This window comes from Zhongshania aliphaticivorans, from assembly GCF_902705875.1.
GTDB lineage: Bacteria > Pseudomonadota > Gammaproteobacteria > Pseudomonadales > Spongiibacteraceae > Spongiibacter > Spongiibacter aliphaticivorans_A.
This window is the reverse complement of record NZ_CACSIK010000001.1, coordinates 1,441,784-1,499,454: the sequence shown is the minus strand read 5'-3', so window position 1 is coordinate 1,499,454 and position 57,671 is coordinate 1,441,784. Positions and strand designations below refer to the sequence as shown.

The window sequence follows — 57,671 nt, the reverse complement described above, 5'->3', positions numbered from 1 at the left end:
TGATTCAGGAAAGCCAACGAGCAATCACTAATCGACAATGCGACAACTGCAAAAAATTTGGCCATGAAAAGGAGTCCAAATATTGTCGACATTGTGGTGAAAAGCTATCACCACCAAGCTAAACAAAAAAAGCCAATTGCAACGATGAGGGAGGCGCTGCAACTGACTAAGGAAATAGCTAAGTTGTCGTAGATGAATATAGTGATACGTAAAATGGTGAGTTAATAACTGTTGTTTGCAAAAAAATAACAAACACCATCAACGTCCTATTATCGGCAGCCAGAATGTAAAAAGGTTCATCAATACGGATTAATACCCTAAGGAACTAATTACTCTAACTTATTCAGTTGGGGTTCATTTAAAACTTGTAAGATGGGTACCCAAATAGAGTCGTTAACAAGTATGAACTAAGCGTCATCTTATGGTCTACAAGCCTATGGTATTCTGAGCGAAATTACCCAATCCTAATAAACTAGGTACTCTGTATGTCAGCAATTAAAAATATTGTACTAAGCCTCTCTCTTTTAGCATTACCAGTGCTAAGTAATGCTTTAGAGCTTGGAGGAAACCTTCCCAGCTTAGATGTGCCATCGAAAGGTGAGTTATTAATAGACGGAAAAGAGGTGCAACATCAACCTTGGTCTACAAACCAAATAACTACCGGTACTCCGGCATTGATTTTTCATTTGGCCGCAAGAATGTCTTCAGACTCTATTATCGCCCCGCTGAAAAAGCGCTTGGATGAAAATAATTACGAGCCTGATAGTTTTCAATCAATTAGCATCATAAACCTAAACGACGCACTTTGGGGTACCTCAGGCTTAGTAAGTAATGAGCTTGAAAAGAACAAGCGCGAACACCCTCAAGCGATACTGGTTGCCGATGACGAGGGGCGCGGACTAGATGCTTGGCAATTAAAAAAGGGAACCGTTGCTATTATCTTGGTCGATCTCAACGGCGAAATTCGCTATCTAAAACAAGGCAAGCTTAATGATGATGACATCAACACCATCATCACGCTACTTGACGAAGAAATAGCAAAAAGTAAAATTTAAGCGCTTATTAAGGTCGCTTAAGCTGACGCACGGCGACCTTCCACTAAACGAGCAAATTTGCGCAACAACACCTTCACCCACAAGTGCATGGCAGGACTAAAAACAGGAAGAAAATATTTACTAAACCCTTTAGGCTTCATTGCCATCGTCCATCGCACCCGACAATACTGTTCATTAACCACGCTGACCTCATAACGTTCTGCAAATGATTCAATATTATCTTTACTACCGTGAGTAAAACAAAAAGCCATTTCCCGGCCAGGTTCCCACGCGATAAATTCCTCATAACCAACAAGGCCACCAACCATGCTAACGGTACGAGTTGTACCTATACCAAAGGGCGTTGGAGCAGTCCACTCCACCTTTTGAATAGGCATAGCCCACCGTGGCCAGTCATCAGCGTTTTCAAATGACGCAAAAACATCTTCAGCACTGGCTTTCACCTCTACTTCTGCGATATAACGAAATGGAGCTGTATCAAAAAATGTCATATCAACGGTTTTGCATAGATATTTATTTACCACGTGATTTCTCCGATAAAGTGGTTTCTCACCGATTTAGCTAACTGTCCAATATTCGGGAATCTAACACCCGCCTCAATTCTTAAACAAGGCAAGAATGTAAACATGACAAAGTCTTCATCTAAAACGGCAAAATAAAATGCAAGAAACTGACCATATTTCCACGCCAGCGGAACAACTTGAAATCCTATATCAAGACGAAGACCTAATTGCCATTAACAAGCCTAACGGCCTTTTGGTGCATCGCAGCCCAATTGATCGCCATGAAACGCGCTTTGCCATCCAGCTTCTACGGGATCAAATAGGGCAATACGTCTATCCCGCCCATCGCTTAGACAAGCCAACCTCTGGGGTTCTACTTTTTGGCCTCAACCCGCAGGCTGCCAAAGAGCTTGGGGAATTATTCAGTAGCCACCACATTGTCAAAACATACCTTGCTGTGGTGCGTGGATACTGCCCAACAGACGGACATATAGACCATGATTTGCCAGAAGTTAGAGACAGTCGCATTACAAAAAGCAAACCAGCAGCCCCTCAAGCTGCCATCACCGACTTTCAACTATTAGCTCAGCATCAACTCAAGGCTGAAATTGAAACCTACCCCCAATCGCGTTATTCGCTTCTTGCATTACAGCCTCAAACTGGACGACGCCATCAATTACGCCGCCATTTAAAGCATATATCTCACCCTATAATTGGCGACGCAAAGTATGGGCGAGGACGCCACAATCGCTATTTCGCAGAGCAACTTCAGTGCCCTAGACTGCTACTACATGCCACACAACAGCGTTTCTTGCACCCCAAAACCAAGAAAAATATCACCATAAATGCTCCCATAGACCCCTGCTTTTCTAGTCTAATGACGCGTTTTAATTGGCAGCATGTTCTACCCGATGAATGGCAACACCAAAAGGTTACAAAACTATAACTTACATCCTGCCTCCCGTTGTCGTATCTTAATCCTAATAAAAACATTTCTGCGACAGCAATAAAGCGGAACAAAACCGGATATCAACTATGCGCACTCATTACGATTATATTATCGTCGGAGCCGGATCTGCCGGCTGCGCCTTAGCTAGCCGCCTGTCCGAAAGTGGCGAACATACCGTATTAGTTCTAGAAGCTGGTGGAAAAGACAGCCACCCTATGGTTCACATACCCCTTGGGTTTGCTTTCACCATGAAAAACCCTCAGTTCAGCTGGTGTTATAAAAGTGAACCTGAGCCACACATGAACAATCGCTGCATTGATCAGCCCCGAGGCAAATTGTTAGGGGGCTCCAGTTCTATTAACGGCATGGTATATATCCGTGGCCAACGTGAAGATTACGATCACTGGGCCGAACTAGGCAATACGGGCTGGGCTTACGATGACCTACTACCCATATTCAAACGTTGTGAAATGAATACCAACGGAGAGACTGAATATCACGGTGGTCAGGGGCAACTTTGGGTAGAAGATGTCAAAGACAAATATGAGCTTGCAGAGATGTATATCCAAGCAGCAACAGAATCCGGAATACCTGCAAACAGTGACTTTAACGGTGAAAATCAAGAAGGCGCCGGTTTTTATCAAGTTAATATTCGCAATGGGCTGCGTCAAAGCACGGCTAAAACCTACCTAAAACCAGCAATGAAAAGAGCCAACCTCAACGTCATCACAGGAGCTCTGGCAAGCCGAATTGAGTTTCAAGGTAACAAAGCCACTGCACTGAGATACAGCAAAGATGGTAAGCAATTCACAGCGCGCTGTCGCCGCGAAATAATTTTATGTGGCGGTACGATTAATTCACCCCAGCTGCTAGAACTATCCGGAATTGGTAACCCCGAGGTATTGCAACAGCACAGTATTAAGGTGCATACCGCGTTAAAGGGGGTAGGCGAAAATTTACAAGATCATATGACCGTCAATACCCAGCGTTCCTTCGCAGGATTAAAAACGTTTTACGAAGAGTCCCGCCCTTTCGCGATGATTTCCACCTTTACCAAACTAGCCTTTAAGCGCAAAGGCATGTTGACACACCCAGCAGCGCAAGTCGGTGTATTCTTTAAAACGAACGAGAATGAAACTCGTCCTGATGCGCAAATCCATTTTACACCAGCCGCAGGCACACAAGACGAAAATGGGCGTATGCTCACTGTACCGGGTACGACGGCCACAGTCTGTTATTTGCGGCCCAAAAGCCGGGGTTATGTACATATTCGCAGCAATGACCCAGCTGACGCTCCTGCGCTTTTACATAACTATTTAGCTGAAAAAGAAGATCAACAGAAAATGATTGCCGCCGTACGTAAAACGCGGGAAATTTTCGAAGCCCCCGTCTTTAATGAACACCGTCGTGAAGAACTGATTCCTGGACCTGAAATCCAAAGTGATGAGGAAATTCTAAATTTTATTCGTAATACAGGGGAATCGGTATATCACCCCGTTGGCACATGTAAAATGGGCAACGACGATATGGCCGTCGTAGACAATCACTTAAAAGTTCATGGTATTGAAGGATTGAGAGTGGCTGACGCTTCTATTATGCCTACACTCATTTCAGGTAACACCAATGCTACCGCTGTGCTTATCGGAGAACGCTGCGCCGATTTCATCTTAGCTAAAAAAAATAACTAGATATAAAGCTGTGTTGGGCTCAGTTCTGTCGATAGGGAATTTGGCAGTATTCAATCCCTCGATCAGGACGGATCCCATGCTTAGCAAGGCACATTTTCATGGAGTTCATCGACAAACTAATATTAGGTGTCGGCCCCAAATAAACGTGATCCAAATCAACAGCGCCGTTATCACCAGAGACCAGAGAAAATTTAATATAGGGAACCAGCATGCTGCGACCTTCACGGAAATTAACCGAAGCATGCTGATAATCAGATACCACAGGAGAAACTAACCGCCATTCTTGTTCCTCTTCAAACGATGGGTGCTTTAATATGGCCGCCAAACGCAGTAAATCACTTTCTAAATGTTCAAATAGCTGATGGTAAATTTCTCGCTCCACACCATCGGCAATGCCATCAGCAAGGACCTCCACAGAATCTAGCACTTTGTTAATGAGTGCCAGTTGCTCCTGCCGGTCATAGATACACCGGCCCATTCTGAATTGCTGTTTCTCTGCACATGCCGCTACCGTAACGGGATTAAAGCCAAGACTAGCTCCTTTCCCAACCGCACTATAACCCCGCCATTGACTCAGTAAATTACCATTTGAGCGAAAAGAAGCACCAAACAAAATATGGCCATTGGTAATGCGGTGCCTTACCCAGTCTAAGAAGCAGGTTAATAAATAAGGACGCGGGTGCCCCTCATTTATTCTCCGTGCAACCTCGCTCGATACGAGGTCAGCGGTATGACGTAACTCAGCAGAGTCATTCATATAACGGATGTCGCTTGCCCACAGGCTCCGGCTACCAATAATTCCAAGTACTCCACTTAAGGAGGTGTAATGATATAAGGTGTCTTTTGGCAATTCAGAAAATAAGGCCTCAGTGATGGTTCGGATCATACACCCTCCTCTAGTTCGGCCTTTTTAGCACACATACATGACAGTTATTACAATTCCCTGCCCGAATACTAGCCATCAGTCAGCACGTAAAAACTCACCAACTAGGCCATTAAAAATGGCTGGGTATTCTGCGTGTAACCAGTGCCCTGCACCGGGGATTGTTTCCAAATACATATCTGGAAATTGACGCATCATCGGCACTCGATTTTCATCTCGAATATAAGGTGATAACTCACCCCGAATAAACAAAGTTGGCCCGCCAAATATTTCTGAGGAAGGCGCATCACGCAAGTTATCATATAGTTCAGCGATGACTGGCAAATTCATTCTCCACGCCCAGCCATCCTTACCATCACGCATTAAGTTTTTAAGCAAAAACTGCCTTACCGCAATTTCAGGCACATCCTTTAACAAGGCTTGGTCCGCTTGCTCTCGGTTTTTTAAGGCGCGTAATTCAAGTGCCAGTAAAGATGTAATGATCGCATCGTGACCTCGACCATAGCGCACTGGTGCGATGTCCGCCACGATTAATCGCCCAGTCCTTTCTGGGTGCGTTATCGCTACTTGCATAGCAACTTTTCCACCTAGTGAATGTCCGAGAAAATGCGCCTTAGAAATATTCAGCATGTCCATTGCGGCGACCACATCATCCGCCATAACAGGAATATCCATCTGATCACTGTGTTCAGATTTACCATGATTACGGAGATCCATACGAATAACGGTAAAATAAGGCTCTAAACTACGCGCCACACCAAGCAAATTACTTGCCGAGCCAAATAATCCATGTAACAGAACAACGTTATTAGACCCACTACCACTGACTTCTGTATGTAATCTTACCGACCTGGGCATATGTTTACTTCTCATCATCTACCGCCATTGCTAGAATGCGCTGGCATTTTCAATAAAAAAGGGCCTATTGTGCGACGTTCTCTGTTTATACTTACTCTTTTCGCAGCTGTTTTAGCCACAGGCTGTAGCTCAACAGATTATAACCCAACCACTTATGACTATTTTATCAGCCAAGAGGATATCCAACAAAAGCCGATTAAGAAAGTTATCTTAGCTACCGTGAACGTTAGCGGTGAGCCTACTCGCTCGGTATTACGTGACAGCGTGGACAAAGTAGACGGCATGATAAAAGATTATCTTGAAGCAAACGGTATTAGCCTTGCGCCAACTCACCTTTTCAACAACGCATGGCAACAAGCGCTGCTAACCTATGGAAACTTTTACGACCCAACAACCGGTAAGGTTGACCGAGAAGGCTGGCAAAAAGTCATGGCAACAACACTGCAAAGCCTGCAAGGCCAGAAAGATATCGACGCCGTTATTTTTACTGACCTCATTGAACACGACGTACAACACAGCCCAAGTATGAAGCACTACGCGCGCTGGTATGGTATATCTCGTGAGCCAGCAACTGAGGGGGCGTCGTCCAGTGTCTCTACCGAGTTTAATTGGTCACAGATTATCAAGGGCGCTTCATTGGCAATCACCATTTACTCAACCGAAGGCAAACCGTTGTTTTCCAGTCGCGGAGGAATTGATACGCTACACAGCATTGATAGTAGAAAATCTGATAAAGGTTTCGTAAGGCGCAAAAAAATACTGAGTCGCAGCAGTAATATCGAAGAAGGTATCGAGCTAGCATTCCACCCTCTTATCACAATGAAAAACTATCCAGGTAAAAAGCCGCCTGAAAACACACCAGAGGCAGAAGGTAATCAAGCTAGTCAATAACTAATAAGCACCCATGACCGCGGCCTCGAACACGGAGAGGCCTCGGTCAATCATCCAGTATGAAGCCACCGACCCCATGACATAAACGGTGGTACCTCGTGCAACACTGGAAGACCTTTGTAACACGTTCGGCGAGATAAACAGCAAACGCTGCCAAAACAACAGAATCAACGATACCCCCGCCAAGAACAGCAACTGCCCCAGCTCAATGCCAATATTAAAACCAAGAAGTGCTGGTAACATTTTACCGCTGGGTACGGCAAGCTCAGCTAAGACAGACGCAAAACCCAATCCATGCAATAAGCCAAAGGCACCGACAACCATAACAAAAACCTTGCCATACTGCCGTCCAGCCCTGTCTACCTCTGCGTACAGCGCCATAGCAAAAACACTCGCCGCAATAAGCCATTCAGCCACATTCGGCCAATGTGGAATATAACCAAGACTCACCATGAATAAAGTAATACTGTGACCAACCGTAAAAGCACTAACCCAAACAAATAACCTTTTTCGTCTCTGTGCCACCAGCAATAAACCTAAAACAAACAACAAATGATCTATCCCAATAAGAATATGCTCAACGCCTAACGCCGTGAATTGCACAACAGTTGACCCGTGATCAGCACTGTCTTCAGGCGAAAAACTATCCTCATCAGACCTTAGTAACTTTTGCTGCTGCCCACCATCACCATACCAGCGCAGTAAAGCCGCAGACCGCGATGCAGCTAAACCATTAATAGAGAAAACCAAAGAGGACTCACCACTACACGATATGGAATAACGGCGCTCAATTGCATTATCTACCACCTCCTGTTTAATACCTCCAATACGCTGACAAGACGATGGAAGAACTACCGATGGCGATGCAACAGCAAGGACGGGGGTTTTCCACCACACACTAATTATGCCACTCGGCAATTGCCGTAGCTCAAGTAATGACGGAGCGAGCTTGTGCGCATTAGCGCCAGAGCTAAGACCAAACAACAAGAGTAAACAACTAATAATTCGCATCACACACATTCCGATAACGACCACGTAACTGCCCTACATATTCTTGCCATCGCTTTGTTTGCTGACTTTCTCGCCACAAGCCAATGAGCTCGGTATGCAATTCCTTTTGGGAACGTCGAAATGCAGTTTCTGCAGCAGTTATACGAACTAAATGAAAACCATGTTGCGAGCGCAACGGACCAAACCACTCGCCTTTTGCTACTGATGTAATATCTACAGCTTGGAGAAATTCCTCACCAAATGTAGAGGCCATCGTCGTAGTTGTCATATTGGCAAAATAATTCCCACCTAAAAACACATCGCCACTTTGCATATCCACATTTTCTTCACTCAGCGCAAGCTCTGCCCTCTCCTTGGCGTTGCCAGCAGTTGAATCAAAGTACAGGTGCTCAAAACTTATTCTAGAAGGAACAACACCAAGATCTTTTCGACTGTGATACAAGACCGTCAACTCGTGTTCTGATGGGCTATGCACCTCACTCGACACCTGTACTTGATGTTTTAGCAACTGAACTAAGCGGCGCCGAATCACTTCATCACCCGTTGCAACATCCATGGCAAGTACAGCATCAATTTTTTGTTTAACGCCACCGGCAATACCCAAAAAATCAGCGTCTCGTAACAAGCGCTGAATAACAACTTGATCCCGCTTATGAAAGCCTTGCAACATCGCTTCTTTTACCAACATATTCTCGTCCAACGCCGCTTGTTCAATTTCTCGAAGCTGATTTAATGTCATTTCTTGAGCAGTATTACGCTGCCAATCTGTTGCTAACACGGCTAACTGTGACTTGGAAACGCATGTTATGTAGCGCTGCTGATAAAGGGTGTAACGATCATTTAGCAATGTTAAAGCAACACCTATAATCAAAAAATGCAGCGGACGAGAAGATAATATTTGCATTAAGGTAAGGGCCTATTCCTTAAATCCGGATCTAGCTCAATTGGGGAATACCAAATAGGTGATGACCATGCTCGCTCTTGAATAATAGGTCGGTGCTCTTGGGCACAACATCCCTCGTAACCAGGCTTAATCGACTCAGCATTATTACAATCCACTTTCGCCGCAACACAAATACGCTGACTCCAACGGCAACTAGGGTTTTCCAACACCCGTGCATAGTAATAAGCGTGTTCATTTGCATTAAATTGTGAATCTTGCCAGCGACCACAAAGTTGGCTGTGGCCCCGCCCAAACGGTTCACAGTTCTGTAGATTAACGCCCACTTCACCATTCTCGTCACCGATAACGTCAATCACTTTTTCACTCTTATTGCCTTCCCTATCAATACTGCCTTTGATAATTTGTATTTTCTGCAAAGGCATATTAGCCGTACCAGAACGTCCCGCATCCATTTGCGCAAAGACGGTAAAAACAGGTGCCGAAGCAAGTTCTTTCGGCATGAGATCGCCACCCATTGGCACGCCATATTTATACCCAATTGCAGCGTAATCATTGCGTTCACAAATATCCTCAGGCAAAGACTCATCACCACCAAAAAATCGCAATCTAATTCGTGGGCCACTCGTACCGTAAGTCTCTCGCCGCCGCATTGCCTCAAAAAGCGAGCTTCGCGTATTCTCCTCTGCCCACACTGCAGCCAATCCACCGGGGTTAAATTCTAAGTCGTCGGGCAACCCTTGCGGTAGCTTGTCACCGGCAGGTTCACCAGCGCCACCATGACCTAAAAAGTTTTGCTCCATTACCGCACCAGGTGCGCCAATATGTGTATCGGAACTAGCAATAAAACCCAGCTTAAATGGGTTCACCCCTAAGCGTTGCTCCTGTGCCAGCCCTTCGCGCAGCACGTCGCGAATAAAGCCTGATTTTGCTGACGGTGGCTGACTGAAAAATGGTAGCACTTTGCCAATAAACTTATCAGGAAAGCTGTTATACGGAAGCTGTTCAAAGCCGCACAGCTCATCTGCACTATTCAATGGGTCATAAAAACATTCAGAACTACCCTTATGTTGCATAACTTCAACTAAACGCTCTAAACGTGCACGCTGCTCCGCATCTGCCGTGGTAATGGGCTTGCCATCATCACGTGCCACGCTAAACATATAGCCATCGCTCAAATTCGAGTTATGCGGTATCACCAATACATCACAACCAGTGCCTGCATTGACACAGTCACGATCTAAACCATCCCATAATAATGGCGCTGAAGGGGTATCGATAAAGCTCAATGGTAAAGTGGGAACGTGCTCATTTTTAAATATGATATTGCGATGCAAATTTGCCAAATTAGCCGATGCACCTGTCCATTCATACGCAACAAAGCTTGTGAATTCACAACTTTCAGTTCTGTCATAAGCGTCTTCAGCTGCCTGCTGCATCTCCTGCCATGGACGTAAAGCCGCATTCCTACAATTTTCTCCATTTTCACCACAAACCCCCAAACGCTTAGCACGTGAAGATTGCGTATTGAATAAGAAAAAAGCAGCACGGGGAATTTGCCTAAACATTTTGCACTGCCAACTGTCATAACCTGAAAGTGCTGGTGTTTGACACACCTCCACCTCCCCAAACAATTCGGCATGATCGGTGACAACTGCAAAATCTAAAGGGCGATCTAATTGTAATCGGCGCAGCGGTTTGCCATCAGCAGTCCAAGGCTGCACACCAATTTCAGCGCCGCGAGCAAAGCGATAAGCATCCGCAGGAGACGTACGAGTACCTTGCGTACTTGCATCTAAGGAATACTTAGTATGTACATGAGTATCGCCAAAAAAAACTTGACGAAGCGGCTTATGATTTACACATGGTTGACGTAACTCACGATAATTATCAGCTTGGCTATCCATACGTCCAGAAGTCGTAGTTTCACCGCTCGCATTGGCAATAAAACTCAAATTCACCAACAATAATATAAACCTAAACACTGAGCTAAAATGCCTTAAGAACTTACCCGCCACCATCTTCTTATTGTCCTTATTCTTATAGTACGGTCATTATTGGTTGGACATACTTTATTTACAAGGTAGATGCATTCAGGAAACGTTCAGCCACTCGGTGCAATGATAGCTACGTACTCACCGAAACAAGGAGCATTTATCATGAAACGAACAAAACCTATCATTATTATCGCGTGTTTAGGACTGTTAGTAGGCGCTGGACTTAGTCATGCCGATAGTCGCGTGAAGGTCCACTATGAGCACCACAACTCATCACCACACCACAGCCATAAGAACTACCATCATAATCAACCGCATCACAAACAGCACAAGCGCCACTACGTAGCGCATAAGCATCATCACTATGTAACTTATACGCAACCACGGCATCGACATGACCACTATTGCGGTCACCGCTCAGTTCGCCCACATAATATGCGCGTTAATGTCTTCCTTGGATTGTAATTATATTTATATCTGCGCTAAACAAGGTATATGCGCCTCCTTGTTTAGCGCAATTTAACCCTACTCGCCAAGCTTTGTCTTCATCTGTTCAAACCATTGCTGTAAGGCCGCGCACTCCTCCGGAATGGCTCGACGGACCCAGCCACAAAAGCCAAGTACCACATAAAGATCTATATCCGCCTGAGACAAGGAATCACCAACCAAATAATTCTTATCAATGACTTCTTTATTCATTGCCTCAAAAAATGCCGTAATGCGAAGGTTACCCCGTTCTACCAGTTCACCAATTTGTGGCATTTTCAAGGGACCAGGGAGCGGGCTATCTTTAAATGCCTCACCTTTATTGCGGAGAACTTCTGCTACTGCGCTTGCACCTTCCATAAAAATACGATGACAATAACCAATGATTTGTGCCCGTTCTAAGCCAGAAGCACCAAATACTGATTTATTTGGAAATACATCATCTAAATATGCACAAATAGCAATGGTGTCCGACAACGTCGTGCCATCATCTAACACCAAAGTGGGTAGTGTTGCTCGCGGGTTTATCGCACTAAACTCCTGCGAAAACTGTTCTTTGGCGGTCAAATCGATTTCTTGGGTATCGATATCGATACCCTTATACTTTATTAACAAACCCACTCGACGGGGGTTTGGTGCCACAGCGTAGGTATATAATTTCACCGATTTCTCCTCATACAATTAAAATTATCGTTCTTTATACTCGGTTCAGCTTTAGTTAAGGCAGCAACCAATATGCTAGATACTACCAATAACTTTGGAGTATAAGCTATGTTGAAGTACATCATTATACCGCTGGCCATTACCTGCTCCAGCGTCACTTTTGCAGATCACCGCGGTGGCCGAACTATTAGCCACACCCAGTTCGCAAGGGTGACCAATGTCCAAGCCATTTACGAACGTGTCGCCTTCAATTCACCAGTAGAACATTGTTGGCAAGAAACCGTTGCCTACCAAAAAAGCAGTTCAGCGCCTGTATTTGGCGCCATTATTGGTGGTGCATTAGGCAATGAGCTTGGACATCACAAAAGTAACAAGCGTGTTGGCGCAGTAGTCGGCGCTGTCCTTGGAGCAACAATTGCAACTGACATCTCGCGTCAACGGGGTGGTCAACAATATCAAACTGTAGAGCGCTGCGAGATACAACCACGACAACAGTGGCGAGAAGAAATCGTTGCTTATGATGTAAGCTATCGCTATCAGGGCGAGATTTATCATACCCGCATGCCCTATAATCCGGGTAGAGAGATTGAAATTGAGGTTAACGTCACTCCGCGTGGCTAAAGCAGGTGTTGGGAGTTTTATGTACCTTTCTTTGCAACTGAGTAAACAGCTGCGAATGATCTTATTGCTCATTTTGGTGAGTATTACGTCATACAGCGAGGCGAACCCTCTTGGTAACTTAACCGGAGGCCGCCTCAATTTACCCGATCGTCCACAGCTTGAACAAAATAAGCGCAGTCTTAGTGTTAACGAAGCGATATCTATTGCCGAAAGGCGTTATGGTGGCCGCGCTGTTGGTGCAAAGAAAATTCGTGGTAGCAACGCCTACAGCGTACGTATACTGCAAGATAATGGCAAAATTAAAAACGTGACTATTAATAACTGAGCGAATCTCACCATGCGCATTTTACTACTCGAAGATGAGGACCTACTGTTAGAACAACTGCGGAAACACTTTGAAGGCGCTGGTTACGCTTGTGATACCGCAACTGATGGCAAGGAAGGTCTCTATCTTGGCCAAGAGAATCCCTATGACTTAGCCGTTGTCGACTTAGGGTTGCCAGGCATTGATGGTATCGGCGTTATCAAACAATGGCGCTTAGAAGGCAGGAAATTCCCCGTTTTAATTCTCACCGCACGTGACCGCTGGCAAGATAAAGTTGAGGGCTTGGAAGCAGGTGGAGACGACTACGTTGCAAAACCTTTCCAAATTGAAGAAGTCATGGCCAGAGCCAATGCATTAATTCGACGCTCGGCGGGGTTTGCTAGCCCCCAGTTACAATTTGGCTGCATCACCATTGATACGGGTGCCAAACGCGCACTTTTAAATAGTGCCCCCGTCGACTTAACCGCCTATGAATATAACGCCCTAGAATATTTAGCGATGCGCAGCGGCCAAGTGGTATCCAAAACTGACTTAACTGAACACCTCTATGATCAAGATTTTGACCGCGACAGCAATGTAATCGAAGTCTTTATTGCTCGGCTACGCAAAAAAATCGACCCAGACAATTTACTTAAGCCGATTTCTACGCTCCGCGGTCGAGGCTATCGTTTCGAGCTATCTGAAACCCAACACTAACATGCCTGCAACAGCTCATACTGCATCAATTACTAGGCGCCTGATCATCGCCAGTCTCAGCCTAATGGCCTTACTTTTAGGTGCAACAGGTATTGCAATTGACCGCGCCCATACAGCTAGTTTAATTAGTGCTGAACAAGAACAACTTCGTTTACAATTTTTCGGTTTATTAGGTGCTATTGAATGGCAAGATAATACCGTTGATATGGGTGACCGCTTAAAAGACCCTAGACTATGGCAGTTCCGTTCAGGCCTATACGCACAAATAACACGTCGTGATGGAACGCCCCTTTGGCAGTCAGTATCCAGCGAAACGATATCGTTACCGCTCTCTAATGACATACCCCTAAGTGGCCAAGAGTTATTCAGTGAAACTCGCGTTGATAATGCGCCTTTTTTTATCTTTCAATACCATGCTTTGTGGGAGACAGAAAATGCACGCGACATCCCCCTGCTTTTCACTCTGTACTCAAGTCAAACCCCCATGCTTAATGAGCGAAAAAAATTCCAACACCAGCTCAGCCTCTGGCTTGGGCTTGTACTGTCTATTTCGCTAATCGTCACTGCTCTTATTTTATATTGGGGTTTACGGCCTTTACGTAAGTTAGCCATCGACCTAAAGCGACTGGAACAGGGTGTTACTGAAAAACTTGGCCCCAACTACCCTCGAGAATTGAAAGGAATTACACGCAATTTAAATCAATTACTCGACAAAGAACAAAAGCAGCGAGAAAGGTATCGGAATACCTTAGCCAACCTTGCCCACAGCCTAAAAACCCCACTCGCCATCCTCAAGGGTAAGGGCTTTAATGACACCATGACGACCGAACAAATCGGCCGAATGGAAAACATCATAAATTACCAGTTAAAACGCGCAGTAAGTAGCGGAAATCAAAACCTTAACGGCCGAATTCTTTTACAGCCTTTAGTCCAACGCCTCTGCAATACACTTAAAAAAGTACACCGAGATAAGTCGATAAATTTTCAATTATCACTAGACCCTGAGCAATTATTAGCCATCGACGAACAAGATGCTATGGAGCTCTTTGGTAATCTATTAGACAACGCCAGCAAGGCCTGTAAACAGCACATCACTATTAGCAGTGAGGTCCATCAGTCTCAAACCATCATTTATATCAACGACGATGGACCCGGTATACCTCAAGAATTGAGGGAGAATTTATTACAGCGTGGAATACGCGGTGATCAATACGGACAAGGGCAAGGCCTAGGACTAGCGATTGCCAGAGATATTGTAGAAAGTTACCAAGGCAAAATCAGATTTACAGACTCTCCCCTACACGGGGTTTGTGCAGAAATCACACTGCCAAACTAAAACTAATATCGGCAATAGAATGTAAAAAGCCAGAGCAAGTCTCTGGCTTTTTACATTTATTTCACACGAGAACTGTGGATTAAATTGGAATAATACCAAGTATATCAATAGGCAACACATTCAAACCGGGTACCGGTCCTCCGCTGAGAATTGACAATACATCAATAGGTAAAGCGCCAATAACAGGCAACCCAAGTGCATCACCCTCACCCAGAATGGAACCAAGGTCTATAGGAAGGAAGTCAAGCCCTGGCACGGTTGGCAAACCGACACCCAGTAAAGCGACGACGGGGCTCAGGTCAGGCAAGCCACCACCAATCAAGTTACTGGGGTTTAAAGACGTGAGTAATCCTTCAAGACCCAATACACCACCTTCTGTTAAGCCACCGTCTTCTAAACCGACAAGCTCTCCGTTTAAAACAGGAAGAGTGCCGAGTAAAACAAATGGATCTAAAGGAAGCACACTAAGACCAGGAATACCTTCGCCACCCCCCAAGCCCTCTAGCTGCGAACCAACCTGAGACAAAATATTGACAACTGGAGTCAAAGGCCCAGAAAAACTGAAAGAAGACATCGATACCAATGCTAATGTCGCTATCGCTTTTTTAACTATATTCATAAGTTTTAATTTTCCTTATTTTTTTCCACCTGAGCGCGCCAGCTATCGAAAAAACGCGACCGTACGTATTTTAATTACAGGCGAATCATACGTAGTAACACCTATATTGAGGCGTGACCATGATCACAAAAATTTATCAGACCTCGTTGAAAACCAAGTACTAAGGCGCAGAAGCCAAATATGAGACGTAGAAGCAGTGCATTATGGAGGCTGATTTAGAGAAATAGAAGACTACCCCTTGAAAAACAGCAGGATAGGGATGGAAAATCAATTGGGTAAGTGCCACATGGATAAGCACGCCCTACATTAGCTCAGCCTTTTTAGCAGGCAATCAAGATGAAGGGCTAAGCCAACTTTCTAGAAGGTTAACGATAAGCGCCAAAAGAAATCCACTTCAAGTTGCGACAATGCATTTTCGTCGAGATTGTCGTCATAAACCGGCGTTGCAGCCAAAAATTCTGTCACAAAGCCCTTACCAAGCGCCGCTCGAACGCTAAACCCAATGTCTGCCAGTGAGCGTACATCACCCGCCTCACCTGAGGCATCTTCATACCAAGCCTGCCCGTACTCTGCGAATACAGCGGGAGTAAACGTAAAACCAAAAAAAGGAAGACCATTACTTTCCAGCGCAAACTTGCTATACACACCAGAATCGCCAACTAATACGCCTGGCAAATACGCGTTTAAGCCCGCGGCACCGCCAAGGAAAAATTGTTGCTGAAGTGGCAATTGTTGGCCATCAGAGAATTGGCTGATCACATCCGTTTTCAATGTAGCCCAATCCGTCACTGCCATTTTCAAACCAATCCGAGGCCGCGCAACTAAAAATTCACCTGTGCGCCTGCCAGTAGAAACAACGCCTTCTCGGTCATCGCTAGCTAACGTTCCCTCATCTGAACCTAATCCAGCCTCAACAAAGCCTTGGACGGTTAATTGGCTACCCACACCAAATAAGCGGATTAATTTATTGTACTTTAAGCCAAGCTCAAGAGTCGTTTGGGGTTCATCCAAGGCAGTGCCAAAGCCATCAATATTAATGGTGCTGTCAATTTTTTCTAAACGCTGGGAAACCGTGAATCGATGTAAGGCGTCACTGCTAATCACCTGCTCACCCGTTAGCGCAACGCTGCTAGTCTCGGCCATTAATCGAAGCAGGGATTGCTCTGTAGCCGTTCCATCCAAATTTAATCCAAGAGATGCGGTAAGATCGCAAACCAAAGGCAGACCACACAACACATCATTAAGCAAGGCACCGTTGTCAGTCGAAATTTCACCCTCAGCATAACGCTCATATTCAGTATAGCGGGCCTCAACACCATACAAGCCATAACTACTTGGGTAATTTACTCGTAGTGTATAGCCATCGTAGTAATCACCGCCATTGACTTCGCCAAGCTCAGTTAAGGCGCGATCATAAGATAGCGAGGCCTCTAATCCAGAGCTAAAGTCATGTTTAATCGTCGCATTGGCAAAGTAACGTCCTAAAAACCGATTGCCAAAATTATTAACACTGACACTGATATCTGTACTATCGTGGTCTTCTTTAACAGACTCTGTGAGTACGAGTGTAAAGGCGGTGGGGTCTTCCGATAACTGATAGGTAATTGCGTAATCTAAGCCCGCACGTTTGCTTTTTAAGTTTGCCAGTACGCGTTTGCTGTCAAACTCAGAACGACTTAAATCCTCATCCCCAATCAATCCAGAAAAATATGGGTAGATACTCTCTGGGGCTTTAATAGCGGCTAAATGGCCATTAATAACGTGTGCAAAAATCATGTTGTTACGATGTGCAAAATAGACTGTGACCAGTAAATGCCCAAGCTGGTAATAAGCTTGGTTTAACGCATTCACTGCCTGCGCTGGTGTTTTTGCAACACCCATTATCAAATCTATTTGCTCTCGACTCAAATAGCGATTACCCGAGATTCTCAGATCATATTCACCAATTTTTACATCGATGATTGAATCTGATTGCGCCGCAGCATATTGCTCAATGCGCTCAGCCGTTGAGGCCTGAGGAGGAATTACGGGAGGTAGATCAATGGCCATACTTACTCCAAAATTTCAATTATTGCGCTATCTATCTGAGGTTGGGTTATGCTCATCGAGAATTCGCAACTCTACTCGTCGGTTGCTGGCGCGCGCATCACTCAGTGCCTCAGCTGAAAGCCCATCAATCGAAACCAAAGGTCGTAACTCTCCATACCCCTTAACGACAAGCTGTTTGGCTGCTACTCCGGCCTCTATCAAATAGTTTTTTACCGCCCTTGCACGTTGCTCAGATAGAGTTTGATTATCTTGTTCACTACCAACGTCGTCAGTATGGCCTGCAATTTGGACCAATAAATCAGGCACAAGCCTTATCATCTGCGCTGCTTGTCGTAATGTATTAACTGAGGAGCCAGCCAATACTGCAGTGCCCATATCAAACGTCACCCCCTGCAGCGATAAAACACGATTTCGATCAAAGTGACACCCAGAGGGTAAAACTATTGCTCCAGCAGGAGAATCTAAACACTGATCTTCGCTGTCACAGACGCTATCACGGTCATTATCTACGCAATCGCTTAGCTTGCTAGTTGAAATATGCGTCAAAACTTCAGATTTGGCGATAACCTTATTATCGTTACTGGTGCTGTCCTCGCTCCCTTGCTCACCGCCTGAGCCAGGCAGTGATAAAGTAAGAATCGTTGGGTTTATATCTCCCATTGCGGTGTCTTGCAAAAACTCCAAAACAGCCCCTTGAGAGCTATCGATATCCCCCGTCAACCCTGACAAGTCTCCCAGACCTTCAACCCCATCAACAGGCGCCCCTAGTAATAAGATATCTTGGCCGCTAACACCCACACCCAACAGCGTTTCAGGACCTAAGACCTCAACCGAAAGCAGGCTCATACCGTCGTTTTGGCCGCTGAGTAAATTAACGTCGGCCAAAACATCTGTCACCGGTGCGGTAAGCGATACCCCTAACAACTCAACATTTATCAATTGGGCACGCGCAGGCATACAAATAGCAGACGCCATAAATATCAGGGCAATACTTGATAAACGAACCAAACCCAAGCTAATTACTCACACATCTGCACGTTGACTCATATTATAGACTGAAACCACAAGCTTTCATTACAGCTTCACGCTATTCCCCTTAATAACTTATAGTGTGACATAGCAAAAGGACATTACCAAATTCACAACCTCAACATTAGCCATCATTGTCGATTAATTCACACAAGTAGCCATTCCGCAAATCTACCAACAAGGGTATTACACGAAATACTAGGTCAGAATTACGCCATTAGCTTAAAGTGGTTGATATTGATGAATTAAGTCGAAGTAGACAAAACGAAGGGGGTTAACTCAATTGCTGCTGCACTGCCTCAAAATCCCAATACGCTTTAAGTGAAACAATTTTTCCAAGGTCATTTGCGCGATAAACAACCACCATATCTAGTTGCATCGTTATCCCGCCGGCAAGCGTATTTACCATTTTAACCACATTGGCACATTCATCACCCGCCGGGTGAGATGACACAATCGTAAAATCAATATCGCCAGCTGCGATAACCGTGTCCCAGAAATTAGCAATTGCCGATTTACCCGTGTGACCACAACCTTCTGGATCAAGTGGCGATACCCCAACTGGATCTTGCACACAAGCATCATCGGCAAACAAATCTAACCAAGCTGCTTTATTGCCCTGCTCTACATACTGGCCCGATAAACGGCTGGCCTCCAGCGCTAATCTAGCATTCCCCATGACACCTTACCCTTTGCAATTAAGACAACTAGCAGACGCTGATAACACCTTCACCTTAGTGAAGACCGTATCAGCGTCTGATGCTATTAAGTTAGAATCGGAGTGTTACATCCACACCATAGCTTTTGGGCTCACCAAAAAAAGCACTTCGATAGGTGCCCAAGCTAATCGAATGCACCTTATATTCTTCACTATCTAAATTTCGCCCCCATGCCGACACTTCAACATTAGCCTTACCTATAGAGATATCGGTAACAGCTAGGCGAGCATTTACTACACCATAGTCATCCAAGAAAAACCCCTCTAGGTCATCATTAAAGGCCGTGCCATACCGCTCATCGCGCCAGCTATAATCTACCGATGCCTGTAATAACCCGAAATTAATAGACGCTTCGTAATCTAAGCCTATCGTAAATGATTGCTTGGGAGCGTAAGGCATTACCGCACGATCAGACACATCTTGACCAAACGTTGGTTCGCTAGGACGCTGATCTATATATTCAATAAAGTCAGCATAGGTATACCCATAAGACGCTTGTAGCGTAAGGCCGTCTACCAATACCGCCATGAAATCAAATTCAAAGCCATCAACTTCAGCTTCACCAACATTAAATACGTCCGTTAAGAAGATTGTAAAATTATTAGTGATCTGCTGGAGCTGCATATCGGTGTACTCCGCATGGAATGCCGCCGCGTTAAAACTAATTCGACGATCCAGCCATGTAGACTTTAAGCCAAGCTCGTAAGAAAGGATGTTTTCTTCATCAAACGGTGGCTGAAAGCCTGCCTCGGTACTGCGCACATTGAAACCACCTGATTTGTAGGCACTAACGACTTTAGCGTAACTACTTAAGGTCTCAGTCCATGCATAATCCACCATTAAGCTTGGATTAAAATTGCTCCAACTTTCACTGCCACTCTGCGGCCCATTCACAAAGGTGATGCTAGATTTGTTAGCCGAGCGATCATCCATGGTGTAGCGACCGCCCAAAGTAATATCTAAACGATGATTCATTGCCGAAGGTGACCACGTTAACTGACCATATATCGCCTGCGCTTCACTTTCAGAAATAATTTGGCGATTTTCTAGAGGGAATCCACCGTAGGTGTCCTCCTCAATTTCATTGCCCGTTTCACGGAAATAATAAATACCAGCTACATAGTTAATGTCGGTCTTATAACCCCCAACCAATTGCAGCTCTTGTGATACTTGCTCTTGATCAATATCAACACTCACCCGAAAGCCAGGTGTGCCCGCATCGTAATCTTGCACGCTAGTCTCATTTAACTCTCGGTAAGCAGTAATTGATTTAAATACCCCCACAGAAGTATCCAGCGTAAAAATCAGGCTGTGGCCACTGATTTCCGTATTGGTTGGCTCTGTGCCACCAAACCACTGCCCGCTACTGTTTCGACTATTTGATGCTGGCGCCGCTGGGTTGGGTGACACACCCGAAACTGGCTGATAAAAATGCTGCGGTCCATCTATTTCAGAAAAATCGTAGGCATAGTCTATCGACATCACGTCGCTGATATCCCAGCGCAACGCTAAACGTCCCGCCGATTTATCCTCAGCGCCAAAGTTTCTGCCCGGCCCGGTGTTGTTCACCCAGCCATCATGGGCTGAACGCAAATACGTTAATTTAGCCGCGACATCACCACGCTGACCAGACTCTATTTTGGTCAATGTCTTCCAATAACCTCGATTACCACGACTCACCGTTTGGCTCAAACCGGCTTCTTCAGAAGGTTTAGCCGTAATTAAATTGATAGCACCACCTGTCGTATTGCGGCCATAGAGAGTGCCTTGCGGACCGCGTAACACTTCTATTCGCTCAAGATCCGCAACATCACTACTTAGACCAATACTCCGAGCCATATAAATACCGTCTATATAAATACCAACCGCAGGGTCTTGAGTCGATTGGCTGTCGTTATTACCCACGCCACGCATGAAAACAACTAATGAGCTCCGGCTAACAGGGAAAGGCGTAATTTCAACATTGGGCGCCAAACCACTCACATCACCTAAATCGGTAACACCAAATCGCGCGAGCTTCTCCGCTGAGAATGCCAAAATCGATATCGGTGTTTCCTGCAATGTCTGTTCTCGCTTTTCCGCTGTGACCAACACTTCCTCTAAACTAAGTGTTTTCCCCGCGATCTCATTTGCCACTGTCGCTGGCGCTAAAAAAACGCCCATCATGGCCATCGCCAACGTAGATCTGCGTAGATTGGTCATTTTTCCCTCTCATGTCATACTGATGCAATTATTGTTATTTTTAGCTAATTCAAGCCAAATACTTACAGGCTGCAGCCTAGTTTGCATGGCTACAAACGCGGTAAATAATCGCAGTGAACAGGACTAGAGGAACATCACCCATTCGACGTAGGTCAAAGGTCGGAGGCTGAAATTAGACAATACCTAGCTCATGGACACCGGATACAGGTCAGTCGACACACATAATGCCCATCCAAAAAATTAACACAGGACACAAACAATACTCATGAGTGATTTTGCTCCCACCGGACTATTACAAAACCCCCACACTCAATCGATATTGGCCTCTACCTCACTGAGACGGCTGCGCATATACCCACAGGCGCGCGCAATGCTAAATACCAGTAAATCTGTGATATTAGATTGTGGTGATGGTCATCAATTACTCGGGGAATACAGCGCCCAAGGTAAACGCAGCAAAGGTCTTATTACGCTTATTCACGGCTGGGAAGGCCACTCACAATCCAGTTATATGTTGTCTGCTGGCGGCACGCTTTTTAATGCTGGCTACGATATTTTCCGTTTAAATTTGCGCGACCATGGCCCCAGTCATCACCTTAATCGCGAACTTTTCAATTCAGCCCGCATTGAGGAAGTCCTTGGGGCAATTCAAACTATTCATAAAACATACCCCCAGCAATGGCAATTTTTAGCCGGTTTTTCCCTGGGTGGGAATTTTGCGCTTCGCATTGCGGCTAAGGCTAAAGAAGCTGGTATCCACCTGCAGCAAACTATCGGTATATGCCCTGTGGTAGACCCCGCAAAAACCATGAATGCACTGGAAACCGGATGGTGGGTTTACCATAAGTACTTTGTTAATAAATGGCAAAAATCACTCAAGAAAAAAATACGTTACTACCCAGAGTTGGGCTACAAGGATGAACTACTTAAACTAAAAACATTAAGAGAAATGAATAACTATTTTGTCCCAAATCACACGCCATTCCCTTGTGCTGAAGACTATTTTGAGGCCTATAACATCACTGGTGATGCACTAAACTCGCTATCATCAGCAACGCATATTATTGCCACCCAAGACGACCCAATCATACTTGCCGAAGATTTTTCACGACTGCCGTCTAATAACGAATTCCTTCACATAGAAACCAAGCAATACGGCGGCCACTGTGGCTTTATAAAAAACTATCAATTAGATAGCTGGTTGGATGGCCGGCTAGTAGAGCTCATCAATCTCACCCGTTTTCCTAGCGGGCACCCTAGCAATCCACCACAACCATAAGCCAAATAAGCCGTCAGTAAGTAGGGCTATTTTGAATCGCGCTCAGCTATCTGTTGAGCTATAGCCAGCACTCGCACGGCCTCTTCAACATGTAAGGCTTCAACTAACCGTCCATCAACAAGTACCACGCCCTTGCCTTCAGCCTCCGCATTTTGCCACGCAGCTTTAATTTTACTCGCCCGTGCTATAACCGCCTCAGAGGGAGAAAAAGCCTGATTAGTAATGGCTAATTGTTTGGGATGAATTAGAGTCTTGCCATCAAATCCAAGCTCAACACCCTGCTCACAAGCAAATAATAAGCCCTGCTCATCTTCTAGATCTAAATGAACACCATCAAAGACATCAATACCATGGGCGCGCGCAGCCAATACGCAAATTCCCAGCGATGTCAGCATACCTAAACGTTGTGCGGTATGCGGAACACGCAAATCCTTCGCCAAATCAGAGGTCCCTAAAACAATTCCGTCCATTCGCGGATGTGCGCCAGCAATGTCATTTACCGCCAAAATACCACGCGGTGTTTCTGCCATTGCCCATAATTTAATTTTCGAATTAGCACCCGCCTGCTGTAACACCTGTACTACAGCATGAATTTCCGCGGCAGACTCTACTTTAGGTAAACAAAGCGCTGATATAGGCGCGTTAGCAAATGCTTCAATATCTTTGCGCCCCCACTCGGTATCAAAACCATTTACTCGCACGACAAGTTCTCTTGGCCCGTAGCCACCCGCCGTCACCGCAGCTAACACCTGTTCTCGCGCATAACTCTTCTGTGCGGGGGATACCGCATCTTCCAAATCAAGAATAAGCACGTCGGCATCCAGACTGCGTGCTTTTTCTAACGCTCTGGTATTCGAGCCGGGCATATAAAGTAAAGAGCGTCTAGGATTGTTAGCCATTGTTCAATACGTCTCAGGGTGAAATGGAAAGTTTACCACAGCCCTCTCTACACGAAAGTGGCAAAAAGCAAACGACTTAACGCGGCTTTTCTCTTCGGATCAATTGCGAATCATTATCAATAACGGGTAGAATGTCTAGCTCGGCATTATGCCCGCATTGTTACCCATCCGCGGAGATTTTCCATGTTAATCCTGTTACGGCAAATTCTATGTGTTTTCTATGCAATGACACTGACCTTTAGTGTCTATGCAGCAACACCTCAACCAATAGACAACAACGATAAGCATGCCGTCGCGGTTCACTATACGAATATGGCTTACGCGATATACAGCGACGCAGAATTAAGTGCCATAGCCTTAAAAACAAGCATCGAAGCCTTGGTAAATTCACCAAGCCAAAACACCCTTAACGCAGCAAAAACCGCATGGAAAACGGCGCGTAAAGCCTACCAGCAAAGTGAGGCATTTCGTTTTGGTAACCCCATCGTTGACGATTGGGAAGGTCAGTTAAATAGCTGGCCACTCGATGAAGGCTTAATTGATTATGTTAGCGACGATTATTTCTTTGCCCTAGGCAATATTGGCGCAGAGCTAAATATTATTGCCAACGAAACAATCACCCTTGGTGGCGAAGTCATTGATGCCAGCCAGATCAATGCCGAATTACTGCGCAGCTTGCACGAACTAGGCGGTTCCGCTGCCAATGTCACCACCGGCTACCATGCCATTGAATTTTTACTCTGGGGACAGGACCTTAATGGCCACAATATCGGCGCAGGAGAACGCCCCTACACTGATTACCTAGACTCCGAGCAATGCACGCATGGTAATTGTAATCGCCGCGCTGCCTATCTTCTCACCGCAACCACGATGTTAGTCGAAGATCTTCAAGGTATGAGCACACAATGGGCTGCGGATATTGAAGATAATTATCGTAGTGAGTTACTCGCCATGGACAACGATATCGTTCTAGCGCGAATGTTATACGGCCTAGGCTCATTATCTCTAGGAGAGCTTGGTGGCGAGCGCATAAAAGTATCGCTAGAAGCCAACTCCACCGAGGATGAGCACGACTGCTTTAGTGATAACACCCACTGGTCACATTATTACAATGGTTTAGGTATTCAAAACATCTATCTTGGAAAGTATCGTCGTCTAGATGGCTCCACCTTGTCTGGTCCATCGCTCAGTAGCTTAGTTGCCAAGGCAAATATTGATGCGGATAAAGAGACACAACAAGCACTGAACAAAACAATGACAGCACTTACGGTATTAAGCAATGCAGCTGAAGCCAAAGACAAGCCCATGAAATTTGACATGATGATTGCCGAAGGTAATAAACGCGGCGAAGAAATTTTAAGTAATATTCTTGATGCGTTAGTAAGCCAAACCCGCGCTATCGAGCAGGCCTCAGCTGCCATCGGCATTGATCCGACCGCAACCGGAATTTAATACTTGTTCCTGAACCGCACAAACAACAACGGTCAGATAAAAAGGCGATGTAACTTACTTATCCTTTCTTTCATCGCCCTGACCGGCACGGCTTGTGCTGAAAAAACGCCTCGCATGGAAGATGCTAGCCCCACCGTAACACCCAGCATTAAGAGCTCTACTCTCCACCCCTTAAGTAATGACCAAGGTGGGCGTTACACTATTTCAAACCGAGGCAGACAAAGTTTAGAACGCCCTCAACCTCTGCTCACATTGGAACAACAACTAGAGTGGGCCGTGGGTAAAAGCTTTGCAAAACAAGCCTGGATAACTTCACCAGCAACAACAACCGCCAGAGATGGCCTCGGTCCGCTTTTTAACGCCAATAGCTGTACAAGCTGTCACAAACACAATGGCCAAGGACAACTTCCACCTAACGGCAACGGGCTTATATTACGACTAGAGTCGACTCCCCAAAAATTTGGCGAGCAATTGCAAGATAGGGCCGTCTTCGGAGTGGAGCCAGAAGGTCAAATAGATTGGCAAACAAAAAACAGCAGGTTATCAATCGCTAACAAGCAGTATCAATTGTCTCAACGGCAATTTTTTATTGCAGGTATGCCGCATATACCCGTATCAGCCAGACTTGCTCCAGCATTGATAGGCATGGGCTTATTAGATCGTATCAGCGATGCTGACATTTTGGCGAATAGCGACCCGAATGATCGCAATAAAGACGGTATCTCTGGACAAGCCAATTTACGCCAAAGTAAGACCAGCAATCATAAACGCCTGGGACGATTTGGCTGGAAAGCCAGTCAAACTAGTTTGCACCAGCAAGTTGCCCTCGCTTTTTTTGAAGACATGGGAATCACTTCTTCGCTACACCCCAAACAGCCATCACAAGAAACCAAGAACACCGCAGAACTGGATATCAGTGACAAACTCCTTTTGGCAGTGACAAATTACATCGCCAATCTGGCTGTACCAGCGGCTAGTCACGACGATTTAAGTCAACAAGGGAGTGTTGTTTTCAATAAACTAGGCTGCGCCGGATGCCATATACCCACGTTTAATATAGGCCCCTCCAAAGCTAATTTTATCGAAACGGAACATGGGCAGGCCTCGCTCACCCAACATGATGTAAACGAAGCCATATATCCTTTTAGTGACTTACTTTTGCATGATATGGGCGCCGCGCTTGCCGACTCGCATCCCAGTGATCACACCCCAGGCAATGAATGGCGTACTGCACCGCTCTGGGGGCTTGGCATGCGGACAGAAAATCCTGACAATACCCGTTTACTCCACGATGGCCGCGCTCGCTCTATCAGCGAAGCCATACTCTGGCATGCAGGCGAAGCAGAACAGAGTAGACTGCGCTTTACGCAACTTTCACAGGCTGACCTTACCGCCCTCTTACATTTTCTTAAGGCTCTTTAATGATCTTTTCAGCGATGAACTTACTTTTAAGTAAACCAAGTAAACGTGCAGTAATGGCAGGCCTCAGCATAATCGCCGTTGCAGCCTGCAGCCCCCCTCCAAGCTCCAAGATACTACTAGACGCCACAGCCAGCGGTATTGTCGATAACTACCAATCATTAAGCCTAGCGAGCCAGTCCCTTGCAACAGCGGCAGAAACCTTCTGCCAGGCACCCAACGACAATAGCAAATACGAGCAACTACAGTCCCATTGGAAATCAACTACCGAGCGATGGTCAGCCGTACAAAACATCCAATTTGGACCACTGATGATCGACAATCAGGCGTGGAAAATACAGTTTTGGCCAGATAAGAAAAACCTAATCGCAAGAAAAGTTGAGGCATTATTAAAAACTGAAGAGCCACTAACGCTTGAGCGTGTGGATGATGCTAGCGTCGTCGTACAGGGGCTGTCGTCATTGGAATATCTCTTATTTGATAGCAAAGCCGGCCAACAAACTCGCTATAGTGAGCCACAAGGTCAGCGACGCTGTGAATTACTGGTAGCGGTCACCTCACACCTTCAAGCTGTTGCCAACGGCCTTTACAACGACTGGCACGCAGAAGGTGGCAACTACCTTGCCACATTTACCTCAACCGGTGAGAAAAACCCTGAGTTCCCAGACGACAATGTTGCCATTGCCTATTTACTCGACACCCTAGTTTCGGGAATAGAGTTAATAAAGCGCGATAAACTTGAAAACCCGCTAGCCATCACTACCAGCAATAACACTCAATCTAGAGCGCCACAAACCCAAATTTATCAACTTGAATGGTGGCGCAGCCAATACTCAAAAGAAGCGATCATCATTAATTTGAAAACACTCGAACATATTTTTAATGGCGGCGAGGCTTATGGTATTGACGATTATTTAAACGAAGCGAAACAACAAGGTCCGCTGAGTGAGAAAATCAAACAAGGCTTTGAAAAAAGCATCGCGGCTGCATCGGCCATAGATAATAGTTTATTCAGTATTGCCAATATTCCTGAACAACGCCCATCACTACTAACCCTTCATAATGAATTAGCTAAATTACTTGCCTTACTCCGAAACGAATTACCCGCTGCCCTAGGTGTTAGCCTTGGGTTTAATTCTAAGGATGGGGATTAAGTATTCACAACTTTAGCGAGGGTATAGCTATGCATCGACGTCAATTTATATTTCGCAGCGCCGCACTGTTATCGGCACCGCTTATACTTAAGTCAACGACTGGAGCTCAGGCACAAGACAAAAATGAGTTCAGCCCTATTATTAGTGCCGCGACAGACGCTAGCGGAAATCACATTGGGGTGTGGAAGCAAAACCATTGGGAGTATTCTCAAGCTATTCCGCATCGCGGCCATGATAGCGTCTACCACCGCCAACGTAACGAACTGGTCTTTTTTTCCCGACGCCCAGGCAGAGAGCTATACATTATTGACGCTGATAACGGCGCTTTACTGCACACCATAAAGAGTGAAAAAGGTTTCCACTACTATGGACATGGCTGCATCAGTAAAGACGGTCACTACCTCTATACCACTGAAAATAATGTCGCAAACGACGGAACGGGCAGTATTGGAATTTACCAATGCGACAACGACTACCACTGCCTTGGCCATATTGATTGCGAAGGTATCGGCCCCCATGAACTAGCGCTTATGCCTGATGGTGACACCTTGGTGGTTGCCATCGGCGGTATCAAAACCCTGCCCTCAAGCGAGCGTGAAACCCTCAACCCAGACAGCCTTGCTTCGGCTCTACATTATATTAATTTGAGCGATCAAAAAGTTATCGAGAAAATATCGGCACCACACTATCAGCTCAGTCTCCGCCATTTGGATGTTAGTCCTGATGGCACCGTCATTGTCGGAGCCCAATTCCAAGGGCCACTACCATCAAACAATGCCCTCGTATTCAGCCACCGACGTGGCCAGCCTTTAGTCGCCATGGATACCGCCGAGCTACCCCTACAGTTTAAAAAAGATTATATCGCCAGTGTGTGTATTGATAGCGAAGGCGCATGGGCCGTCACTACCTGCCCCCGAGACAATGTAGTTTGTTTATGGAATATCCAAAAACAGTCTTTGCATCAAGTCTGGACGCTTCGTGACGTAGCCGGTGCCGTGTATGATGCTGCCTACCAACAATTCATTCTAAGCAATGGCAATGGTCAATTACTTGCCCTCACACCCGGCACCAACGCACTCAAACAGCTTGCCTATCGCGCCGGTACACACTGGGACAACCATCTCACATTACGCGTATAAGTAATTAGCTTAATCACCGCACCGGAGACAAGATGAAACGCAGGACCTTGTTAAAAACAGCGGCGGTAAGCCTTGCTGGAGCCAATCTGCCAATATTGACACTTGCAATGAGCTCAGGCGAAAACGCCGGCAGAGCGGAATACGACTATATATTAACCGCAGAGCCCGCTAAAGCGCGTATCGCGCCAAACGGCGACAGTGACATTCTTGGCTTTAATGGCCAATTCCCCGCCCCACTTATTCGTGCAAAACAGGGGCAAACTCTGCGAGTTATGTTTATTAACAAACTTAACGAGCCCACTACCATACATTGGCATGGCATACGCATTGAAAACAATATGGATGGTGTTCCCCATCTAACCCAAGCACCCGTTCCCGCTGGCGGTACTTTTTTATATGAATTCACGTGTCCGGATGCCGGCACATTCTGGTACCACCCCCACATGAATAGCGTTGAACAATTAGGTAAAGGGCTGGTTGGTGCATTGATCGTAGAGGAAACAATCCCGCAGGATTATCACGACGTCATCATTGGTTTGAAAGATTGGCGTCTTAACAAGGACGGCAGCTACTTACCGCTCTCCATACCACGAGAAGCATTCCGCGACGGCACCTTAGGTACAATCGCTACTGTTAACGGCCAACTTAAGCCAACAATTGATGTTCCCGCTGGTGAACGACTAAGGCTACGCATTCTAAACATGGACAACACCCGTGTTTTTAATCTAAGTATGCGAAATGAAAGTGCTCAAATTATTGCGATTGACGGCAACCCTATTGCCGTGCCAATCGCCCTCGACTCTCATCCTACAGGTGCAGGCATGCGTCTAGACCTTGGCTACATTAGCCCAAACGAGATTGGCGCAGAAATACCTATATTTGATATGAAAGGCCGCTTTGGCCTAGAAATCTGTCGATTAAAAACCGTCCCACCAACAAAGACGAGTAAAGTAAAAATGGGGATTCCAGCCCTCCCCCTCAACCCCGTCCCGGCGCCAGACCTGTTATCAGCTAAAACATTAAATTTCGCTTTTGAATGGGCTGGTGCGCTATCACCCAGCAATACAAAGGGACAAGTTGATCACAATTTTTGGTTGATCAACCGCCGCGCCTGGAGTGATCATAGCCATCAAGACTTACCCGATCCACTAGCAATACTTAAACTTGGCAAAAGCTACATCTTTGAGTTACACAATGCGACACCACACCACCATCCAATTCATTTACACGGTTTAATATTTACCGTCTTAGAATCCGATAAAAAAGATATTACCCCCTTCCACACCGACACCATTCTATTAGAAAAAAATGAACACGCTAAAATCGCTTTCGTTGCTGACAACCCGGGAAAATGGATGTTTCATTGCCATGTGATTGAGCATATGAAAACCGGACTGATGGGTTATATCACAATTAAATAACACACCTGGCAAAAACATCTGCGGTTACCTTAAGGATAGCTTATAGCTGCCTAAGTCGAGGTTTTCATAGTTGTGGTGTGTACCGGGGGCGAGGAGTACATTGTTCTCTTACTTGATAGCGGCCGAGCTGCCACCATAGAACTCGCTAACAGAGTTATACGTAGTTTATTCGAGCAGTATATTCCTCATTCAAGCAGCCCTATTACCGACCGTGTTACGGTTAGCGCAGGCGCTGCAACCTCTGAGATTAATGATAAAACAACCGCAGAACTCCTCATTACCCAAGCAGATAACGCCCTTTACACTGCAAAGCATAAAGGGCGGAATCAGGTCAGCTATTAAAAAACCACCCAATCCTTATAAGCCTGCGAGAATCATTCTACTAGCATTGCCATCACTGAGATTTTGCATTTTCTGATATTGCTTTGGTACTCATGTTTACCACTTTGCGCTCAGCTATAGTACCGAGATCTTTCGATTTACCAGCTGCCGTAGCCGTAGTTTTACTCTTTGCTTTCCTAGCGACGGGCTTTTTAGTCGGAGTTACCCCTCTTGGCTTCACTCGACGCCGAGGCGATGAAACGCCCCCCTCGTCAACCTTGTTGAGGGCTGGCTTTACTTCTCTCTTCTTTACTGTCTTAACAGTATTGGCCTTGGTAGTTGGGACTTTCTCTGTATTTTCATCTGGCTTAACCGCCGCCAATAATTCTGAAAATGCCTTTTCTATACATTCTCGATAAAATGCAGGATCGGGCATAGCGTCCCTATCACCAAGAATTGACATTGTCATAATGCCATTGGAACTAAAAATTAAATGAAACAGGCCCACCCCAGGCGTTAATAAACCCAAACCGTAATATCGCACCATCTGAGCACCGGCCGAATAAAGTGGGAAATTCGGCCCAGCCACATTGGAGACCACTGAACTGATGCCAAGCGGTAAATGCCGCGTCCATTGATTATTTGAGTAGCTATTCACCAAGGGGCGCGTTATTGCCGGCGACATAACACCAGCCAATTTTAAAACATCAACTAAGGGCGAATTTTCACCGTAAACTTTAGCTTCTTGCGAACTCCTATAAATTGCCTTTAATCTGTCCAATGGATCATGAATATTGGTGTGTAAATCGACAAAAACAGAGCCAATCTGATTGTTTTCATTGGTCATCCCACGTCGAGTGCGCATATCTAGGGGGATAGACACCGACAAACTTTGATCAGGTAGCTCATCATGGTGGCGCAAGTAATGACGCAAGCCACCAGCAACGATACAAAGCACCACGTCATTAATTTTAACGCCTGCAAAGTCCTTTAAAAACTTCACATCGTTTAGTGGAAACTCCGCCGCCTCAAAAACACGATATGGCCCAACAGGTGTATTAAACCGCGTCCGTGGTGAGGCAATGGAGGGAAGCGGTATTTTCTTTTGGGCCATACCTATCGCCATTTTCCCTAAATCACGTAATACGCCGGCGCCCCCTGTGAGCATTCGAACACCATTTTTTACGTTATTCAGTGCTGAGGCTGTCGCTAAATACATAGCACCTGGCGAAACATCAACGCTAACAACACTAGGCCCTTGCGGCACCGCTGAGGGGTCAGGTTCAAGGTCATGGATCACCGACATAATGGAAGATCCTCCGGCGCCGTCCACGAGGGAATGATGCATTTTGGTATAAATCGCAAAGCCACCTTTGGGAACGCCAGGAATATTATCTAAACCTTCAATAATATAGGCCTCCCAAAGCGGCCTATTCATATCCAGCGGCCGTGCGTGAAGCCTTGCTACTAAGATACAAAGCTGACGCCAGTCACCGGGTTGCGGAAGTGCGATATGACGGATATGGAATTCAACATCAAAATTAGCATCTTCAACCCAATAGGGCCGATCTAAATTTCCGGGCACCTTGAGCAGTCTAGAACGAAAAATAGTGTGCTTTGAGAGACGGCGTTCAAAATTGGCGATTACCCCCTTAAACCGGACAAAACCACCTGGCGCCGTTGAAGGGTCATAAATACCTAAACCGCCCACATGTTGTGGGGTGTTTGGGTGCTCCAAATTGATAAATGCGGAATCTAAGACGCCTAGCTGCTTCATGCAAAAAACCCTCTTATTGTAATAGCCTGACCCTTTTCATGTGATTTGCATGAAAGAGTCTTCAGACATAGTACATCAATTATAAAAGGATCAAAGTAATTCAAATGGATAGCGCGGCAAATAACCGCTGGATAAGGTTAAAACTGAGGCCAGTGTGACGGGAATTCGAAAAAAGGCACTGGCTATAAGCCCCGGCAGCGCTCTAATTTCTATTGGGTAGGCACGTGGGGCTTAAATAGCTAGTCCGCCCGCGCTTTGCGCTGACGTGCTGGCGGTGGAGCGCCCACATGTTCCTCATTGCGTAAACGTGCAAGCTCCACCTGCTTCTGACGGTCGCGGAATCGTTTCTTTTGATCCTCGGTTATCACATTAAAACAAGCTGGGCATGTCACCCCCTCTTCATAAAACTCACTTTGCTTGTCAGTGTCATTTATGGGCCGACGACAACCATGACATAAATCATGCTGGCCCGTCGCTAAACCATGGGTTACCGACACTCTATTATCAAAAACAAAGCATTCTCCCTGCCACAAACTTTCTTGCTCAGGTACTTCTTCCAAATATTTTAGAATACCGCCTTCGAGATGATAAACCTCATCAAAGCCTTCCTGCTTCATAAACGCTGAGGCCTTTTCACAGCGAATACCTCCTGTGCAAAACATCGCGACTTTTTTATGTTGCTGGGGTTTGTAATGTGCTCGGACGTATTCTGGAAACTCTCTAAAACTCGTGGTTTTTGGATCAACAGCACCACGGAAGCTCCCAATATCTACTTCATAATCATTTCTAGTATCAATTAATAAAACATCGGGGTCAGAAATCAAGGCATTCCAATCAGCAGGCTTCACATAACTACCCACTACTTCATTGGGGTCTATGCCCTCAACGCCCATGGTGACAATTTCTTTCTTGAGCTTTACCTTCATACGATAAAAAGGTTGCTCATTATCAAAAGATTCTTTGTGACTCAGGTCTGTTAAGCGATCGTCATTCCGTAAATACGCGAGTACACAATCAACACCATCACGAGATCCCGCAATTGTGCCATTTAAGCCTTCACTAGCCAGTAATAACGTGCCTTTAACACCAGCACTTAAGCAAACCTCAAGCAAGGGCTCACGCATATCATGGTAATTAGGGAGGCTAACAAATTTATATAATGCCGCTACAACAAACTGATCCATATGAGTCTTAACCTTGGTCCTTTTTACTACCACCTAAACAATTTGGAGAATCCGGTGCCGGAGCCGCTCTATCTTGCCACTCATCAGGTGTGTAGGTGTGCATTGCCAAGGCATGAACTGGTCCTGCTAGCTCTTCGGCGAGTAGCTGATAAACGTGTTGTTGGCGGGCCACCTTGCGTTTTGCGTTAAAGGCATCCGTGACAATCACTAACTTAAAATGTGTCTCAGAATTTGCCGGTACGCTATGCATATGGCTCTCATTAACCACATCAAGGTATTGCGGGCTCAACGCCGCCTGTAGCTTCTCGGTAATACTTTGCTGAATAACCATATACAAACCTCAGGGCCCAAATCGGTGGGTATTATACACGTCTGGCCGGTTTCTTACTTTTTTCAGCCGCACTACGCAGTGCAGCTTGGTAGGCTCGATTTGCCCAGACAATCAACATATCCATATCATCAAGGGCTTCTTCTGGAGCTTGGTAGTAGGATAGCGCGATGGTTTTTTCACCACGTAAATAAGTAAAAGGCGGCAAGCCAAGCGCGTCAAAATCGCGTTTACTATCATTATCAATCTTCAAATAGAGGGTATTATCAATGACTAAAGCGAACATCAGCCCCTCTAAAAACACCCCATAGCCCCCAAACATTTTTCGCCCTTTCACAGGACCTACCCACTGCAGTTGCTCCATCAGGTAGTTAATAAATGCCGAATCAGCTGCCATATCAGTCTCCTCTACGCAGCGAGCAGGTTTGGATCCAGTAGACTAAGCCGACGAGCCAGCTCATCACTATCTTTTGCCAATCCCCAGCGCATATACCCTTCTCCACCACAGTGGTAGACCCTAACTGACAAGCCAACTTGATAACATGCAAGCTGCAATCGCTTAGCTTTTTCAAGTGGCATTACCAAGCTTATAAACAGCCCCGACTTAAGACAGCGTACATCGCTGTCTCTAAACGTTGCGGCTAGTATTTCTGCCTGTGCTGTAGAAGTGCACTGCAATGTTTTAAGCATCTGCTGCTGCCAATTATCATCCACCAGCGCTCGCTGACCAATCCATTGCGCAGGACCACTTACCGCCCACGGACCCAGCTGACGATCAAGCTCTGCTAACAACTGTGAATGAGCCAGTACAAAACCCAATCTAAGCCCCGGCAAACCAAAGAACTTACCAACCGAGCGCAGTAAAACAATGCCTTGCTCACCCGCTAAGGCCGACACATCACTTTCTGGGTTGGCATCAGCAAATGCTTGGTCGACGACGAGCATGCCATTATCCGGCAATAATGTTCGCCAGTATATTAAGTCATCTACTGTCACTTGGTGGGTACTAGGATTATTAGGGCTGATCAGCACTAAATGTGTTATCGAATCACGACAAATGTGCTCGGCAATGACATCACGCCCATAGCACTCAAAACGAAATACGTTATGACCAGCCAATTGCCAGCGAAAACGATGTTCTTCGTACCCAACGGCGGGAAGCAATACTCGCCCCTTAGACGCGAGAGAAGGCAAAAGCTGAATAACGGGCTGACTTCCCGCAGTGGCTAAAATATGTTCTGCAGCAACGCCATAGTACTGAGCTGCAGCCTGCTGTAATGCCTCACTAAAATAAGGCAACTTACCGTAACATTCTATCGGTGGCGTAGGCACAGGCCATACCCAAGGATTTACCCCAGTAGCCAAGTCCAGCATCGGAGCATTTGACCCAGTATCTGGAAGACCGATGGGGTCGCCGCCGTGTTTTGGGATATCCATCACACCAATACTCCCATCATCAGCAAAACAATAAACCACCACACCAGGAGCCGATTTATCAAAGCAATGCTCCGTTCTATATCTTTCACGGCCGGTTTAGATCCACACCCCAGGTCGGCGCGTTGTCGTGTTTCACCATGATAACTAGCCTCGCCGCCTAGGCGAACATTAAGGGAAGCCGCGCCACTTGCCATCACTGAACCAGCGTTAATACTTTTCCAACGCCAACCTTGCCCAAACCAGCACACAAACCCTCGTCGCGATAACGCCAGCACACTAAATCCAAATGCAGTTAGTTGTGCAGGTATAAAATTAAGCAGATCATCACTGCGTGCAGCCCACCAACCATAATAATAATATCGGCTATTTTTATAACCCCACATCGCGTCTAATGTATTCGCTAAACGGTGTAATACAACACCCGCCGGCCCAGCGACTGCAAACCAAAATAAGGATCCAAATAAAGCGTCATTACTATTTTCTAGCGTGGTCTCCATGCTCGCAGCCAATATCTGCTCCTCGTCCAACCCTGCTGTGTCACGACTGACTAAATAACCTACTTTAACCCGAGCTGTAGAAACGTCCCCCGCAGCCAAAGCCAAACCTATAGGTCGAATATGCTCACATAAACTACGCCAACCAATTGCCCAATAGAGTATCAAAACATCCAAAACAAACACCGGCACCACTGAATATTGTGCTAAGTAATAACGTAGCAACCAAGCCAATAACACCGGAGGAAGGACTAATAAAAACCAAGCTAAAACGCCAAGTGCTCTCAATCCAAAGGCAGAGCTAGGGCGATTTAATAACCGCTCAAGCCATTTAGCTGCGTTACCAAAACCAACTAAGGGATGCCAGCTGCGCAGCTCACCAAGAAGTCGATCAAGCAGTACTGACGACAAGCAAACGGCGGCGACATAAGCAGTCGCCGTTAACATGACAAAGAGCTCAAGGCTGAAAATTGATCACGTTGATTTAAACTAGGACGTAAGAGAAATAACACGACAGAGGGATTAATGCTTGGTTGATACATACTCTACTCATGGATTCTGCGTGTTTATCAGGGATGATAATATTCAAAACCCAAATGCACACCATCAATACTCTACACAAACCCGCCTACTTGCAGCTTGATGCATAGCATAAATCAGAGGGTTGAATAACAATAAATACCTTGTAGCGACGAGCAACGTTTTATATGAACCTACTCACACGCCAAGTCGATAAAAAGCGGCCGCATTATCCCACAGCACCTTCTTTGTTGCAGCATCCCCAAGCGCATTGCCAATAATTTCAATATCCACTGGATTAAACGCGCGTGGAGATCGAGTGGAGGGTAGGTCGGTACCAAACATCAGGGCATCAGGGTTAATATCATATAAACGCCTGATGGCTTGACTGACGGCAAAATCCACCCTGCCAAACCCCGTAGCCTTTACCCTGACACCATTTTCAGCAAGCTGATACAGTAGCGGTAAACCTGCCTTTGACAGGCCAAGATGATCAATACTAACAGCCGGTAGCTGACACAATTTACCGGCAAGACTATCTAATGTTTTACAATCAGCATAAATTTCAATATGCCAACCCAGTAGATCATAAATACGGTGCGCGAACTCGCATAGATGCTCACTCGTTTCAGAGCCACCTCGCCGTAAATTAAAGCGAACGGCTCTAACACCGTGCCCCGCCAATAGGATTAAATCTTCATCACTCACCGAAAAAGGGAGCTGCGTTACCCCTACAAAAGTAGGTCCCAATGCGGCTAATGCGGTCACTAGATAACTTTGATCAAAGGTTTGAAATGACCCCGACACTACCGCGCCACCACCTACTCCTAGCGACGCCGTTTGACCTACGTAGTCGTCAACAGTGAAAGCCTCTGGAATATACCCGTCATTGCTAACCAGTGGAAAGACCGGATCAATTATGTGTAAATGCGCATCAAAAATCATGTGCTGCATACCGCTCCCACCTCCGCCAGCTATACTTTAAAAAGCCTGCGCACCAGCATCATTTTATTATTAGATGAAAAACAAACTGTAAAGCTAAACAACATTCGCAGATTTATACGTTAAATGCAATGCTCATAAAACATCGCCATCTACCGCGGCCAAGCGGTTTTTTGCCTCGATCCACTGCGACATATACTGGTGGCTTTTCAGTGTTTGGTGGCGGAGCATCACGCTGTTAAAATGCAGCATTCTGTGTCGCTCAAGCTGGGGGAGTAATTCATCAATTCGCTGTTCAAACTGCGCCAAATGCGCATTACGAGAAAAACGCGAAGCAATGAGCGCCCGCCCTTGTAGTTGCGCAGCTTGCCAAGCAGCTTGGTCTTCATAAAACCGCAGCACTGCAGCCGCAAAATCCTCTGCAAATTGCGCGGAGTCTTTCACAATAGCCCCACACCAAGGCATCTCTCCATGCATACCCTCAGCGCCAATATCACTGGTAATAGACGGTGTTCCGCACTCCATCGCCTCAAGTAACTTTCCTTTCTGACCAGCGCCAAACCGCAATGGTGCCAAACATAAACGCGCCCCCTCAACCACGGCGGCAGCGTCGGTAGCCCAACCTTTAACTAAAAAGCCTAGTTTCTCACTGTGTAGCTGCAAGGCTTTTGGCGGCGGGTAAGCGCCGTAAATATGACATTCAAGCGTGGGGATTGATTTACGAATTTTTGGCCATATCTGAGATCGTAAATATTGAACGGCATCCCAATTTGGCGCGTGCCGAAAATTACCGATAACAACACAATGTTGACGATCAGAAAAACGTCGCCACTCACTCACATCGTAAGCATCACGCAATGCCAGCAACGGCAAATAATGCAACACGTCTTTGGCCACCCCAAAAGTATGCTGCAGAAGATTGAACTCATAGTCGGAAATAATAAGACTTAAATCACAACGCCAAATTGCCGCAATTTCTCGCTGTGCCAATTCGCCAAAGAAGTCTTCGCGCTGAACCTGCCGCCCTTGTTTTAAGGCTTGATGCCTGGCGTGGCGCAAACAGTGTAAATCTTCAGTGTCGAGTATGCGTAAAGCTGAGGCACAGCTGCGCTCAACGCGCCAGCCAAACTGTTCTTCGGTAAAAAAACGGTCAAAGATGACCACCTCTGGTTTTAATTCAGCCACAAAGCTATCGAAGCTAGAACAATTTAAGGAGATACTGGCGGTGACAACACCCTGCGCCTCAAGATCAACACTATGCTCACCACGCTGGGCGGCACTCGCAAAAGTAATCTGAGCGCCACGCGCTTTGAATACCCCAATCAAATCCATCATGCGCCTACCGGCAGCTGAAGAATTTGGCTCTGGCCAAACATAACCTATCACTAAAACCTGCATTAAAACCCTAGAGAAGAAATATGACAGTATATAAGCATGACTAGATGATCTTTTTCACCAACACAAGCAACCCTCTTGCTTGCCAGCATTTAATCTAGCCCTTAGGAAAATAAAGAGGAATTTTTCTCACTAATCTGTTGATTCAAGGTCCAATAGTCATAAATGATACCGAGTAAAAACAGTCCGCCGGTCAATAAATATAAAATTGCCGTGAACCACTTACCCATATAAAAACGATGTAAACCAAATATCCCTAAAAAGGTTAATAGCACCCAAGTCATCGTATAACTTGTAGTTCCCGATGCGTATGTCGAATCTGCACTGCGATCCATGCTAGGAATAAGAAATAGATCGATGAGCCAACCGATTAAAAACACACCCAAGGTAAAAAAATAGATCGTTCCGCTTATAGGTTTACCGTAGTAAAAACGATGCGCCCCCATAAAGCCAAATATCCATAAAATATAGCCAACTACTTTACTATGGGTATTATTCATCAAGTTTAGCTCCTGGTGCTAAATACGGCGACGCAGACAAAAAAGCAGATGCAGAGTGTAGGTGATTATGACCTTGAGCTAAAGATTACGCCAAACCAAGCAGAAGTTCTAAGATTTTACCTTTAAAACAAATATCACTGACGCTGGCTTAGCTGTTTCGGGGTTAATAGGCTCATGCATCGCAATTAACTGTAACCTCGAGTCAGAAAATAAACTTAACCATGACGATAAAGTGCGGAAATACCACGGCGCAGCTTCACTAAATCGTTCGCTAAAGCCCGACCAACACCCCTCTCGCCAACCATCAATATATGGCTCCGCCACATACGCAGGATGAAGTGTCTGAATAATACACTGACCGTTGGTGCTTAGTATTAAGGGAATCACCCGGAGTACATCAGCTACTATCGTTTCACCCAGTAAAGAAAAATTAAACACTGCACAATCAACTTCATCTGACCAACCATTCATCGCAAACGCTTGAAAGGACATCTGACGAAAATCACCACCCAATGCTCGCGCATTATCAATTAACGCCGGTATCCCATCCATACCAACTGCGTCAATATTCACATCTGCCAGAGCACGAACCAGCCAACCCTCACCACACCCCAAATCCAGAACACGTTTTGGCGATGCGTCCATTACTGCCTTTATAATCGCCGCATCGGTAACGGTCACTCGACTATATATTTCACCGTCTCTCACCGCACAGGTCCATGGCTCAGCATTTTTCTGCCATGAACTAAGAATCTCACTATCGTAATCACTGCTTTTCATGCCATCTCCGTCAAAATTCACTAAGCCAATGATCTGAAGATGACCTCAATGCAAGTAGCCATTTATTTGATATGTCTTCACTTAAACCTCACTATAGGGTGAATTGAAACAACGATTTGTTTCATTGTGCGACTGTCGCCTAGTTACAGCGAATCCCTAATGCCTTATTTACACTATCAAAATCAAATATACAGCTGTCTCGAAGACGAGTCTGTTTTAGACACCCTGCTACGCCATAAAGTAAGTATTCCCTATGGCTGTCGCTCTGGTGCATGTCAAGCCTGCATGCTTCAAACCGACAGCAAGAGTATACCTGCAGAGTCTACACAAGGCCTAAGTAGCCAGCACATTCGTCAAGGCCACTTTTTAGCCTGCCGCTGTATTCCCAAGGATGACATGACCTTAAGTTGTGTGGATTTAGCCGCACAAAAAATACCCGCCACGGTTGGCGAAAAATTTCTCCTTGATGATAAAACCTTATGTCTACGGCTTCACAGCCGCATTCGCTGGCTTGCAGGCCAGTACATTACACTTTGGCTAAATGATGCAGCCCGCTGTTATTCAATAGCTAGCGTGGCACGCCTAGACCCCTTTATAGAGCTGCATATCCACCTTCATCAAAATGGTCTTATCAGTAAACAGTTACTCAATACCGCTGAAGTGGGAGACACGCTAGAAATTCAAGGACCTTTAGGCGACTTCAGCTACCGCTCAGAACAAGCAGATCAAAAACTGCTACTGGTCGGCGCAGGTACCGGAATTGCTCCCCTGATCGGCATAGCCCGTGATGCCCTCAACCACAATCACACCGCTGAGATTGAAATCATCAGTGTCAGCTCAGATGGCCATTGTTATGCTGAACAGCAATTACACGCACTCCAAAATGACAATCCTCAATTCTCTTTTGAAACATGCCCAAAAAATGAGTTAAATGCCAAACTCACCACACTCAAGTCAGATTTACGAAACCAACGAATATACCTTTGTGGAGGGGAAAACTTTGTCACCACAACCCGCAAAAAGTGTTTTATGTTAGGGGCGTCACCGAGAAATATTATTTGCGAAGAGTATATTAATTTTACCGATCAAACAGGCGCTGATAGCCAATATATTGCGCCATAAAAGCCTGCCTTCCATGTTCTAAGAAATATTCATAGCTCCATGACCAAGGCGCTAACACACTGCTATATTCTGGTCTTAAAACATACACTTCAGCGTTAATGCTTTGCTCATCAACACCCCTTACCTGAAGAGATTTACGCGAATACCATTCGCCTTCAAAGGCATCTAATCGCGCCAAGTTTGTCTCATCAACCCCAGTGTAAACTTTACCAACAACGCTCGCCAAAGGCTCTGCAACAACCGCAGGAAAAGCCTCATCAAGTATCGCATAGCGCTTATAGCCCGCTAAAACAGCTGCTTCATTTAGCAGCGTGTCACTGCCAGTTACCGCGGCCATAATGTCGTCACACATCAAGCTACCGTAGGTAAAAACGACTGTCATGACTGTCTCAATTAGCCTCATCCAAACACTTAATGTCTGCGAATAACATTCGATTTTCTGTTAAGAACATTGCAATGGTTTGACACAAATAACCCGTGCGTATATCCCGATAGGGCGACGAGGCAATGTGGGTGTTCTGTTGTAATTGTTTAGCCGCAAGAGCCTGATAAAAATAGGGTCGCATAGACCAATTTGAACCCAAATCTACATGGTCTTGTTGCCAAACACGGCCATCAGTTTGATTAACTACCTCGTAATTTGGCGATATCTGTTCGCCACAATCATCACACAAAAACACCCGCAACAAGCCCGCTGGCGCCTCTGCCAACGCCGCATATTCCAGGCTTCTGCCGTTTACCGCAGCTTGTACAGATAGAAAATATGACTCCATATTTGTCATGTACTGGATGCGCTGTTTTTCATTATCAACATTCTGATTTACAAAACTCGCTAATAGCGGCCGAACCAGCTCTTTGGGGGAATCAACATCGATAAACTCAGGCAGTGCCGGCCAGAAAAAGTAGCCTTGCATATATCGTGCTCCGCACTCCAAGGCATAATAAAACTCTTGTTCTGTTTCAACACCTTCACACAATAATTTACTGCCCGTGCGCCGTGCCAAATAGGCAATACTTTGCACCACTTCCTGAGACACACCACCCGCCATGGCACGCTTAAATAAATTCATGTCCAATTTAAGGATGTCTGGTTCAAGGGCAATAATTCTATCCAAATGAGAAAACCCAGAGCCAAAATCATCAATGGCAACCCGCATTCCAGCGGCCCGATAACGCGCTAATAATCGCTGCATGTTATCGTTATCACCTGCACCTTCAACAAATTCAATTACCACTCGTGAGGGCTCTACCCCCCACTTTTCAACCATATCCAGTGTTGGCACTGGCACAGAGTCAGCAATATAATCCATCCACTCGGGCGATAAATTTAGGGATAAAAAAACATCTTGAGGACTTTTTGAAAAATAAGAAATAGCCTGCTCTCTGACACTCCGATCCATCGCTAATAAATCACGACGGTTAAAGCTCGCGTCTCCGAACATAGCTCCCACAGAAACCGCATCGCCATTATCGGCACGTACTCTACCAAGCGCCTCGTAGCCGACAATAGACATTTTATTAATATCAATAATTGGCTGAAAATAAGGAAAATATTTCACTTCTACACAATGGCCCTTTGCTAAATAAAAAAGATACCAGAAGACAGGATACGCTATCTAGCAACTTTATCTACTAAGCTCAAGCACCAATCATAAAAATACACCACATATAAAAAGCCCGCACAAGGTGGGCTACAGCGATGATAGGCTAGTCACTATCAGCTAGTGAAAACTCTCATCAAGCTCTGCACGACTAAGTAATAAAGCAGGCACATTAAAGTCGCTACCATAACGTAACTCTAAGTCTTGAGCGCGTTGAATAAAATCATTTAAGCCATACGCATTAATTGCCTGAAATACCCCGCCAGTTTGTGCTGGAAAACCAATCCCCATAATCGAACCCATATTGCCGTCGCCGACGTTCTTTATTACCCCTTCTTCCATTGCCCTTACAGCTTCAAGACACTGACTGAAGGTTAATCTATCTTTAATATCTTGATAGGGTATCTCAGTGTAATCCGCTGCCGAAAAAGCAGCCTTAAGTCCGGGCCATAAATATTTTTTCCCACTGGCAGGATATTCGTAATACCCTCCTCCGTGAATTTTTCCTCGCCGCCCAAATTCATTGACCATTCGATCAAGAATCCGTGATGCGGCATTATCCTGCCATTGCTTTCCCTGTGCCACAGCATCTGCTTTAGCCTGTTGGCCATTTTTATATGCCGTTTCTTGGCTTATTTCATCAATCGCGGCCAAGGGGCCAACCGGCGAACCATTATCACGTGCAGCAGATTCTATCAGCACAGGGTTAACACCCTCTTCTAACATGCTTGCACCTTGGGTAACAGTTTTGCTGATCACCCGAGTGGTGAAAAAACCTGGTCCGTCATTGACAACAATGGGGGTTTTACCCAATTGCTGAGCCAAGTCAAACGCCTTGGCCAAGCTCTCATCAGAGGTTTTCACACCGCAAACAATTTCTACTAAAGGCATTTTTTCCGCCGGTGAGAAAAAGTGCATTCCAATGAAACGATCTGCATTTTTACTTGCCTGCGCCAACTCAGAAATTGGTAGCGCAGAAGTATTAGATGCAAACACGCTCCCATCTTTCATAACCGCTTCACACTCCTCCGTCACTGCGGCTTTAACACCTCTATCTTCAAATACCGCCTCAATAACCATATCGCAATCAGCAAGGTCCGCATACTCTGCTGTAGGCTTAATTCTAGACATATATTCAAGCGCCTGGGTTTCGCTCAGTTTTCCTTTTTTAACCCCCTTAGCGAAGAAGGCCTGAGCATAAGACAAGCCCTTGTCAGCATTTTCTTCATTCATATCTTTGAGCACAACGCGAATGCCTTTCTGCGCCGCGGCGGTCGCTATTCCCGCCCCCATTTGACCCGCACCGATAATACCGAGCTGCTTACATTTAAAACGTTCGGTGATATTCGGACGACTCACGCCGTTATTCAGGGCTTCCATTTGAACAAAGAACGCGGTCATCATATTCCGCGCCGTTTGGTCTAATAGCAGGCTTAAAAAATACCGGCCTTCAATCTTTTGCGCAGTATCAAAATCGACTCTAGCACTGTCGACTACACAGGCAAAAATAGCATTTTGAGCTGGCATTAAATTCTTTGTTTGCACCATGACATTGGCGGGGCCAAAGAACGTTAAGCCCTGGTTAGCCGCATCATCAGGACCACCACCTGGCATGGCATAGCCTTCTTCATCCCATGGCTGCTTAGCCCCTGAGTTTAACTTTATCCACGCCTTTGCCTTGGCATGCATGTCTGCTTCGTCATCAGCCAACTCATGTAACAAGCCTTTCTCTAATGCCTTATTTGCCTTTAAACGCCGACCTTGACTAATCAGACCAATAGCTTCTTGCATCCCTAGCAGATACGTCATTCTTACAACACCACCCGCTCCTGGCATTAAACCAATCATCGCTTCCGGTAAGCCAAGCTGAACACCCGAGATAGCCACTCGGTAATGGCAGGCTAAAGCAATTTCAAAGCCACCCCCCAGAGCTGGCCCATTGATACCCACCGCCACCGGTACACCCAAGGTTTCCAACTGACGTAACGGCGCCTTTGTGGCCATAATCCCTTCATACATCTTGGTTTTTTCTTCAGCGCTAGGTGTTAAATCCATTGCCAACATTTCTTTAATATCGCCGCCAGCAAAAAACTGCTGGGGCTTGCAGCTGCGCACGTAAACCCCCTTTACTTCACCTTCAGCGACCATATCTACTAATTCAGCAACCGCGCTACGCATAGCAACGTCATAGTCACGCCCCATGGTATTAACCGCCTTACCCGGCTGATCAAAAATCAACTCTACAATACCGTCGCTATCTTTTTGCAAACGAATATATGTCATGTTATTTCTCTCTCATTTGTCGGTGAACTGATTACGTTTTAAGCACCGATTATTCTCATATTCTATAAATGCCAGTACAGTCTCGGCCTCACTTGTCACGACTGTGCACAGATATTTTGTTACACCCGCTCAATAATGGTCGCGATACCAATACCACCGCCAGCACATAAAGAGACCAAACCTCTTTTTAAATTACGGCGCTCTAGTTCATCGAGTAAGACACCTAAAATCATTGCGCCGGTAGCTCCAATTGGATGTCCCATGGCAATGGCGCCCCCGTTCACATTTATTTTTTCATCGGGAATATTTAGCTCGCGTTGATAACGCAACACTACAGAAGCAAAGGCTTCATTAAGTTCAAATAAGTCAATATCGTCTACCGTTAACCCCGCTTTCTTAAGCGCTTTTTCTGTTGCTGGTACGGGCCCGGCTAACATGATCGTGGGTTCACTACCCACAACTGCACAGCTTATAATTCTGGCTCTGGGTTCTAGATTTTCCGCCTTTCCCGCTGACTCGCTACCCACCAGCACCAGACTCGCGCCATCGACAATGCCAGAGGAATTACCCGGGGTATGCACACAGTCAATATTTTCTAACGCTGGGTATTTCAACCTTGCTACCCCGCCATGGCCAAAATCATCAAACATCTGAAAGGCAGGCTTGAGCTTAGACAAACCCTCTAACGAGGTGTCCGCTCGGATAAATTCATCATGATCAAGAATCGTCACACCGTTAAAATCTGTGACAGGGACTATCGAGGTAAAATACCCATTCTTTTGCGCAAATGCGGCACGTTGTTGTGACATGAGGGCGTAGCGATCAACATCTTCGCGGCTAAACCCATCCATGGTTGCAATCATATCTGCACCCAAGCCTTGGGAAATAAAATAGCTTTTCATGGCCACCCAAGGATCACCCGTTGCCCCACCACTGGCGCCAATACCAAGCCGAGACATAGACTCCACACCGCCGGCAGCGACCATTTCCTCAAATCCCGAAGCCACTTTGGCTGCTGCCAAGTTGACTGCATCTAAGCCACCAGCACAAAAGCGGTGTAACTGCGCGCCGGTAGTCACGTCATCCCAGCTTGAATATACCAATGCGGCTTTGGCAATATTTTGACCCTGTTCTTTTACTGGCTCACCGCAAGCTAAAATGACGTCTTCTACTTTTGATGTATCTAAATTATGTTTATTCTTTAATGCCTCAAGAAGGTTAACCACCAAATCTATGGGCTTTACTTCATAAAGCGAACCGCCGCGCTTTCCTTTACCCCGCGGAGTACGGATTGCATCATATATAAATGCTTCTGCCATGGTATTTCCTGCCAAACTGGGAGTGAATCATCATTAGGGCCCCTTGAGACCCACGGCACGCAGAATGCCCCGCCCCGCCTATTTACGGCAATGACATTTGCGGTCAACACACTGACAGTGGAGGGCAAAAACAATAACAAACATAGACTTATGCGGGATGAAGGACGAGCTGAGGGGGAGAAAAACACGATTCGCTACAGTGCTAAACCTAACACTGTAGCGCTAGCAATTAATGATTATTATCAGCCTCTTGTTGACGATATTCACCTGGCGTCATGCCGGTCCATTTTTTAAAACAGCGATGAAATGCTGATGGATCAGTAAAACCCATCAACGCAGCAACAGCATTAATAGACAACTCCGAATTTCCCAAATACGCAGTAGCGGCATCACACCGGCATTCGTCTTTAAGCTGCTGAAAGGTAGTACCCTCTTTTTTAAGGCGCCGTCGTAAAGTTGGTGCCGACATATTTAAGGCCTCGGTTATGCGTTCAAAACTGGGGAAGCCCTGTGAAAAGTCATGGCCAATCATGGCGCGTACCCGCGCGACCAAACTGCCGTCGTCTCGGCCGCCGCTAATGACCATTAATGGATAAGGCGCAGCACGTAAGAACTCCTTTAACGTCTTCTCATTGTGAACAAGGGGGTAAGCTAAATACCGGGTATCAAAGACAAACTCGTCACGTAACTGGCCGTAAAATACAGGACAAGAAAACAACTGCTGATATTTTTCAACTCGCGCTTTGCCCACAGGCTCTTGGCCTGCAAATCGCACTTCTTTAAGCTCGATATTACTTCCCACTAGCCAGCAAAAAAAACGATGCCAAATAGACAAACCATAGAGGTCCGCCATATCAACTCGGTCTCCGGCAAACCCTTTCTTAACACTGCCATAGCCAACAATTGCACTATCTTTACGAGTGTCTAAATAGATTTGTGCATCCGCATCGTAAAACGTTCTAAAAAACTCACAGGCCCTTTTAATAGCTTTGTCTAAATTTTCACAACCAATAATGCAGTAGCACATCATACGAAACGCACCAGGCGTCACACTGTGACCAAGCATTAAGCCAAAAGCCTCATCCTGCAGAAGACTCATTACTTGTTGATATAACTTGCTGTACTGCATGGCGGAAATCGTTGCCTGATAAGCTGCAGAACGTGTATTCAAGGGATTAAAAGCGATTCCAGCGCTTGTTAATATTCCACTGTGGTCATAACCGCGTTCAGCGGCAAGATTAAGCAATGACCGTGCAAACTTAGTTGGCACGGTTTCCATATTAATATTACTCAGTGGAGCTCTCCTCTATACCAAAATATAACTGGGGCCGTATTCCTTATCTTTTATGTAGCCCTGAGCAGTCATCGTGTTCTTGTTTTATTATATATTCTGTAAAGTTGAATAGATTCTATAAGCTAGCCATAATCAATGATATGACTGATACGCAATTTGACCTATTCATGACCGGCGACATCGCAGCAGATACTGTGCGTGATGTTGCGATCAATAAACTGGCCATCCTCTTTAAAAGGCCCGTTGATCAAGTTGAAAAGCTCATCAACGGCAAACCAAGTCGTGTTCGCAAAGGGCTTAATTCGGTTGAATTGCAACGCTATCAGCAAGCATTCAAAAAAATTGGTGTGGTTACCAAAGCGGTGCCGGCAGGCTCTACTTTTCAATACTCAGATCAGCCTCAAACCGACACCGCCACTGACCGTGCAGCGACCTCATCATCAACATTATCCCTTTGCCCCAGTGGTACGGCCGTCTTGAATGAAGATGAACGTCAACACCCACCCATTGCCGCACCGGAAACAGCTCATTTAAGTCTTGCCAGCCAAGGGGACAACTTGAGTGAAAACCCTGATATTCCGATAGCTGCCCCTGATACCGACCACATTGATCTTGCGCCAGAAGGAAGCCCCATTCTTAGCCCCACAGAGCCAAAAGACACCCCAGCCCTTACGCTTGACCATATAAGCCTGTGCTCTAGTGGGACGCCGCTACTAGACGACATGCCAAAACATGTCTATAAAGTGCCGAATACAGAACATCTAAAATTAAAATAGCGCTAATATTGCTCAATGCCCCCTTGGGAACCGCAATACAATGCGTAATCCTGGATTATTATCTTTAAGTTCTATATATCCATCATGGAGCCGGACAACTGCTTGCACTAAACTCAAGCCTAAACCATTACCCGCATGTCGGCTACGGCTGTGCTCAACCCGAAAAAATCGCTGAAACACTCGCTCCCGATCTTCTTCTGGGATACCAATACCGCTATCTGCAACCTCAATTCTAACCACACTTCCCTGAACGGCCAGATTCACCTGCACTCGGCCACCTTCTGGGGTGTACTTAATCGCGTTATCAAGTAAATTTGCCACCGCCTGAAACAACAGATTTCGATCACCATGAAAACTGCCAACCTTGGCTAACCCAGTGTGGAAAACTTGCTCTTTTTCAGCCGCCAAGGGTTCATAGAGCTCAATAACATCTGACACTAGGGTACACAAATCAACGTCACCAAAACCGGAGCGACGATGACCAGTCTCTACCTGAGCAATCCGCAGCAATGCACTGAAGGTGCCGAGTAAACCATCAGCCTCTTCAATCAACATTTCTAGCTGATCCCGACTTGCAGCAACCTCACAATTTTCATGTAAATCACTGAGTTTATTGCGCAACCTAGTTAGCGGGGTACGTAAATCGTGAGCAATATTATCGGAAACCTGTCTAACGCCCGCCATCAGTGCCTCTATGCGATCCAGCATCTGATTCACGTTTTCAGACAAACGTAAGAAATCCCCGGTGCTAGCATGCGTATCAATACGCTCGGACAAATCCCCGGTCATAATACGCCGTAACGTTACGTTGATATGATCGACACGTCTTAATGTTAACGCCGCGACAATGGCGCCACCAATGGTGCCCAACAAAATGGTCGCGACCATACTGCGCGTTAAAGCACCGCCTACCAATTTAGTGCTATTCAATACATCGGCATAGTGACGGGCCACAAGAACATGCTCACCACCAGATAGCTGGCGAGATCGCGCCACAAATTCAGTGCCCACAAAGTCTGACGCTGTTGTTAAGGATTCAAAACTAAAACCCAGCCAACCATTTCTATACTCTTGGCTGTCTGGCCAGTAATCAAGATTACCGGCAATTTTATTCAAGTTTTCATCGCCAACGTAATAGAAAAAGCGGATCAAACGATCTGGGCCGCTGTGGATTCGTACAAATTCATCAACAGCCTCTTCGCCGCCATTTTTATACGCCTCACTTAAGGCGCCAAGCTCACTCTCTACCGAGTGGTGTACCTCAGCAAAAAAATCGTACGCAATAAACGCATAGATCAATGCCAGTACCATAAAAACAGCGACACTTAGCCACGCGACATAGCTGACCAAAAACCGAAAAGTAAAACTGGTAAAGATTTTACTGAGAATCATCCAACATATATCCAGCGCCGCGAACTGTGTTCAGCAGGGGTTTATCAAAGCCTTTATCAATTTTTTGGCGCAGGCGGCTAATATGGACATCAATAACATTTGTCTGGGGGTCAAAATGATAGTCCCACACATTTTCAAGCAACATTGTCCGCGTGACCACCTGACCAGCGTGACGCATCAAATATTCTAATAATTTATATTCGCGTGGCTGTAGGTTAAATGGTTGACCAGCACGTGACACCTTATGAGCTAACAAATCCATTTCAAGATCAGCCACTTTCAAGCGTGTGACAGCCGACCCCGCCTCCTGACGCCGCAATATCACCTCGATGCGAGCTAATAATTCAGCAAATGCGAAAGGCTTAACTAGATAGTCATCCCCTCCCGCTTTTAAACCCTTAACACGATCATCTACCTCACCAAGTGCGCTCAAAATCAACGCTGGGGTAGTATCATTTGACGCCCGAAGCGTTTGAATTATTGTGAGCCCATCTACATGCGGCAACATACGGTCAACAATTAAGGCATCATATTCTTCTGTTGTTGCCTTAACTAAGCCCGTTTTTCCGTCGGCAGCGTGCTCAACTTGATAGCCACTCTCTCGTAGCCCCTTTACGATATATTCAGCTACGCTTGTATCATCCTCTATCAATAAAACCCGCATCTATATTGATCCCTTCCGATTTTATTTTACCTTCATGCCCCATGCCCTGCCAGCTGACAACGAAACATCTATTGATGAAAGACCTAGGCCAATAAAGTACATCTACTTATTCACCCATAGTATGCAGGCACGTACACTTTTTTCCAACAGATTAAGATCTGCGAGGGAGCCTAACAGCAATGAATAATATAAAAAACGCCTATGCTTGCTTTAAACAATGTGTATCAAAGTGGCAGTACCTAGTGTTACTAAGCTTGGGTTTAGCTTCATGTAACGCCATGGCTGATGCTTGGGGAAAGGAAACTGTTAACGACATAACGCTGCCTAGAAATCAAAAACTAAACTACCAACCAACGATTAGCTTTTGTATTGAACGCAATGTAAACACCGGTAAATTTCAAGCATTCAATGCCAATCAAGCGCGTTTCAACAGAGTATGGATGGATCAAAACTCAGCAAAACACGGCAGCGCTGCTACCAAAGCCTTGGTAAAAATGGGACTAAAAGCGCTATATAAGTCATTTCACGGGCGCAGCTCAGTTGCCAAGAATTATCTTCCAAATGAAAATGGCCGCGTGGTGATGTCAAACTATAGCCGTTATAAAACTGACTACAGCGTTCAAGTCCGCAGTGATTCACTTACATTGGGCTTAGCACTCGCTTTTTAAGCTATCTACACCTTATGCCCAGCCCTGTTACAATGCGCGGGTTTCTGTTGTGGATCTACCGCCAATGCCCCCCAAAGCCAAACACTCAAATTCAGCTAACGCAAAAAAACAGGCTTCAGATACGCCCACGCCTAGCGTAAACACTGAGCAGCCACCCGGCGTATTCAGGCGTCTAGCCGCTATTGTCTACGATGGATTTTTACTCTTTGCTGTATTGTTTGTCGCAACGCTTATTCCTGCCTTTATACTTAGCCCCGAATCGTTCTCAGCCACCCCAGCCAATAACAGCGTTGTTCACGAGCTAGATATTCCCTTGCAAGGTTGGTTATACCGCGCCTACCTACTGATGCTGATTATTATTTTTTATGGTTGGTTCTGGCGTAAAAGTGGACAAACCTTGGGCATGCAAGCTTGGCGTATTAAAATTGAGCATCAAAATGGCGGAAAACCAAGTTGGGGACAGTGCATTATACGTGTAGCAGTAGGTGCTATTTCTCTTGCTGCAGGCGGAATGGGTTACTGGTGGATTTGGCTAGATAAAGACGGCCTAGCTTGGCATGATCGCGCATCAAGAACTGTGCTACGCGCCATCCCCAAAGACAAGAAAAAAGCCTGAGCGTTTCTCAGGCTTTTTTAGTGAGCATATACGTGCCGGCTAAAAAGCAAATACCAATCGGAAGCAAACTAGCATAAATAGGATCAAAACCGTAAACCATACTAGATGGTCCCAAGATATCCTGCAGGGTTCGAAATACAATACCGACCATTACGCCGATAAAAACCCTAAATCCCATTGTCACATTGCGCAGCGGCCCAAATATAAACGAAATAGCCACTAACACCATTCCCATAATCGTTAAGGGCTGTAGTAATTTATTCCAAAATGCGAGTTCGTAATCACCCGCGTTCAAACCTTGCTGGTTAAGGTAGTCTGCATATCGCCACAAGCCACTAATGGACAAATCTTTAGGATCTAAAACCAAAATATTTAATAATTCTGGTGACAGGCCTGTTTCCCAAGGCAACTGCTGAATAAACTCAGACTCCGCACCATCAGGCCCAAGCGTAACGACTCTTGCTCCCTCTAAGGTCCATTTACCATCGATATAATGCGCCCGTTCAGCAAAGGTATTACGCTCTAACTGCCGCTCCCTGTCGAAGCCAAAGATACTGACACCAAACAACACACCATTAGGCTGCACTGCATTAAAATGCATAAATTGCTGCCCCTCTCTATGCCACATCCCATGGCGAGAGTGCACAGTTGGGGTTTTCTGAAGAGCAACAGCTCGCTGACTTTCTGCAATTTGCTGAGACATCGGTGCAACATACTCAGCAATTAACAAGCCCATCAGCGTGATCACAAGGGTTGGTTTAATTACCGCAAAAACCAGTCGGCTAGTAGACACTCCAGCAGCCCGCATCACAATTAACTCACTGCTACTTGCCAAGGACCCGAGGCCAGCAAGACAGCCAACCAATGCCGCAAAGGGCAAATAATCATAAAAGCTACCTGGTGACGTTAACCCCACGTACTGCAGAACAGACAAAAACGTATAGTCGCCGCGCACCTCTTTTAAGCCTTCGATCAACTCTGATAATAAATCGAGTCCAACAATAACCAACAGCACCATCAGCACTGAACCCGCTACCGTTCTACCAATATAACGGTTGAGCTTACCCACGCTGGCGCCTCCAATTTAACCACCAGTGTCGTAGCATGCTATCCCAGTAGAGCAAAATCAGCCCGAGCACTAAAAACACTAGATGCACCACCCACATTCCAGGAAAAACCGGCCAATCACCCTTGGCAATCGCATCTCTAATGGCATTCAAACAAACCAAATAGACCATATAAATCATAAAAGCTGGAAACATCTTGCCGTAACGCCCACGGCGATGATTGGTTTTGCTCAAGGACACCGCAATAATCGCAGCTACTGGCACCAGTAATCCTAGCGATATTCGCCATTGAATAGCGGCAATATCTTCTAATTCTGAAGATCTCCACAGGTCAGCACTATTCTTACCGTCTAATTCTTGACGGTAGGTTTTTACTTCAGAATCTCTAATCAATTGATCGAGCTGAGAAAAACTCGTTACCTGATAATCCATAAATCCGGACTGGCCAACGTATCGCACCCCATCATCCAAAATCAGATAACGCTGTCCGGTCTTGCTATCAATTTCAAAACGCCCCTGAGCTGCCGTAACCAGCGACATTAAAGGCCTACCACCATCGACAATAGGCTCAGGTTGGGCAATAAAGACACTCTTCATTACTTGGTCATTGCGATCAATACTTTCAATATAAGTAACGCGACCGCTTCCTTTATCAATTCTAAAGCGCCCTTCTACCGCAGCCTTCACACCAATTTCAGAACGGCTTTCAGCCAGCAGGTCTACATAGGCCTGAATACCAGAAGGTGTCACCACTAAACTGACATAGCCAACAATCGCTGCCGTTATAAAGCCTGGTATTAAGGTATAGATGAGAAGACGTCGACGACTCATGCCGCAGGCACTCATCACCGTCATCTCGCTATCGACGTATAAACGCCCGTAGGAAAGCAAAATACCAATAAACAGACCGAGAGGAAGAACAACTTCAAGGAAATTGGGCAAGCGATACATCATCACCCAAAACAAAACTTCAGGGGCAAAGTCCCCTGACGCAGCTTGGCCAAGGTATTTTACAAACCGGCCACTCATAATAATAACCAGCAGAGTCAGTGTTACGGCGAACACCGTTTTTAGCATTTCGCTAGTAAGGTACCTAAATAAAATCAAACAACCCGTTCTCCAGCGGTCATACCGCCATGCTAATCACCCATTAGAAAGCCATGTCTTTGCGTGTAACTGTTTCACGCGCTGATGATACCCTTTACACTAGGCTCAGAATACAGTCTTATAATATTTTGATGGCAACGCCATGTTTAGCCCAGCTAACAAGTCATCATATAATGGCGTGCATTATCACCATTCTTTCCACTGTCTGCGAGTATATCCATGCAAATTAGTTTAAAGCCCTGCAAAGATGTCACCACCGTTACCACCGACTGCCTAATGCTCATTGTTGATCGCTCATTGAACGCAGAGATCGCCAAAGCCGTAGACTCCGCAAGTGGTAACACGATCAGTCAATTGATAAAGCGTGGCGACTTTAATGGTGACGTTGCTGAAACACTTTATTTACCGTCAGTTAGTGGAATAAAGGCTCAGCGCTTATTACTTATTGGCAACGGTAACAAAGCAGAGTTAAAGGACAGCGAATTTGACAAGGTCATTAACGCAGGCATAAAAGAAGCAGCCAAAGCAGGCTGTAAAGATATAAGTATTATGCTTGACGCAACCAGCGTCACCGATCGTAAATCTAGCTGGCAATACCAACGCATTTCACAGCTGATCATCACTGCCAGCTATCGTTACACCGCCACCCTTAGCAACCCAAAATCAGCACTATCAATTCACCGCGTTACTCTGCAAGGCCCAAACACAGAGTCCAATCGCAATATAGTCCAAAGCGGCGCTAGCATAGGTAAAGGTATTAATATCGCCCGTAATCTTGGCGATTTACCCGGTAATATTTGCACACCGAATCACCTTGCCAGTGAAGCCCGTGCTCTTGGACGCAAATACGATTCCGTCACTGTAAGTGTTCTAGACGAAAAGAAAATGTCTCAGCTGGGCATGCATTCCCTGCTCTCGGTTACCGCCGGCACCGATCAGCCAGCTCGGCTTATTGTCATTGAACACAAAGGTGGCAAGAAAACAGATAAACCCCACGTCCTTGTCGGTAAAGGCATTACCTTTGACACCGGCGGCATCAGCCTAAAACCGGGCGCCAAGATGGACGAGATGAAATATGATATGTGCGGTGCAGCAAGTGTTGTAGGCACAATGAATGCCATTGCAGAAATGGGCCTTAAAGTGAACGCGGTTGGTATTATTGCCGCCGCCGAGAACATGCCTAACGGCAATGCGACAAAGCCAGGTGATGTTGTCAAAAGCATGTCTGGGCAGACCATTGAAGTCCTCAATACCGATGCTGAAGGCCGCTTAGTGCTGTGCGATGCACTCACTTATGCTGGTAAATTTAAGCCTGCATCCGTTATTGATATTGCCACCTTAACCGGTGCCTGTGTTGTCGCTCTGGGCAAACACGCCAGCGGCCTATTCAGCAATAGCGACGAATTTGCAGCCGAGCTACTTGAGCAAGGCAAGCTCGCTCAAGACCGTGCGTGGCATATGCCGCTCTGGGATGACTACCAACAACAACTTGATAGTAATTTTGCAGATATCGCCAATATTGGCGGGCCGGAAGCCGGCAGCGTTACTGCGGCCTGTTTTTTATCCCGTTTCACAAAAGACTACCGTTGGGCCCACTTGGATATCGCGGGTGCGGCATGGAATAGCGGCGCAAATAAAGGTGCCACAGGACGCCCTGTCGCATTACTGTGCCAATATCTCGCAAGTAAAGTTGGCAAGTAGATAAATGACCCGGATTGATTTTCATATCCTTCAGCAAAACAGCAGTGAAGCGGCAATGCATTACGCATGCCGCCTAACTGAAAAAGCATGGCGAGCAGGACATAAAGTATATGTACACTGCGACGATGTGACTGCCGCAGAAGCCATCGACACCATGTTATGGCAATACCGCGCCGAGAGTTTTGTCCCCCATAGCTGTCATCCAGCTGACCAAAACCCAGTTCTAGTAGGCTGTGGAGAACATGCCGGTGAACATTGCGATGTATTTATCAATCTTGCAAAGCAAGTACCCATGTTTTTTAGTCGTTTTAAACGTCTTGCAGAAATTGTTAGTCAAGAAGACGGCTGCCTTAGCGCTTCTCGAGAAAGATATAGCTTCTATAAAACCCGCGGATACCCCTTAAATACTCACAACATATCAGGGTAACTCCCATGACAAAGGAAAAGGGCCCACTGCTGGGCGAGCTAGAAGAAATAAAAGCGGCATTACACAAGCCCCGCGACATCGACTTATCAATTATTCCGGTACTTGACGATATTATCGAAGACGATCTCGACCGTGCTGCCGATGAGCCAGAACTCAGCACCACCGCAAGCCAAACGGAAAACGTAGCCACGCCGTCAATAACTGAAATTATTGACCCCAGTCACCCTCAACCTCAGCCCGCAAATACAGAATTCACGATTGCCTATTCCGACGACAATAACTTTGAGCGTGACATTTTCATCCAAGAAGTCATTGACGCCATGATGCCCGAAATAGAGTCCGAACTTCGCAAGCGGCTTATGAAGCTTGATGATGTAACACTAGACCGCTGGCACTCCCACCCAGACAAAAATAATTAAATCCTTATCGACAAGGAAAATTAGCGGCCTATTTGGCCTGTTCACCCAAAACTAAGTATACTTAGCGGCTTTTCGTCGCCGCCCCACCGCACTGATTCGTAAACTGCGCGGCTACCAACAACACCGCCTGAACATCAGGCCAACACGCCACACTGAGACCCAATGGATAAGACATTTCAACCCGCAGACATCGAAACCAAGTGGTACCAAAACTGGGAAGAAAAGGGCTATTTTTCGCCGCAGGGTAAAGGCGACGCCTACACCATTATGATTCCGCCACCCAATGTCACTGGCAGTTTACATATGGGCCATGCCTTCCAAGATTCCATCATGGATGCCCTAACCCGCTACCATCGTATGCAAGGTCAAAATGCACTGTGGCAAGTCGGTACCGACCACGCAGGTATTGCTACTCAAATGTTAGTTGAGCGCAAACTCGCTGCCGAAACCGGACAAACGCGGCACGATCTTGGTCGCGATGCTTTTTTAGATAAAGTGTGGGAATGGAAAGAAGAATCCGGTGGCACGATTACTCGACAATTGAGACGCCTCGGTGCCTCTGTAGACTGGAACCATGAACGCTTCACCATGGACGACGGCTTCTACAAGGCCGTTCAAGAAGTCTTTGTTCGCCTATATGATGACAAACTCATATATCGTGGTAAGCGTCTTGTTAACTGGGACCCAAAATTACACACGGCCATTTCTGACCTCGAAGTCGAAAACACCGACGAAAAGGGCTTTATGTGGCATTTCCGCTACCCCCTCAGTGATGGCGCTACTACCAGCGATGGCAAAAACTACTTAGTGGTTGCCACCACCCGCCCAGAAACCATGTTGGGTGACACCGCCGTTGCAGTTAATCCCAAAGATGAGCGCTACACCTCCCTGATTGGCAAGTTCATTGAATTGCCACTGGTAGGACGATTAATCCCCATCGTAGCTGATGACTATGTAGACCGAGAGTTTGGTACCGGCTGCGTTAAAATCACACCCGCGCACGATTTTAATGATTACGCTGTCGGCCAGCGCCACAAGCTGCCAATGATCAATATTCTCGACAAAGACGCAGCCATTCGCAGCCAAGCTGAAATTTTTAATAGCGATAGCTCTGAAAATACTGATCTTGATAACACCCTTCCCTCAAGCTATGCCAATCTCGACCGCTATGCTGCCCGAACAGCAATAGTCCACGACTTAGAAAAAGCCGGCCTGTTAGAAAAAGTGGACGATCACGCTCTAAAAGTGCCACGAGGCGATCGCTCAGGCTTGGTAATTGAACCCATGCTTACCG

57 protein-coding genes (2 of these 57 running past the window's edge) are annotated in these 57,671 nt (G+C 45.9%); 24 read left to right on the top strand and 33 right to left on the bottom strand.

All coding sequences use genetic code 11. From position 1 onward, the window contains the following. Window positions 1-122, top strand: the end of a protein-coding gene (locus tag AELLOGFF_RS06835; RefSeq protein ID WP_159267973.1) for an ion transporter. 697 nt of this gene lie to the left of the window's left edge; the window shows 122 of its 819 coding nt (coding positions 698-819); its start codon lies beyond the left edge, outside the window; its stop codon occupies window positions 120-122. 363 nt (window positions 123-485) lie between these two features. Further along, on the top strand, window positions 486-1,055 hold the full coding sequence (locus AELLOGFF_RS06830) for a YtfJ family protein (RefSeq protein ID WP_159267972.1): 570 nt from the start codon (window positions 486-488) through the stop codon (window positions 1,053-1,055). A gap of 17 nt (window positions 1,056-1,072) precedes the next feature. Here AELLOGFF_RS06830 and AELLOGFF_RS06825 read toward each other — a convergent pair whose 3' ends face one another. Next, the gene (locus AELLOGFF_RS06825) at window positions 1,073-1,579 is read right to left on the bottom strand and encodes an SRPBCC family protein (protein WP_159267971.1); all 507 of its coding nucleotides are present in this window, start codon (window positions 1,577-1,579) and stop codon (window positions 1,073-1,075) included. A 136-nt stretch (window positions 1,580-1,715) separates the two neighbouring features. Here AELLOGFF_RS06825 and AELLOGFF_RS06820 point away from each other — a divergent pair, with 136 nt between their 5' ends. Then, entirely contained in the window at window positions 1,716-2,504 is a 789-nt protein-coding gene (locus AELLOGFF_RS06820; protein ID WP_200842617.1) for a pseudouridine synthase, read from the top strand. Window positions 2,505-2,593: 89 nt separating this feature from the next. After that, complete coding sequence (locus tag AELLOGFF_RS06815) at window positions 2,594-4,195, top strand: GMC family oxidoreductase (RefSeq protein ID WP_159267970.1); 1,602 nt, start codon at window positions 2,594-2,596, stop codon at window positions 4,193-4,195. A gap of 19 nt (window positions 4,196-4,214) precedes the next feature. Here the strand turns inward: AELLOGFF_RS06815 and AELLOGFF_RS06810 are convergent, their stop codons facing one another. Together AELLOGFF_RS06810 and AELLOGFF_RS06805 are read right to left on the bottom strand one after the other, a co-directional pair. Continuing rightward, window positions 4,215-5,081, bottom strand: a complete 867-nt coding sequence (locus AELLOGFF_RS06810; protein ID WP_159267969.1) for a DUF2971 domain-containing protein — start codon at window positions 5,079-5,081, stop codon at window positions 4,215-4,217. A 75-nt stretch (window positions 5,082-5,156) separates the two neighbouring features. Then, a complete protein-coding gene (locus tag AELLOGFF_RS06805) occupies window positions 5,157-5,936 on the bottom strand; it encodes an alpha/beta fold hydrolase (RefSeq protein WP_159267968.1) in 780 nt (259 codons plus the stop codon). Window positions 5,937-6,005: 69 nt separating this feature from the next. Between AELLOGFF_RS06805 and AELLOGFF_RS06800 the strand changes: the two genes are divergently transcribed. After that, window positions 6,006-6,827 (top strand): hypothetical protein, encoded by an 822-nt coding sequence (locus AELLOGFF_RS06800; RefSeq protein ID WP_159267967.1) that lies wholly within the window; start codon window positions 6,006-6,008, stop codon window positions 6,825-6,827. Here the strand turns inward: AELLOGFF_RS06800 and AELLOGFF_RS06795 are convergent, their stop codons facing one another. The 5 genes from AELLOGFF_RS06795 to AELLOGFF_RS06775 form a co-directional block, all read right to left on the bottom strand. After that, a complete protein-coding gene (locus tag AELLOGFF_RS06795; RefSeq protein ID WP_159267966.1) occupies window positions 6,828-7,838 on the bottom strand; it encodes a HupE/UreJ family protein in 1,011 nt (336 codons plus the stop codon). Beyond that, complete coding sequence (locus tag AELLOGFF_RS06790) at window positions 7,825-8,742, bottom strand: peptidyl-prolyl cis-trans isomerase (protein WP_159267965.1); 918 nt, start codon at window positions 8,740-8,742, stop codon at window positions 7,825-7,827. The genes AELLOGFF_RS06795 and AELLOGFF_RS06790 overlap by 14 nt, the downstream gene beginning before the upstream one ends. Beyond that, window positions 8,742-10,724, bottom strand: a complete 1,983-nt coding sequence (locus tag AELLOGFF_RS06785; protein WP_235035738.1) for a DUF3604 domain-containing protein — start codon at window positions 10,722-10,724, stop codon at window positions 8,742-8,744. The genes AELLOGFF_RS06790 and AELLOGFF_RS06785 overlap by 1 nt, the downstream gene beginning before the upstream one ends. A gap of 235 nt (window positions 10,725-10,959) precedes the next feature. Then, a complete protein-coding gene (locus AELLOGFF_RS06780) occupies window positions 10,960-11,166 on the bottom strand; it encodes a hypothetical protein (protein ID WP_159267963.1) in 207 nt (68 codons plus the stop codon). A 95-nt stretch (window positions 11,167-11,261) separates the two neighbouring features. Beyond that, window positions 11,262-11,885, bottom strand: coding sequence for a glutathione S-transferase family protein (locus tag AELLOGFF_RS06775; RefSeq protein WP_159267962.1), 624 nt, complete (start codon window positions 11,883-11,885; stop codon window positions 11,262-11,264). A 108-nt stretch (window positions 11,886-11,993) separates the two neighbouring features. On the opposite strand from AELLOGFF_RS06775, the gene AELLOGFF_RS06770 reads away from it, so the two are divergent. The 4 genes from AELLOGFF_RS06770 (at window position 11,994) to AELLOGFF_RS06755 (ending at window position 14,863) form a co-directional block, all read left to right on the top strand. Further along, the gene (locus tag AELLOGFF_RS06770) at window positions 11,994-12,506 is read left to right on the top strand and encodes a glycine zipper 2TM domain-containing protein (protein WP_159267961.1); all 513 of its coding nucleotides are present in this window, start codon (window positions 11,994-11,996) and stop codon (window positions 12,504-12,506) included. 19 nt (window positions 12,507-12,525) lie between these two features. Then, complete coding sequence (locus tag AELLOGFF_RS06765) at window positions 12,526-12,831, top strand: PepSY domain-containing protein (RefSeq protein ID WP_159267960.1); 306 nt, start codon at window positions 12,526-12,528, stop codon at window positions 12,829-12,831. Window positions 12,832-12,843: 12 nt separating this feature from the next. Continuing rightward, window positions 12,844-13,527, top strand: coding sequence for a response regulator transcription factor (locus AELLOGFF_RS06760; RefSeq protein ID WP_159267959.1), 684 nt, complete (start codon window positions 12,844-12,846; stop codon window positions 13,525-13,527). A gap of 64 nt (window positions 13,528-13,591) precedes the next feature. After that, complete coding sequence (locus AELLOGFF_RS06755; protein ID WP_159267958.1) at window positions 13,592-14,863, top strand: ATP-binding protein; 1,272 nt, start codon at window positions 13,592-13,594, stop codon at window positions 14,861-14,863. Between the two features lie 79 nt (window positions 14,864-14,942). Here the strand turns inward: AELLOGFF_RS06755 and AELLOGFF_RS06750 are convergent, their stop codons facing one another. The 5 genes from AELLOGFF_RS06750 to AELLOGFF_RS06730 all read right to left on the bottom strand — a co-directional run bounded on the left by AELLOGFF_RS06750 (window position 14,943) and on the right by AELLOGFF_RS06730 (window position 21,481). Next, window positions 14,943-15,482, bottom strand: coding sequence for a hypothetical protein (locus AELLOGFF_RS06750; RefSeq protein WP_159267957.1), 540 nt, complete (start codon window positions 15,480-15,482; stop codon window positions 14,943-14,945). 357 nt (window positions 15,483-15,839) lie between these two features. Further along, window positions 15,840-17,531 carry a ShlB/FhaC/HecB family hemolysin secretion/activation protein gene (locus AELLOGFF_RS06745; RefSeq protein WP_159267956.1) on the bottom strand — a complete coding sequence of 564 codons (1,692 nt, stop codon included), beginning with the start codon at window positions 17,529-17,531 and terminating at the stop codon, window positions 15,840-15,842. Between the two features lie 27 nt (window positions 17,532-17,558). Then, window positions 17,559-18,488, bottom strand: coding sequence for an OmpA family protein (locus tag AELLOGFF_RS06740; RefSeq protein ID WP_159267955.1), 930 nt, complete (start codon window positions 18,486-18,488; stop codon window positions 17,559-17,561). Window positions 18,489-18,834: 346 nt separating this feature from the next. Continuing rightward, the gene (locus AELLOGFF_RS06735) at window positions 18,835-19,239 is read right to left on the bottom strand and encodes a nuclear transport factor 2 family protein (protein WP_159267954.1); all 405 of its coding nucleotides are present in this window, start codon (window positions 19,237-19,239) and stop codon (window positions 18,835-18,837) included. Window positions 19,240-19,330: 91 nt separating this feature from the next. Further along, window positions 19,331-21,481, bottom strand: coding sequence for a TonB-dependent receptor (locus AELLOGFF_RS06730; protein ID WP_159267953.1), 2,151 nt, complete (start codon window positions 21,479-21,481; stop codon window positions 19,331-19,333). Window positions 21,482-21,851: 370 nt separating this feature from the next. Between AELLOGFF_RS06730 and AELLOGFF_RS06725 the strand changes: the two genes are divergently transcribed. Continuing rightward, the gene (locus AELLOGFF_RS06725; protein WP_235035737.1) at window positions 21,852-22,760 is read left to right on the top strand and encodes a YheT family hydrolase; all 909 of its coding nucleotides are present in this window, start codon (window positions 21,852-21,854) and stop codon (window positions 22,758-22,760) included. 26 nt (window positions 22,761-22,786) lie between these two features. Here AELLOGFF_RS06725 and AELLOGFF_RS06720 read toward each other — a convergent pair whose 3' ends face one another. Continuing rightward, window positions 22,787-23,659 carry an HpcH/HpaI aldolase/citrate lyase family protein gene (locus AELLOGFF_RS06720; RefSeq protein WP_159267951.1) on the bottom strand — a complete coding sequence of 291 codons (873 nt, stop codon included), beginning with the start codon at window positions 23,657-23,659 and terminating at the stop codon, window positions 22,787-22,789. A 183-nt stretch (window positions 23,660-23,842) separates the two neighbouring features. On the opposite strand from AELLOGFF_RS06720, the gene AELLOGFF_RS06715 reads away from it, so the two are divergent. The 6 genes from AELLOGFF_RS06715 (at window position 23,843) to AELLOGFF_RS06690 (ending at window position 30,586) form a co-directional block, all read left to right on the top strand. Continuing rightward, the gene (locus AELLOGFF_RS06715) at window positions 23,843-25,111 is read left to right on the top strand and encodes an imelysin family protein (protein WP_235035736.1); all 1,269 of its coding nucleotides are present in this window, start codon (window positions 23,843-23,845) and stop codon (window positions 25,109-25,111) included. Window positions 25,112-25,114: 3 nt separating this feature from the next. Further along, window positions 25,115-26,533, top strand: coding sequence for a di-heme oxidoredictase family protein (locus AELLOGFF_RS06710; RefSeq protein WP_159267950.1), 1,419 nt, complete (start codon window positions 25,115-25,117; stop codon window positions 26,531-26,533). Then, a complete protein-coding gene (locus AELLOGFF_RS06705; protein WP_159267949.1) occupies window positions 26,533-27,684 on the top strand; it encodes an imelysin family protein in 1,152 nt (383 codons plus the stop codon). The genes AELLOGFF_RS06710 and AELLOGFF_RS06705 overlap by 1 nt, the downstream gene beginning before the upstream one ends. A 29-nt stretch (window positions 27,685-27,713) precedes the next feature. After that, window positions 27,714-28,823, top strand: a complete 1,110-nt coding sequence (locus AELLOGFF_RS06700; protein ID WP_159267948.1) for a DUF1513 domain-containing protein — start codon at window positions 27,714-27,716, stop codon at window positions 28,821-28,823. A gap of 32 nt (window positions 28,824-28,855) precedes the next feature. Continuing rightward, on the top strand, window positions 28,856-30,244 hold the full coding sequence (locus AELLOGFF_RS06695) for a multicopper oxidase family protein (RefSeq protein ID WP_159267947.1): 1,389 nt from the start codon (window positions 28,856-28,858) through the stop codon (window positions 30,242-30,244). Window positions 30,245-30,316: 72 nt separating this feature from the next. Beyond that, window positions 30,317-30,586, top strand: a complete 270-nt coding sequence (locus AELLOGFF_RS06690; RefSeq protein ID WP_159267946.1) for a diguanylate cyclase domain-containing protein — start codon at window positions 30,317-30,319, stop codon at window positions 30,584-30,586. 52 nt (window positions 30,587-30,638) lie between these two features. Here the strand turns inward: AELLOGFF_RS06690 and AELLOGFF_RS06685 are convergent, their stop codons facing one another. The 10 genes from AELLOGFF_RS06685 to AELLOGFF_RS06640 form a co-directional block, all read right to left on the bottom strand. Further along, on the bottom strand, window positions 30,639-32,342 hold the full coding sequence (locus AELLOGFF_RS06685; RefSeq protein ID WP_159267945.1) for a WS/DGAT/MGAT family O-acyltransferase: 1,704 nt from the start codon (window positions 32,340-32,342) through the stop codon (window positions 30,639-30,641). A 239-nt stretch (window positions 32,343-32,581) separates the two neighbouring features. Next, a complete protein-coding gene (locus tag AELLOGFF_RS06680; RefSeq protein ID WP_159267944.1) occupies window positions 32,582-33,526 on the bottom strand; it encodes a rhodanese-related sulfurtransferase in 945 nt (314 codons plus the stop codon). 7 nt (window positions 33,527-33,533) lie between these two features. Next, a complete protein-coding gene (locus AELLOGFF_RS06675) occupies window positions 33,534-33,857 on the bottom strand; it encodes a BolA family protein (RefSeq protein WP_159267943.1) in 324 nt (107 codons plus the stop codon). A 31-nt stretch (window positions 33,858-33,888) separates the two neighbouring features. Next, entirely contained in the window at window positions 33,889-34,251 is a 363-nt protein-coding gene (locus tag AELLOGFF_RS06670) for a TfoX/Sxy family protein (protein ID WP_159267942.1), read from the bottom strand. 11 nt (window positions 34,252-34,262) lie between these two features. After that, window positions 34,263-35,291, bottom strand: a complete 1,029-nt coding sequence (locus tag AELLOGFF_RS06665; RefSeq protein ID WP_235035747.1) for an aminotransferase class I/II-fold pyridoxal phosphate-dependent enzyme — start codon at window positions 35,289-35,291, stop codon at window positions 34,263-34,265. Then, window positions 35,291-36,232 (bottom strand): adenosylcobinamide-phosphate synthase CbiB, encoded by a 942-nt coding sequence (gene cbiB / locus AELLOGFF_RS06660; RefSeq protein ID WP_159267940.1) that lies wholly within the window; start codon window positions 36,230-36,232, stop codon window positions 35,291-35,293. Before cbiB ends, AELLOGFF_RS06665 begins: the two co-directional genes overlap by 1 nt. A gap of 270 nt (window positions 36,233-36,502) precedes the next feature. After that, on the bottom strand, window positions 36,503-37,258 hold the full coding sequence (locus AELLOGFF_RS06655) for an amidohydrolase family protein (protein ID WP_159267939.1): 756 nt from the start codon (window positions 37,256-37,258) through the stop codon (window positions 36,503-36,505). A gap of 123 nt (window positions 37,259-37,381) precedes the next feature. Beyond that, window positions 37,382-38,581 carry a glycosyltransferase gene (locus AELLOGFF_RS06650; RefSeq protein ID WP_235035735.1) on the bottom strand — a complete coding sequence of 400 codons (1,200 nt, stop codon included), beginning with the start codon at window positions 38,579-38,581 and terminating at the stop codon, window positions 37,382-37,384. Between the two features lie 164 nt (window positions 38,582-38,745). Continuing rightward, window positions 38,746-39,141: an NINE protein gene (locus AELLOGFF_RS06645; RefSeq protein ID WP_159267937.1), complete on the bottom strand. Its 396-nt coding sequence runs from the start codon at window positions 39,139-39,141 to the stop codon at window positions 38,746-38,748. A gap of 108 nt (window positions 39,142-39,249) precedes the next feature. Beyond that, complete coding sequence (locus AELLOGFF_RS06640; protein ID WP_159267936.1) at window positions 39,250-39,921, bottom strand: class I SAM-dependent methyltransferase; 672 nt, start codon at window positions 39,919-39,921, stop codon at window positions 39,250-39,252. Between the two features lie 159 nt (window positions 39,922-40,080). Between AELLOGFF_RS06640 and AELLOGFF_RS06635 the strand changes: the two genes are divergently transcribed. Continuing rightward, complete coding sequence (locus AELLOGFF_RS06635; protein WP_159267935.1) at window positions 40,081-41,043, top strand: 2Fe-2S iron-sulfur cluster-binding protein; 963 nt, start codon at window positions 40,081-40,083, stop codon at window positions 41,041-41,043. Here the strand turns inward: AELLOGFF_RS06635 and AELLOGFF_RS06630 are convergent. The 5 genes from AELLOGFF_RS06630 to AELLOGFF_RS06610 all read right to left on the bottom strand — a co-directional run bounded on the left by AELLOGFF_RS06630 (window position 41,000) and on the right by AELLOGFF_RS06610 (window position 47,525). Then, window positions 41,000-41,425 carry a gamma-glutamylcyclotransferase family protein gene (locus AELLOGFF_RS06630; protein WP_159267934.1) on the bottom strand — a complete coding sequence of 142 codons (426 nt, stop codon included), beginning with the start codon at window positions 41,423-41,425 and terminating at the stop codon, window positions 41,000-41,002. The genes AELLOGFF_RS06635 and AELLOGFF_RS06630 overlap by 44 nt on opposite strands. Window positions 41,426-41,432: 7 nt before the next feature. Beyond that, entirely contained in the window at window positions 41,433-42,602 is a 1,170-nt protein-coding gene (locus tag AELLOGFF_RS06625) for an EAL domain-containing protein (protein WP_159267933.1), read from the bottom strand. A gap of 162 nt (window positions 42,603-42,764) precedes the next feature. Then, on the bottom strand, window positions 42,765-44,927 hold the full coding sequence (locus AELLOGFF_RS06620) for a 3-hydroxyacyl-CoA dehydrogenase NAD-binding domain-containing protein (RefSeq protein ID WP_159267932.1): 2,163 nt from the start codon (window positions 44,925-44,927) through the stop codon (window positions 42,765-42,767). Window positions 44,928-45,046: 119 nt separating this feature from the next. Further along, window positions 45,047-46,246, bottom strand: coding sequence for an acetyl-CoA C-acetyltransferase (locus AELLOGFF_RS06615; protein WP_159267931.1), 1,200 nt, complete (start codon window positions 46,244-46,246; stop codon window positions 45,047-45,049). A 229-nt stretch (window positions 46,247-46,475) separates the two neighbouring features. Further along, window positions 46,476-47,525, bottom strand: coding sequence for an AraC family transcriptional regulator (locus AELLOGFF_RS06610; protein WP_235035734.1), 1,050 nt, complete (start codon window positions 47,523-47,525; stop codon window positions 46,476-46,478). 155 nt (window positions 47,526-47,680) lie between these two features. Between AELLOGFF_RS06610 and AELLOGFF_RS06605 the strand changes: the two genes are divergently transcribed. Beyond that, window positions 47,681-48,316, top strand: a complete 636-nt coding sequence (locus AELLOGFF_RS06605) for a hypothetical protein (RefSeq protein ID WP_159267930.1) — start codon at window positions 47,681-47,683, stop codon at window positions 48,314-48,316. A 12-nt stretch (window positions 48,317-48,328) separates the two neighbouring features. On the opposite strand, the gene AELLOGFF_RS06600 is transcribed toward AELLOGFF_RS06605, so the two are convergent. Together AELLOGFF_RS06600 and AELLOGFF_RS06595 are read right to left on the bottom strand one after the other, a co-directional pair. Next, on the bottom strand, window positions 48,329-49,708 hold the full coding sequence (locus tag AELLOGFF_RS06600; RefSeq protein ID WP_159267929.1) for a sensor histidine kinase: 1,380 nt from the start codon (window positions 49,706-49,708) through the stop codon (window positions 48,329-48,331). Continuing rightward, window positions 49,695-50,372, bottom strand: coding sequence for a response regulator transcription factor (locus AELLOGFF_RS06595; protein WP_159267928.1), 678 nt, complete (start codon window positions 50,370-50,372; stop codon window positions 49,695-49,697). Before AELLOGFF_RS06595 ends, AELLOGFF_RS06600 begins: the two co-directional genes overlap by 14 nt. Before the next feature lie 179 nt (window positions 50,373-50,551). Here AELLOGFF_RS06595 and AELLOGFF_RS06590 point away from each other — a divergent pair, with 179 nt between their 5' ends. Then, window positions 50,552-51,040, top strand: coding sequence for a hypothetical protein (locus tag AELLOGFF_RS06590; protein ID WP_159267927.1), 489 nt, complete (start codon window positions 50,552-50,554; stop codon window positions 51,038-51,040). A gap of 64 nt (window positions 51,041-51,104) precedes the next feature. Further along, window positions 51,105-51,656, top strand: a complete 552-nt coding sequence (locus AELLOGFF_RS06585; protein WP_159267926.1) for an RDD family protein — start codon at window positions 51,105-51,107, stop codon at window positions 51,654-51,656. A 7-nt stretch (window positions 51,657-51,663) separates the two neighbouring features. Here the strand turns inward: AELLOGFF_RS06585 and lptG are convergent, their stop codons facing one another. Continuing rightward, window positions 51,664-52,725: an LPS export ABC transporter permease LptG gene (lptG, locus tag AELLOGFF_RS06580; protein ID WP_159267925.1), complete on the bottom strand. Its 1,062-nt coding sequence runs from the start codon at window positions 52,723-52,725 to the stop codon at window positions 51,664-51,666. Continuing rightward, window positions 52,718-53,830 carry an LPS export ABC transporter permease LptF gene (lptF, locus tag AELLOGFF_RS06575; protein ID WP_159267924.1) on the bottom strand — a complete coding sequence of 371 codons (1,113 nt, stop codon included), beginning with the start codon at window positions 53,828-53,830 and terminating at the stop codon, window positions 52,718-52,720. Before lptF ends, lptG begins: the two co-directional genes overlap by 8 nt. A gap of 219 nt (window positions 53,831-54,049) precedes the next feature. Between lptF and AELLOGFF_RS06570 the strand changes: the two genes are divergently transcribed. The 4 genes from AELLOGFF_RS06570 to AELLOGFF_RS06555 form a co-directional block, all read left to right on the top strand. Beyond that, entirely contained in the window at window positions 54,050-55,531 is a 1,482-nt protein-coding gene (locus AELLOGFF_RS06570; RefSeq protein ID WP_159267923.1) for a leucyl aminopeptidase, read from the top strand. Window positions 55,532-55,535: 4 nt separating this feature from the next. Next, entirely contained in the window at window positions 55,536-55,958 is a 423-nt protein-coding gene (locus tag AELLOGFF_RS06565; protein WP_159267922.1) for a DNA polymerase III subunit chi, read from the top strand. Window positions 55,959-55,963: 5 nt separating this feature from the next. Then, entirely contained in the window at window positions 55,964-56,377 is a 414-nt protein-coding gene (locus AELLOGFF_RS06560) for a hypothetical protein (protein ID WP_159267921.1), read from the top strand. A 162-nt stretch (window positions 56,378-56,539) separates the two neighbouring features. Continuing rightward, window positions 56,540-57,671, top strand: partial view of a valine--tRNA ligase gene (locus AELLOGFF_RS06555; protein ID WP_159267920.1) — the 5' end (the start) only. It continues 1,736 nt past the right edge of the window; 1,132 of the gene's 2,868 nt are visible here — the first part of the coding sequence; its start codon is at window positions 56,540-56,542; its stop codon lies off the right edge, out of view.

Bases quoted from the DNA above. Each gene is read 5' to 3' on its own strand.
- AELLOGFF_RS06830 (WP_159267972.1), top strand. From the start codon at position 486: ATGTCAGCAATTAAAAATATTGTACTAAGCCTCTCTCTTTTAGCATTA.
- AELLOGFF_RS06820 (WP_200842617.1), top strand. From the start codon at position 1,716: ATGCAAGAAACTGACCATATTTCCACGCCAGCGGAACAACTTGAAATC.
- AELLOGFF_RS06815 (WP_159267970.1), top strand. From the start codon at position 2,594: ATGCGCACTCATTACGATTATATTATCGTCGGAGCCGGATCTGCCGGC.
- AELLOGFF_RS06810 (WP_159267969.1), bottom strand. From the start codon at position 5,081: ATGATCCGAACCATCACTGAGGCCTTATTTTCTGAATTGCCAAAAGAC.
- AELLOGFF_RS06805 (WP_159267968.1), bottom strand. From the start codon at position 5,936: ATGCCCAGGTCGGTAAGATTACATACAGAAGTCAGTGGTAGTGGGTCT.
- AELLOGFF_RS06795 (WP_159267966.1), bottom strand. From the start codon at position 7,838: ATGCGAATTATTAGTTGTTTACTCTTGTTGTTTGGTCTTAGCTCTGGC.
- AELLOGFF_RS06790 (WP_159267965.1), bottom strand. From the start codon at position 8,742: ATGCAAATATTATCTTCTCGTCCGCTGCATTTTTTGATTATAGGTGTT.
- AELLOGFF_RS06770 (WP_159267961.1), top strand. From the start codon at position 11,994: ATGTTGAAGTACATCATTATACCGCTGGCCATTACCTGCTCCAGCGTC.
- AELLOGFF_RS06765 (WP_159267960.1), top strand. From the start codon at position 12,526: ATGTACCTTTCTTTGCAACTGAGTAAACAGCTGCGAATGATCTTATTG.
- AELLOGFF_RS06760 (WP_159267959.1), top strand. From the start codon at position 12,844: ATGCGCATTTTACTACTCGAAGATGAGGACCTACTGTTAGAACAACTG.
- AELLOGFF_RS06755 (WP_159267958.1), top strand. From the start codon at position 13,592: ATGGCCTTACTTTTAGGTGCAACAGGTATTGCAATTGACCGCGCCCAT.
- AELLOGFF_RS06750 (WP_159267957.1), bottom strand. From the start codon at position 15,482: ATGAATATAGTTAAAAAAGCGATAGCGACATTAGCATTGGTATCGATG.
- AELLOGFF_RS06745 (WP_159267956.1), bottom strand. From the start codon at position 17,531: ATGGCCATTGATCTACCTCCCGTAATTCCTCCTCAGGCCTCAACGGCT.
- AELLOGFF_RS06740 (WP_159267955.1), bottom strand. From the start codon at position 18,488: ATGCCTGCGCGTGCCCAATTGATAAATGTTGAGTTGTTAGGGGTATCG.
- AELLOGFF_RS06735 (WP_159267954.1), bottom strand. From the start codon at position 19,239: ATGGGGAATGCTAGATTAGCGCTGGAGGCCAGCCGTTTATCGGGCCAG.
- AELLOGFF_RS06730 (WP_159267953.1), bottom strand. From the start codon at position 21,481: ATGACCAATCTACGCAGATCTACGTTGGCGATGGCCATGATGGGCGTT.
- AELLOGFF_RS06725 (WP_235035737.1), top strand. From the start codon at position 21,852: ATGCTAAATACCAGTAAATCTGTGATATTAGATTGTGGTGATGGTCAT.
- AELLOGFF_RS06720 (WP_159267951.1), bottom strand. From the start codon at position 23,659: ATGGCTAACAATCCTAGACGCTCTTTACTTTATATGCCCGGCTCGAAT.
- AELLOGFF_RS06715 (WP_235035736.1), top strand. From the start codon at position 23,843: ATGTTAATCCTGTTACGGCAAATTCTATGTGTTTTCTATGCAATGACA.
- AELLOGFF_RS06705 (WP_159267949.1), top strand. From the start codon at position 26,533: ATGATCTTTTCAGCGATGAACTTACTTTTAAGTAAACCAAGTAAACGT.
- AELLOGFF_RS06700 (WP_159267948.1), top strand. From the start codon at position 27,714: ATGCATCGACGTCAATTTATATTTCGCAGCGCCGCACTGTTATCGGCA.
- AELLOGFF_RS06695 (WP_159267947.1), top strand. From the start codon at position 28,856: ATGAAACGCAGGACCTTGTTAAAAACAGCGGCGGTAAGCCTTGCTGGA.
- AELLOGFF_RS06685 (WP_159267945.1), bottom strand. From the start codon at position 32,342: ATGAAGCAGCTAGGCGTCTTAGATTCCGCATTTATCAATTTGGAGCAC.
- AELLOGFF_RS06680 (WP_159267944.1), bottom strand. From the start codon at position 33,526: ATGGATCAGTTTGTTGTAGCGGCATTATATAAATTTGTTAGCCTCCCT.
- AELLOGFF_RS06675 (WP_159267943.1), bottom strand. From the start codon at position 33,857: ATGGTTATTCAGCAAAGTATTACCGAGAAGCTACAGGCGGCGTTGAGC.
- AELLOGFF_RS06670 (WP_159267942.1), bottom strand. From the start codon at position 34,251: ATGGCAGCTGATTCGGCATTTATTAACTACCTGATGGAGCAACTGCAG.
- AELLOGFF_RS06665 (WP_235035747.1), bottom strand. From the start codon at position 35,291: ATGGATATCCCAAAACACGGCGGCGACCCCATCGGTCTTCCAGATACT.
- cbiB (WP_159267940.1), bottom strand. From the start codon at position 36,232: ATGTTAACGGCGACTGCTTATGTCGCCGCCGTTTGCTTGTCGTCAGTA.
- AELLOGFF_RS06655 (WP_159267939.1), bottom strand. From the start codon at position 37,258: ATGCAGCACATGATTTTTGATGCGCATTTACACATAATTGATCCGGTC.
- AELLOGFF_RS06650 (WP_235035735.1), bottom strand. From the start codon at position 38,581: ATGATGGATTTGATTGGGGTATTCAAAGCGCGTGGCGCTCAGATTACT.
- AELLOGFF_RS06645 (WP_159267937.1), bottom strand. From the start codon at position 39,141: ATGAATAATACCCATAGTAAAGTAGTTGGCTATATTTTATGGATATTT.
- AELLOGFF_RS06640 (WP_159267936.1), bottom strand. From the start codon at position 39,921: ATGAAAAGCAGTGATTACGATAGTGAGATTCTTAGTTCATGGCAGAAA.
- AELLOGFF_RS06635 (WP_159267935.1), top strand. From the start codon at position 40,081: ATGCCTTATTTACACTATCAAAATCAAATATACAGCTGTCTCGAAGAC.
- AELLOGFF_RS06630 (WP_159267934.1), bottom strand. From the start codon at position 41,425: ATGACAGTCGTTTTTACCTACGGTAGCTTGATGTGTGACGACATTATG.
- AELLOGFF_RS06620 (WP_159267932.1), bottom strand. From the start codon at position 44,927: ATGACATATATTCGTTTGCAAAAAGATAGCGACGGTATTGTAGAGTTG.
- AELLOGFF_RS06615 (WP_159267931.1), bottom strand. From the start codon at position 46,246: ATGGCAGAAGCATTTATATATGATGCAATCCGTACTCCGCGGGGTAAA.
- AELLOGFF_RS06610 (WP_235035734.1), bottom strand. From the start codon at position 47,525: ATGGAAACCGTGCCAACTAAGTTTGCACGGTCATTGCTTAATCTTGCC.
- AELLOGFF_RS06605 (WP_159267930.1), top strand. From the start codon at position 47,681: ATGACTGATACGCAATTTGACCTATTCATGACCGGCGACATCGCAGCA.
- AELLOGFF_RS06600 (WP_159267929.1), bottom strand. From the start codon at position 49,708: ATGATTCTCAGTAAAATCTTTACCAGTTTTACTTTTCGGTTTTTGGTC.
- AELLOGFF_RS06595 (WP_159267928.1), bottom strand. From the start codon at position 50,372: ATGCGGGTTTTATTGATAGAGGATGATACAAGCGTAGCTGAATATATC.
- AELLOGFF_RS06590 (WP_159267927.1), top strand. From the start codon at position 50,552: ATGAATAATATAAAAAACGCCTATGCTTGCTTTAAACAATGTGTATCA.
- AELLOGFF_RS06585 (WP_159267926.1), top strand. From the start codon at position 51,105: ATGCCCCCCAAAGCCAAACACTCAAATTCAGCTAACGCAAAAAAACAG.
- AELLOGFF_RS06570 (WP_159267923.1), top strand. From the start codon at position 54,050: ATGCAAATTAGTTTAAAGCCCTGCAAAGATGTCACCACCGTTACCACC.
- AELLOGFF_RS06565 (WP_159267922.1), top strand. From the start codon at position 55,536: ATGACCCGGATTGATTTTCATATCCTTCAGCAAAACAGCAGTGAAGCG.
- AELLOGFF_RS06560 (WP_159267921.1), top strand. From the start codon at position 55,964: ATGACAAAGGAAAAGGGCCCACTGCTGGGCGAGCTAGAAGAAATAAAA.